Below are 52,722 nucleotides of genomic sequence, written 5' to 3' on the forward strand. Positions count from 1 at the left end.
AGTTTGTTCATTGTCTGGTGGGCTCGGTTTTGTTTATAAGAGACAGCCGCGGCGTACCGGGGCCGCGGGATCGCCGCGGCGCTTCTCGACGGCCTGACCGCGCGGCTCGGCGCCGAGCGCGGGATCACCTCCGTCGAGACGACCATCACCCCGGACAACACCGCCTCCGACCGTCTTTTCACCTCGTACGCCGCCCGGCACGGCGCCTGCGTCACCCGCGAGGTGCTGTTCGACGAGGGCCTGTTCCCCGACGGCCCGCACGCGCCCGAAGTCCTGTACCGCATCGGGCCGTTGACCCCCCACCCGTCGCACTGAGGAGCGATTCACCGTGACCATCACCCAGCCCGACCTCAGCGTCTTCGAGACCTTGGAGTCCGAGGTGCGCAGCTACTGCCGCGGCTGGCCCACCGTCTTCGACCGCGCTCAGGGCAGCCTGATGTACGACGAGGACGGACACCGGTACCTCGACTTCTTCGCCGGAGCGGGCTCGCTCAACTACGGGCACAACAACCCCGTCCTCAAACGGGCGTTGATCGACTACCTGATGCGCGACGGGGTCACCCACGGGCTCGACATGTCGACCACGGCCAAACGGTCGTTCCTGCAGACCTTCCAGGACCTGGTGCTGCGGCCGCGCGATCTGCCGTACAAGGTCATGTTCCCGGGGCCGACCGGCACCAACGCAGTCGAGTCCGCGCTGAAGCTGGCCCGGAAGGTGAAGGGGCGCGAGGCGATCGTGTCGTTCACCAACGCCTTCCACGGGATGTCCCTCGGCTCGCTGGCCGTGACCGGCAACGCGTTCAAGCGGGCCGGCGCCGGAATACCGCTCGTACACGGGACACCCATGCCGTTCGACAACTACTTCGACGGCAAGGTCCCCGACTTCCTGTGGTTCGAGCGGCTCCTGGAGGACCAGGGGTCCGGCCTCAACAAGCCGGCCGCCGTGATCGTGGAGACCGTGCAGGGCGAGGGTGGCATCAACGCCGCGCGTCCGGAGTGGCTGCGGGCCCTGGCCGAGCTGTGCGAGCGCCAGGACATGCTGCTGATCGTCGACGACATCCAGATGGGATGCGGGCGGACCGGGGCCTTCTTCTCCTTCGAGGAGGCCGGGATCGTGCCCGACATCGTCACCGTGTCGAAGTCGATCAGCGGCTACGGACTGCCCATGTCGCTGTGCCTGTTCAAGCCCGAACTGGACATCTGGGAGCCGGGCGAGCACAACGGCACCTTCCGCGGCAACAACCCCGCGTTCGTCACCGCCACCGCGGCCCTGGAGACGTACTGGACCGACGGGTCCGCCATGGAGAAGCAGACCCGGGCCCGCGGCGAGCAGATCGAGCGGGCGCTCGTCGCCATCACCGGGGAGAACCGCAACGACGTCAAGGAGTACCGGGGGCGGGGGCTCGTGTGGGGCCTGGAATTCCGGGACAAGGCGCGCGCCGGGCGGGTGACGCGGCGGGCCTTCGAACTCGGACTGCTCGTCGAGACCTCGGGCCCGGAGGGTGAGGTGGTCAAACTGCTGCCCGCCCTCACCATCACCCCCGACGAGCTGGACGAGGGGCTGAGCATCCTCGCCCGCGCCGTCCGGGAAACCAACTAGCAGGGAGGCTGTGCACCACCGTGATCGTCCGTTCGTTCAAGGACATCGAAGGCACCGACCGTCATGTGAAGTCGGCGTCCGGCACCTGGGAGAGCAAGCGCATCGTCCTCGCCCGGGAGCGGGTCGGCTTCTCGCTCCACGAGACCGTCCTGTACGCGGGGACGGAGACGTCGATGTGGTACGCGAACCACATCGAGGCCGTCGTGTGCGTCGAGGGCGCCGCCGAGCTCACCGACCACGAGACCGGGACGACGTACTCCCTCACTCCCGGGACCATGTACCTCCTCGACGGGCACGAGCGGCACACGCTCCGTGTCAAGGAGGACTTCCGCTGCATATGCGTGTTCAACCCGCCCGTGACCGGACGGGAGGACCACGACGAGAACGGCGTCTACCCTCCCCCGGATCCGGACGACTGGGGGGACCCCCAGCTCACCGAACCCGAGGAGGTGTAAGCACCGTGACCCCCACCGATCTCTACCCCAGCCGCGGCGCCGCCGAGGTGTCCGTCCCCCGTCAGGACCCCGTCGTCTGGGGCGCCCCGGACGCTCCCGGCCCGATCACGACCGCCGATCTGCAGGCGTACGAGCGCGACGGCTTCCTCGTGAACGACCAGCTGATCACCGACGACGAGGTCGCCCTCTACCGGCGGGAGCTGGAGCGGCTCGTCGACGACCCGGAGATCCGTGCCGACGAGCGCTCGATCGTCGAGCCGAAGTCCAAGGAGATCCGCTCCGTCTTCGAAGTGCACCGGATCAGCGAGGTGTTCGCCTCCCTCGTCCGGGACGAGCGGGTCGTCGGCCGGGCCCGGCAGATCCTCGGCTCGGACGTGTACGTCCACCAGTCCCGGATCAACGTCAAGCCGGGTTTCGGGGCCAGCGGGTTCTACTGGCACTCGGACTTCGAGACCTGGCACGCCGAGGACGGTCTGCCGCACATGCGGACGGTGTCGGTCTCGATCGCGCTGACCGAGAACCTCGACACCAACGGCGGGCTCATGATCATGCCGGGCTCGCACCGCACGTTCCTCGGGTGTGCGGGAGCCACGCCCGAGGACAACTACAAGAAGTCGCTGCAGATGCAGGACGCCGGCACGCCGTCGGACGAGGCACTGACCTCCATGGCGAGCGACTACGGCATCCGGCTCTTCACCGGCAGGGCCGGCTCGGCGACCTGGTTCGACTGCAACTGCATGCACGGATCCGGTGACAACATCACGCCGTTCCCGCGCAGCAACGTCTTCATCGTGTTCAACAGCGTGGAGAACGCCGCGGTCGAGCCCTTCGCGGCTCCGGTACGGCGGCCGGAGTTCATCGGGGCGCGGGACTTCACTCCCGTGCGCTGAGTGCACGGCGCCGGACTACAGCCAGGCCAGCGACGCCGCCCGCTCCAGGACGTGCCGTACGGCCCCCTCGTCGCCCGTGGTGCGCCGCGGGACGGCGCCGGGGGCGTACCGGCCGCCGACGAGCAGGCAGAAGTCGACCGGGTCCAGGGCGAGTTCGGCGCGTACCGGCTCGCCCTGCGGGCCCAGGACCCACTCCTGCCCGCCGGTGACCGAGAAGAGCACCGGCGGGGCCGTGGGGCCGAGGGCCGGGCCGAGGACACGGACGGCCAGGCGGACCAGCCGGCTCAGATGCTCCTCGGGCGGCGGCGGGACGGCGAGCCCCAGGGCGGTGCCGATGTCCTTGGTGTGGATCCAGGTCTCGAAGGCGCGCACCAGGAAGTGGTCGGCGACCGGCAGCCGTACGCCCATCAGCGTCATGGCCCGCGCGGCACGTCCCGGATCGCGGGCCTCCGGTGCGCCCAGTAGCGCCTGCGCCTGCGCGGACCAGGCCCCGACGGTCTCCCGCGGGGTGCGGCCGCGCTCGTGCGCGATCACGTCGGCGGTCCGCCGGTGCCAGGCGTCCTCCCAGTCCATGCCCGCCACCGGGGAGGGCGGCACCGACGCGTCGAGGCCGAGCGGCAGGGCCAGATGCTCGTCGGCGGCGAGGAGATGGGCGACAGTCGCGTGCACGTCCCAGCCGTGGACCACGGGTGTGTCCCACCGCCCGTCGGCCTCGGGCAGGAGCGCGGTCAGTCCGGAGACGGTGGCGGCGTAGGGGGCGGCATGGCCGGCCACTGCGTGCGTGGCGGGGCGCCGCCGGGTGAGGGCGGTGGAGAGGACGGAGGATTCCGTGCCGCCGGGCGTGCCGTCGCCGCCGGGCGGGGGCGGGCCGTCCAGCAGCCGTACCGTCTCCCGCAGCCGTTCCGCCTCCACCGCACAGGGCTCGCACTCGGCCAGGTGCGGGAGAACCGTTCGTTCCTCCGCCGGGGACAGGGCTCCGACGGCCCAGGCGGCCAGCAGGTCACGTACGCCGTCGTGTTCGGTCATCGCCGCACGCCTCCTCTCCCGGTCATCATGCGCCCCTTTCCAGTGCGGGATCCTGCGGGTCGGCCGAATCGGCCAGGGAAGCGGCCAGGGTGCGCAGCGCGGTGCGCAGCCGGGTCTTGGCGGTGCCCTCGGGGATGCCCAGTTCCACGGCGGCCTGCCGGTAGGAGCGGCCCGCGAAGTAGGCGAGGTGGACCACCTCCCGCTGGGGTTGCGGGAGTTCGGCGAGCGCGGAGTGCAGGCGCAGGGTGCGCTCGCGGTCCACGACGGTCTCGGCGGGGCCGGGGCCGGGCTCCGGGATGGCGTGCAGTTCGCTGTCGTCGGCGCGGACGTCCTTGCGGTGCCGGGCCTCGCCGCGCACCCAGTCCACGGCCCGCCGGTGGGCCAGCACGGACAGCCAGGCGCGCAGCGAGCCACGGCGTGCGTCGAAGGCGTACGGTCTGCTCCACAGCCGGGCGAAGACCTCCTGGGCCACCTCGTCGGCGGCGGCCGGGCTGCGGGTGACCCGTACGGCGACCCGCCGTACCAGCCCGCCGTACGTCGTGTACGCCTCGGCAAGCGCGGACTCGTCGCCGTACACCAGCCGCCGGTGCAGGTCGGCATCGGCATCGGCAGGCGCTTTGTCCGTGTTGTCTGCGGAGTCGGTCACCGGCACCACCACCCCCCGGTGCCCTTCCTAGCGGCCCGGGGCGGCCCGCGCCAGAGGGTCAGCCCGACAGGGCGTCCAGCAGACGGTCGACGTCGGCGGACGTGTTGTACAGGTGGAAGGAGGCGCGCAGGTTGCCCGCGCGGTCGGAGAGTTCGATGCCGGCGCGGCTCAGCCCGGGCTGCCGGTCACCGAGCCCGGGGACGGAGACGATCGCCGAGCCGGGGGCGGGCACGGGCGCGTGGCCCAGGGTCGCGAGTCCGGCCCGGAACCGGTCGGCGAGGGCGACGTCGTGGGCGTGGATCGCGGGCACGCCGAGTTCCTCGATCAGGTCGAGCGAGCGGCGCAGTCCCGCGAAGGTGAACAGGGCATGGGTGAGATCGAAGCGCCGGGCGGAGCGGGCGAGTTCCGCGACCGGGCCGTAACAGCTGTTCCACGGCTCCTCGCCCGCGACCCAGCCCGCGAGCACCGGGGTCAGCCCGCCGAAGTCCTCGGGGACCACGAGGAAGGCGGCGCCGTGCGGGCCGAGCAGCCACTTGAAGGAGACGGCGGCGGTGAAGTCGTAGGCGTCCGCGTCCATCGGCAGCCAGCCGGCGGCCTGGGAGAAGTCGACGTAGGTGCGTGCCCCGTGCTCGCGGGCGGCCTCCCGCAGGGCGGGCAGGTCGGCGACGCGCCCGTCGGCCGACTGGGCGGCGCTGACCGCGACCAGCGCGGTGCCCGGGCGGACGGACTCGGCGATGCGCTCCAGCGGCACCGAGCGGACCTTGAGGTCGCCGCGGACGTGGAACGGGTTCATTACGGAGGTGAAGTCGTCCTCCGCGGTGAGGACTTCGGCGCCGGCGGGCAGCGAGGCGGCGATCACCCCGGTGTGCGCGGCGACCGAGGCGCCCGCCGCGACCCGCGACGCCGGGACTCCGGCGAGCCGGGCGTAGGCGGCCCGGCAGGCCTCCACGTCCTCGTACAGGGGGGTCGGCGGACGGCCTTCGGCCCGCAGCAGCGCCGCCTCGTGCAGGGCTGCGACGGTACGGGCCGGGAGCAGGCTGTTGCTCGCGGTGTTGAGATAGGTGCTCTTCGGGGCGAACTCGGCGCGGACGAGGCTCTCGAACGTCTCCGTGGTGTCCATGGGTCCACTCTGCGGCCCGATGAAGTCGTAGTCCATTGCGGATTCTTACGTGGATCCGCTTAGGAACGCTTATACGTCCGCGCCGACCTGCGCTTTTCAGTGCTGCGGCACCGCACACCCGTCCGGGCCGCACGCCGCCCCATCCCCTTGGCCGCCCTGTCCGACCGGCTTCAGCGGGGAACGCTCGCCCCACGCCCGGCTCAGCGCCTGGGTGAAGACATCGGCGGGCTGCGCGCCGGAGACGCCGTACTTGCGGTCGAGGACGAAGAAGGGCACGCCGTTCGCGCCGAGCTCGGCGGCCTCGCGCTCGTCCGCGCGGACCTCGTCGGCGTAGGCGGCGGGGTCGGCGAGCACCTTGCGGGCGGCGTCGGCGTCCAGGCCCGCCTCGACGGCGAGTTCCACCAACCGCTCGTCGTCCTCGCCGAAGACGGAGCGCTCCTCGGCGAAGTTGGCCCGGTACAGGATCTGGATCAGCTCGTCCTGCCTGCCGTGCTCCTTGGCGAGGTGCAGCAGGCGGTGCATGTCGAAGGTGTTGCCGTGGTCGCGGTCCCGGGTGCGGTAGTCCAGGCCCTCGGCGGCGGCCTGCGCGCCCAGGTTGTCCTCGCCGGCCTGCGCCTGGGCCTCGCTCATGCCGTACTTCTTGGCGAGCATCGCCAGCACCGGCTGGACGTCGCCCTTGGCGCGGCCCGGGTCCAGTTCGAAGGACCGGTGCACCACCTCGACCTCGTCACGGTGCGGGAAGGCCGCCAGCGCCTTCTCGAAGCGGGCCTTGCCCACGTAGCACCACGGGCAGGCGATGTCGCTCCAGATCTCGACGCGCATGTTCTCGGCTCTCCAGGTCGTACGGGCACGGAGACCGTCTCCGCCGAGTGCATGAACGTTCAAGCAGCCCGGTTCATTCCCCGGGCACCGAGAAGCGGAGGAACAGGTGGTGGTCGCCCTCGGCGGGCGGGTTCTCCGGGTCCGGGACCCAGCCCTGGCGGGCGTAGAAGGCCTGGGCGCGGACGTTGTCCGTGTGCACGTCGAGCACGGCCGCCCGCTTGCCGTCGGCCTGCCACTCCTCCACACAGGCCGAGTGCAGGGCGGTGCCGATACCGGAGCGCCACTGGTCCGGCTCCACGTGGAACTGGAACAGCTTGACCGTCTCCGCGGGGGCGCCCTCGGGGGTGCGGAAGGAGGCGAGCCCGACGATCCGGCCCCGCTCGACCACGCACAGCACGTGCCCGTCCGGCCGCTCGATGGCGGTGCGCCAGGTGGCGGACCAGTCGATGCCGTCGTCGGGGAGACCGTCCGGGTAGTACGTCGACCTGGCCCGCCGGTGCAGCGCGGCAATGGCTTCCGCCTCGGCGGGCAGCACGGTACGGATCACCCGGCCGCCGTTCACTCGGTCACTGATCATGCAACGGAGGACGTGGCCGGGGTCTGTGCGGTTCCCAGGCGGCTGAACCGGGTGCGGCAGGCGCTCGGGGTGAGACCGGTCCGGCGGACCCAGGCGGGCGCGGAGCGAGTCGGCGGTACCGAGGCCGCAGGCCGCGGCCACCCGGTCCATCGGCAGGGTCGTGGTTCCAGGAGTTCCTCGGCCCGCTCGACGCACCGATGCAGCGCAGGAGCCTCTGCAGGGGGGCTGCCCCCGCTCTCGGCGTGGAACCGGCGGGTGAGGGTGCGGACGCTGACGCCCGCGTACCGGGCCGGGGCGGTGAGAATGGGCGGCCGGCACCGCCGCGGCATCGTCTTCGTCGATCTGCCGGTGGGCGTGGGGATCCTGGTGCTGCTCGTCCGGGCACCGCGCTCGCGGCCCCGTCCGGCCCCGCCGGACCGTGCCGCCGCTCACCGCCCCGATGATGGACGCCGTACCCGCCGAGCGGGCGGGACCGGCGGCGGGGGTGCCCGACGCGGCCCGGCAGGTGTCCGGCGGCCTGGTGATCGCGGTGTTCGGCGCGCTGGTCGCCGATGGTTTCGAGGCCGGTGTGCGGTTGAGCCCGGCCGTCAGCGCGGCCCTGCTCACAGTGACCTTCGCCCTCAGCTTCCGTCTCGCAGGTCGCTCGGCCAGGCGGGCCTGAACTCGATGTGGTCGTACGTCACCACACACCCCTCCCCCATTGGGGACTGGGTCATGAAGCCGACCAGCGCCGCGCCCGTCTCCTTCTCCCCGCCGAGCGTGAAGAGCCGGACGAAGGTCCAGCGTATGCCGTCGCGGGAGGCGTGGAAGGCGAGGGCGCGGCCGGTGCGGCTGATCCGCAGCCAGACCGAACTTCCCCGCACGGTCCAGGAGTTGGCGTCGTCGGACTGTCCCCGGGTGACCACCGTGCAGACGGTGGGCACGTCCGGGGAGTACTCCAGGCAGAGCTTGGCCCAGGCCCGGTCGCCCACGTGGACGTAGAGCGCGCCCGCGTCGAAGGCGGCGGCGAACCCGACGGTGACCCGGGCGATCAGCTGGAAGTCGCCCTCCGGCGCGCCGAGCAGCCGGGGCGCGTCGGAGGCCGGGTCCAGCGCCTCGTCGGTGGGCGGCACGAACCGGTCCTGCCGGGGGCCGGCCCAGCCGGTGAGGACGCCTCCCTCGTAGGACCAGTTGCCGTCGGGCCCGTATGTGCGGAGGGGGAAGGGCAGTTCGGGAAGTTCCACGTCCATGGCCAGAGTGTCTCAGCTTCCGGTCTCCGCTACGGGCCGGAGGGTGGTCACCGTTCCAGACGGCCGTTGAAGCGGCGGGGCAGGCCCAGCGGGTTGCCGTCCCTCAGCTCCGCGGGCAGCAGTGCCTCGGGGGCGTTCTGGTAGACCACCGGCCGCAGCCAGCGCTCGATGGCCGTACCGCCGACGGAGGTCGAGGTGGAGGTCGTCGCCGGGTAGGGACCGCCGTGGTGCTGGGCCGGTGCGACCGCCACACCCGTCGGCCAGCCGTTCACCAGCACCCGGCCCGCCAGCGGGGTCAGCTCCGCCAGGATCTCCGCGCCGCGTCCCTCGCCCGCCGACTCCTCCGCCGAGAGGTGCACGGTGGCGGTGAGGTTGCCGGGGAGCCGGGACAGGACGGCACTCGCCTCGCTCTCGTCCTCGTAGCGGGCGACGACCGTGACCGGGCCGAAGCACTCCTCCAGCAGCAGGTCGTACGCCCCCTCGGCGGCCAGCCTGCTCGCCGGAACCGTCAGGAAGCCCGCGCTCACCGTGTGCTCGCCGCCCGCGCCGGGCGTCACCGGGGTGTCGACGCCGTCCAGTGCGGCGCGTTCGGCGACTCCGGCGACGAAGTTGTCCCGCATGCGGTGGTCGAGGAGCACCCCGGCCTCGGTGTTGCTGACGGCGTCGGTCAGGGACTTCACGAGCTGGTCCCCCGCGGCGCCGGCCGGGGCGAACACCAGGCCCGGCTTCACGCAGAACTGGCCCACTCCCAGGGTCATCGACCCGGCGAGACCGGCGCCGATGGCCTCGGCGCGCTCGGCGGCCGCGGCCTCGGTGACGACGACCGGGTTCAGCGAGCCCAGCTCGCCGTGGAAGGGGATCGGGACCGGACGGGCGGCGGCCGCGTCGAAGAGGGCACGACCGCCCCGTACGGAACCGGTGAACCCGGCCGCCGCGACCAGCGGGTGCTTGATCAGCTCGATGCCCGCCTCGAAGCCGTGCACCAGGCCGATGACGCCCTCGGGAATGTCATGCCGCGCGGCGGCCCGGCGCAGCACCCTGGCGACCAGCTCGGACAGGGCCGGGTGGTCGGGGTGGGCCTTGACGACCACCGGGCAGCCCGCGGCCAGCGCGCTCGCGGTGTCGCCGCCGGCGACCGAGAAGGCGAAGGGGAAGTTGGAGGCGGAGTAGACGGCGACGACGCCCAGCGGCACCTTGTAGCGGCGCAGGTCCGGGACCGGCGGGGTCGCGGTGTCGTCGGGGTGGTCGACGATGACGTCGAGGAAGGCGCCCTCGTCGACGATGTCCGCGAAGGCACGCAACTGGTAGGTGGTGCGGGCGAGTTCGCCGGTGAGCCGGACCGGGCCCAGGGCCGTCTCGGCGTCGGCGGCCTCGACCAGATGGTCCCTGGCGGCGTCGAGGCCCGCGGCGGCGGAGCGCAGGAAGGCCGAGCGCACGGCGCGGTCGGCCAGGGAGCCGCGCGCTGCGTGCGCGGCCCGGACGGCGGCGTCCACCTCCTGGGCTGTGGCCTCCACCGCAACCTGTTCACGCTGCTTCCCGGTGCGCGGGTCGACACTCCAGACTGGTGCTGCTGCCACCGCGGATCCCTCCAAGTAAGGCCGCATTTCCTGGGTCAACATCAGCCGCGTTCGATATACTGAACACTGTCTCTGATGATGAATACGCTGCTCGGAGACTATATATCGAGGTTCTCGTCGAACGAAGGGGTCAAGGGCGATGTCGGCAGGCGAGATGGGCGGCGGAGCGCAGGTCAAGTCCGCGGTGCGGACCGTGGAATTGCTCGAGTACTTCGCCGGCCGGCCCGGTATGCACTCCCTGGCGGCCGTCCAGGAGGCCGTGGGCTATCCCAAGTCCAGCCTGTACATGCTGCTGCGCACGCTGGTGGAGCTGGGCTGGGTGGAGACGGACGCGACCGGCACCCGCTACGGCATCGGGGTGCGGGCCCTGCTGGTCGGCACCTCCTACATCGACGGCGACGAGGTGGTCGCGGCGGCCCGGCCCACCCTGGACCGCCTCTCCGACGACACCACGGAGACCATCCATCTGGCCCGTCTCGACGGCACCAACGTCGTCTACCTGGCCACCCGGCAGTCGCAGCACTACCTCCGCCCCTTCACCCGCGTCGGCCGGCGCCTGCCCGCCCATTCCACGTCCCTGGGCAAGGCGCTGCTCGCCACCCACACCGACGAGCAGGTCCGCAAGCTGCTGCCCGAGACGCTGCCCGCGCTCACCGAGAACACCATCACCGACCGCGAGAAGCTGATCGCCGAACTGCGCCAGGTCCGCGAGCAGGGCTTCGCCGTCGACCGCGAGGAGAACACGCTGGGCCTGCGCTGCTTCGGCATGGCGATCCCGTACCGCACCCCCGCGCGCGACGCCATCAGCTGCTCGGTTCCGGTGGCCCGGCTGACCCCTGCCCACGAGCAGATGATCAAGGACGCCCTGTTCGACGCGAGAGACCGGCTGACGCTGGCGACACGGAGGCTGTGAGGACGATGCCGGTCTCCCCCGTCCGGCGGAGACGGATCATCGCCACGAAGGAAGTGCGGGGTCCCGTGGGCGCGGGAGCGTGGGCGCATGACCTCCTCGAACGCCACCACCGCGGCCACCACCGTCACCCGCTCACGGCTCCGCCCGCTGCTGCGGCTCGTGGCCATCGCCGCCTGTGTGCCGTACCTAGGCCTCAAACTCGCCTGGATCGGCGGGAGTCGTGTCGGTGTCCCGGACGGGAGTCCGCTGCTGGAGCACCGGGTGACCATGGCCCTCGCCAACGGACTGACCGTGGTGATGGACGCGGCCGTCATCGTGCTGGCGCTGCTGCTGACCCGCCCCTGGGGGCTGCGGGTGCCCGCCTGGCTCCTCGCGGTGCCCATGTGGATCGCCACCGGGCTGCTCGCGCCGATCATGGTGGGGTTTCCGCTTCAGCTGGCCTTCCACGGGGGTGACCAGGGTGGTCACGACCGGCCGTTCCTCGCCGGGTGGGTGTTCGGCGTCGTGTACGGGGGGTTCATCGTGCAGGGGCTCGCGCTGGGCGCGCTGTTCGCCGGGTACGCCCGCGGACGGTGGGGGCACCTGTGGCGGGGGCGGATGTGGGAGCTGCCCGCGCAGACCACAGCCGCCGCCCAGCGGCTGACCGCGGTGTCGGCCGGCGTGCTCGCGCTGCTGCCGGCCGCGCTCCGGCTGATGTGGGCCTGCGGGTTCACGGCCGGGCGGAACACGAGCGGCGGCCGGCTGACGGAGGCGGTCTTCGCCGGTTTCCTGGCCGCCGCCGTCACCGGCGCCTGGCAGCTCGCCTTCCGCCGCGGCCGCCCGCTGCCGGTCACCGTGCCCCTCGCCCTGGCCTGGGTCGGCTCCGGAGCCGCTGCCTGCTGGGGCGCCTGGATGGCGCTCGCCGCCCTGGTGACCTCCCACGACCTCGCGGACCGCCCGACACCGGCGATGAGCCTCACCTACGCTGTACAGATGATCGTCGGCCTGCTCGTGGCGACCGTCACCGCCCACCACTTCGCGGACCGTTCCGCCAGGACCCCGCGGTGACGAAGGCGTGGGGACTGCTGTTCGGCGGGCGGGCACGCCGGCGCTGGATCCATCTGGTCCTGGGCGGCGCGCTCGCCATGCCGTACGTCCTCGTCGGCTCGGTGGCCGTGGGGCTGCTCACCGGGGTGGACGACGTGTTCGGGTCCCTGCCGCTGCAACTCGGCTCGTTCGCGGTCGGGTTGCCGATCGCCGCCGCCACCTCGCTCTTCCCGCTGACCCGCCCCCTGGAGTCGGGCGCCGCCCGGGCGCTGTGCGGCCTCGACGCGGACGCCCTCTCGCACGGCCCGGCCCGGACGCGGGCCGAACGGGGGCGCACGGCCGCCTGGTTCACGCTGCATCTGGGGCTCGGCGGGATCATCTCCGGAATGTCGCTGGCCGTACCGCCGTTCGCGGTCGTGCTGATCGTGCTCCCCCTGTTCACCCGCCTGCGCGACACCCCGCTCGCACTGCCCGGACTCCTCGACCGCACCTGGGCGCTGGCGCTCTGCCCGGTCGCGGGACTGGCCGTACTGACCGCACTGGCCTCCTGCGCCGCCGGCTGCGGGGCCCTGCTCGCCCACTGGGCGCCCGCCCTGCTCGGGCCCACCTCCGCCGACCGGCTCGCCGCGGCCGAGGCCCGTGCCGCCGACCTCGCCGTACGCAACCGGCTCGCCCGCGAGCTGCACGACTCCGTCGGACACGCGCTGAGCGCCGTCATGCTCCAGGCGAGCGCCGCCCGCCGTGTCCTGGACACCGACCCGGAGTTCGCCCGTGAGGCGCTGGCCGCCATCGAGGACACCACCCGCCGCACGGTCGGCGAACTGGACGCCGTCCTGGGTGTGCTGCGGGACGGCGACACCCCCGGCACCGCCCCCGCGCCCACCCTCGCGGCCGACCTGGAGGGACTGCTGCGCCGGACCCGGGCCGGCGGACGGCAGGTGACGGCCGCCGTCGGCACCGGCGCCACCGACCTGCCGCCGCTGGTCTCCCGGGAGGCGTACCGGATCGTGCAGGAGGGCCTGAACAACGCACTCAAGCACTCGGACGAACCGGTCGGCCTCCGTATCGCCACCGCCGCCGGCCGGCTGGAGATCACCGTCGAGAACCCCCTCGGCTCCTCGGCCACTTCCCGTCCCGGCGGCGGCCACGGTCTGCGCGGGATCGCCGACCGGGTACGGCTGCTGGGCGGGACCTCGCACGCGGGCGCGTCCGGCGACACCTGGCGCCTGCACGTCCGGCTGCCACTGAAGGAATCCGTGTGACCGACGAAAGGACCGGCATGCGCCAGCCCGCGATCCGGGTCGTCCTCGCCGACGACGAGCGCATGGTCCGCACCGCCCTGCGGGCCATCCTCTCCGCCGAACCCGGCCTGGAGGTGGTCGGCGAGGCGGCGACCGGCGCCGAGGCGGTCTCGGTCGTCCGGGAGCTCCGCCCCGATGTCGTCCTCATGGACGTCCGCATGCCCGGGGTCGACGGCATCCGGGCCACCGAGCAGATCCTCGCCACCCTCGACGAACCGCCCCGGGTCGTGGTCGTGACCACCTTCGAGAACGACTCCTACGTGTACGACGCGCTGCGCGCCGGAGCCGCCGGATTCCTGCTGAAACGGGCGGAGGCCGACGCTCTCGTCCAGGCGGTACGGCTGGTCGCGCACACCGACAGCCTGCTGTTCCCGTCGGCCGTACGGGACCTCGTGGCGGAGCACGCCCGTCGGGCGCCCGCGCCCCCGGCGTGGGTGAGCCGGCTCACGGGACGGGAGAGCGAGGTGCTGCGGCACATGGCCGCCGGGCTGACCAACGCCGAGATCGCCCGGCGCATGGACGTCGGCCCCGCCACCGTGAAGTCGCACGTCGCGGCGGTACTGGCCAAGACCGGCACCCGGGACCGGACACAGGCGGTGATCGTCGCGTACGAGGCCGGCTTTCTGAAGGCGCGATGAGAAAACGGGGCGTACGGGAACGATTACCGCCGTTCCGATCGTCTTCTGTCCGGGATGAACAAGACGATCAGGCGGGCGTCCGTCTTCGTGCTGCTGCTCGTGCTCGCCCTGCTCGGCAGGGCGACCTGGGTGCAGTACTACGACGGCCAGGCCCTCGCGGACGACAAGAACAACCGGCGCAACGCGATCGAGACGTACGCGGAGCCGCTCGGGAACATCATCGTGGCCGGTGACTCCGTCACGGGCTCGGCGCGGACGAAGGGGGGCGACCTCGCGTACAAGCGGACGTACAAGGACGGCAGGCTGTACGCGGCGGTCACGGGCTACGCCTCCCAGGCCTATGCGCCGACCCAGCTGGAGGGCATCTACCAGGACCTGCTGAACGGCACGGACAACCGGCTGAAGACCGTCATGGACACGGTCACCGGCAAACGCGCCGACCCGGGCAACGTGGTGACGACCATCGACCCCGACGTGCAGAGGGCTGCCTACCGGGCGCTGGGCCGCAACAAGGGAGCGGCCGTCGCCATCGACCCGAAGAGCGGGAAGATCCTCGCGGTGGTGTCGACCCCGTCGTACGACCCCACGACGCTCACCGACGCCAACACCGCGGGGGCCGCCTGGAAGCGGCTCAACGCCGACTCGGACAAGCCGCTGACGAACCGCGCGCTGCGCCAGCCGCTGCCGCCGGGCTCGACGTTCAAGCTGGTCGTCGCGGCGGCCGCGCTGGAGGACGGGCTGTACAAGAACGTGGACGAACACACCCACAGCCCCGACCCGTACACGCTGCCCGGCACCACCAGGGTCCTCGCCAACGAGAACAAGTCGGCGCCCTGCGAGAACGCCTCGATCCGCGTCGCCCTGCGCTACTCCTGCAACAACGTCTTCGGCAAGATGGCCGTCGACCTCGGCCAGGACAAGGTGAGGGCGATGGCCGAGAAGTTCGGCTTCAACGACGACAAGCAGGACGTGCCGGTGCGCGCCTACGCGAGCGTGTACCCCTCGGACATGGACAAGGCGCAGACGGCCCTGTCGGGCATCGGTCAGTTCGACGTCACGGCCACCCCGCTGCAGATGGCGATGGTGTCGGCGGTCATGGCCAACGACGGCAAGCTGGTCTCGCCGCACATGGTCTCGCAGATCACCGACAGCGGTGGCGACGTGCTGAAGAACTACGACGACGACACGGACAGCGAGGAGATCGTCAGCTCCTCCACCGCCGAGCAGTTGCGGTCGGCGATGGAGACGGTGGTGAAGGACGGCACCGGTACGAACGCGCTGATCGACGGTGCGACCGTGGGCGGCAAGACGGGCACGGCTCAGCACGGCGAGAACAACAGCAAGACGCCGTACGCCTGGTTCACCTCGTACGGCAAGTCCGACAGCAGCGGCAAGGAGGTCGCCGTGGCGGTGATGGTGGAGCAGTCGGACGCGGCGCGGTCGGAGGTCAGCGGCAACGGACTGGCCGCACCGGTGGCCAGGGCCATGATGCGGGCGGCGCTCAACTAGCCTTCGCGGAGGGGGTGGTTCGGCGGAACCGCCCCCTCGGCCTCACTTGACTCCGAGGATCTGTTCCACGGGATCGATCGCGAAGTACACCAGGAACAGCGCCGAGACACTCCACAGCAGCCAGTTGACCTCCTTGGCCTTGCCGAGCACCGTCTTGATGACGACGTAGGCCAGGAAGCCGGCGCCGATGCCGTCGGTGATGGAGTACGTGAACGGCATCGCGGCGATGGTCAGGAACGCCGGGATGGCGATCTCGTATCTGTCCCAGTCGATGTGCTTGACGTGGGTCATCATCAGGAAGCCGACCGCGATCAGAGCGGGCGCCGCGGCCTGGAGCGGGACGATGGTCAGCAGCGGGGTGAGGAAGAGCGCGAGCCCGAAGAGACCGCCGGTGACCAGGTTGGCGAAGCCGGTGCGGGCGCCCTCGCCGACGCCCGCCGCGGACTCGATGTAGGCGGTGTTGGAGGAGGCGGAGCCCACACCGCCGACGACCGCCGCGGCGCCGTCGATGAACAGGACCCGGCCGATGCCCGGCACCTGCCCCTTCTCGTCGAGCAGCCCGGCCTCGGCGCTGATGCCGACGATGGTGCCCATGGCGTCGAAGAAGTCCGACAGGATCAGGGTGAAGACCAGCAGGACCGCGGTGAGCACCCCGGCCTCGGCGAACCCGCCGAACAGGCTGAAGTGACCGACTAGTCCGAAGTCCGGGCTGGCGACGATCTTGTCCGGCACCTTCGGGGTGGTGAGCCCCCAGCTCTTGATGTCGGCGACGGCGTCGATGACGATCGCGACGACGGTCATGGTCACGATGCTGATGAGGATGGCGCCCTTCACCTTGCGCGCGACCAGCGCGATGGTGAGCAGCACGCCGAGACAGAAGACCAGGACGGGCCAGCCGGTGAGGCGGCCGACGGCGCCCAGCTGCACCGGCACGGTGGTGTTCGCCGCGTCCGGGATACGGCTGACGAAACCGGCGTCCACGAATCCGATGAACGCGATGAACAGGCCGATGCCGACACCGATGGCCTGCTTCAGCTGCTGCGGGATCGCGTTCATGATCGCTTTCCGGAGCCCGGTGAGCACCAGGACGCAGATCAGGACGCCTTCGAGGACGACCAGGCCCATCGCGTCGTCCCAGCTCATCAGGGGCGCCAACTGGAAGGCGACGACGGCGTTGAGGCCGAGGCCCGCGGCGATGGCCAGCGGGAGATTGCCGCCGACACCCATGGTGATCGTCATCACGCAGGCCACCAGCGCGGTGGCGGTGACCAGTTGCCCGGTGTCGAGCGTGTGGCCGAACTTGTCCTTGGCGCTGCCCAGGATGATTGGATTCAGGACAAGGATGTACGCCATGGTGAAGAACGTGGCGAAGCCGCCGCGTATCTCCCGGCCGAAGCTGGACCCCCGTTCGGAGATCCTGAAGTACCGGTCGACGCCGTTCACCGCTGGTGGCGCGGCACTTGGCCGATCGGCCGCCGTCTGCGTCTCGGACATGTGTGTACTCCTCATCGCGTGAGCGTTCGGTGTGCGGATGCTGGCTGGATTGTTCCCCCGTTGCATCCGTTTCAGGTTTTCCCCGTGTTACGGAATCCGGTTCGGCCCGCCATGCCGCGTCCGACGCTCCGCACGAGCACACGAAAAGATCACTGCCGCGCTACCCGGTCCATCACTCGCCACGGATTCCTGCCGGGGACACAACCACACCTCCGCTTTCGGCGTCTTTCCTAGTGCAGTCGTTCGACTGCGGTGATCGGCTGGCCTGAGCCCCCCTCGGCCGGCGCCGCCGGCCAGAGCCCCCCTCGGCCGGCAACCGAACGCCCCCGCGGGTGACGGCCCGCGGGGGCGTTCGTACAGGTGCGCGCGACCGGTTCATCGTCGCGCCGCCGGTGCCGGTCGCTCAGCTGACGAAGTACGTCGGGTTCGGGAGCTTGTACGTCCGGTCGGCGTAGCCGCCGTCGAGGTCCGAGTACTGGTCGCCGAAGTTGGCGATGATGTCGTACCCGAGGTCGTGCTCGATGTGCTCGCGGGTGCCCGCCTTGTACTGCACGGTCGTGCAGTTCCAGGTGCCCGGGGTGGCACAGTCGCTCAGGTAGGCCGGCGGGTTGGCCTTGTCCTTGAGGAACATGTGGCCGGCGTCGAGGTTCACATCGGCGCCGATCTTCTTCAGGTTCTCCACGGCGGCGGAGCGCTGCGCCTCGGACAGGCCCGAGTTGTAGAAGACCTCGACGCCCTTGGACTCGGCGTACTGGACCAGCTGGGGGCTGCCGAAGACCGCCGGGCGGTCCGCCTTGTTGACGTAGTCGGCCCAGGTGGTCCCGTTGTAGGTGTAGTTGTAGCGCTTCTCGTAGTCGAGGCTGAGCAGCAGCGTGTCGTCGATGTCGAAGACGACCGCGGGCTTCTCGCCCCGGTGGTGCGACTTGTGCGCGGCGCGGTCGATGTAGCGCTTGGCGGCGGCGTCCATGCGCGCCAGGTCCTCGGCGTAGGGGCTGTCCGGGGACGCCTGGTACACGCCGTTGCTGTCGGCGGTGGTGCCGTAGTACGTGTCGATGTCCTTCACCAGGAGCCCGATGTTGTACGGCTCGTGCGTGGAGTTGGCCGTCGACTGGTGTGCGGTGGCCGCGCCGGCCCCGTAGAGGGCGCCGCCGGCGACGGCGCAGGCGGCGACAACGGCCGCGAGACGCAGTGATTTATGCATGACAAGGTTCTACGCGCGTCACCCGGGTGAGCGCGAGGTCCGTTGCCTGATCGATATCTATCCCACGGGTGACACGGGCCTCACCCCCACCGACACGGCGGCCTGGACGTTCCTGATGAAGCCGCTGATCAGGATCATCGACAGCGGCAGCTGGAACACGGTCTCGGCGACGATGACGCTGCCCAGCGAGTTGATCATCTGGAGCTCGGCGAAGATCTGGAACAGCGGGACCAGCAGGAGCGCGCCCGGCACGAACTGGGAGCAGAGCAGGGCCGGCATGAAGGACCGCTTGACCCTGAAGTCGAAACGCGTGAGGGCGTAGCCGCCGGCCAGGGCGACGACAGTGGTCAGGAGCAGGGTCGCGAGGCCGACGTACACGCTGTTGGCGAAGTAGGTGCCGAAGCTCCGCCCGGTCCACACCTTCCGGAAGTGGTCCAGGGTGACCGGCCAGGGCACCAGCGAGGTGGAGCCGGCCGGGCGCAGGGCGAAGAGCAGGATCCAGTAGAAGGGGATCAGGGTGAAGAGGAGGTAGATCGACAGGGGAGGTAGACATGCCGGCGCGGGACCTCGTCCCAGGCGCGTGACCTCCCGCGCGGGCGCGGGGTCCCGGGCGCGGGTGCCGCGGGAACGGGCACGGCAGGTACGGCAGCCCGCGCGGCGTCGCGGAGGCACGGTGCCGCCGGGGTGGCGCGGGCGGTTTCGCCACGGCTGCGGCTGGGCCATGACTGTTCTCCGTTCGCAGTGGGGCAGGTACAGCGGGTGCAGGAGGCGCTTGCTGCACGCACATGGGTGAGGCACTCCCACGAGCGGTTGCGGGGGTCCTCAGCCGGCGTACGGGTCGGGCACCTGGCCCGGCCGGGCCAGGAACTCGAAGTCGCAGCCGGTGTCGGCCTGGGTGATCTGGTCGTTGTAGAGGGCGCCGTAACCGCGCTCGTACCGGTCGGGCGGCGGGGTCCACCTGGCCCGCCGGCTCTCCAGCTCCTCGTCGTCCACGTGGAGATGGAGACTGCGGGCGTCGACGTCCAGCGTGATGAGGTCGCCGGTGCGCACCAGCGCGAGCGGACCGCCGACGTACGACTCGGGCGCCACGTGCAGCACGCACGCGCCGTAGCTCGTACCGCTCATCCGGGCGTCGGAGATCCGCACCATGTCCCGGACTCCACGTTTGAGCAGGTGGCCGGGAAGGGGCAGCATGCCGTACTCGGGCATGCCCGGCCCGCCCCTGGGCCCGGCGTTGCGCAGCACGAGGACGCTGTCGGCGGTGATGCCGAGCTGCGGGTCGTCGATGGTGCGCTGCATCGTCCGGTAGTCGTCGAAGACGACCGCGGGACCGGTGTGCTTGAGCAGGTGCGGCTCGGCGGCGATGTGCTTGATGACCGCGCCGTCCGGGCAGAGGTTGCCACGCAGCACGGCGACCCCGCCCTCGTGCGCGAGGGGGTTGTCGCGGGGCCGGATGACGTCGTCGTCGTGCACCCGGGCGCCGGCCAGCTGCTCGCGCAGGGTGTCGTGGGAGACCGTCGGCCGGTCGAGGTGGAGCAGGTCCGGGATGCGGGACAGGAAGCCGGGCAGGCCGCCCGCGAAGTGGAAGTCCTCCATGAGGTGGCGCTGTCCGCCGGGGCGGACGTTGGCGAGGACGGGAACCGTGCGGGCGATGCGGTCGAAGTCGTCGAGGGTGAGCTCCACCCCGGCCCGGCCCGCCATGGCGATCAGATGGATCACGGCGTTGGTCGAGCCGCCGAGGCCGAGGACCGTGGTGACCGCGTCCTCGAAGGCCTCGCGGGTGAGGATGTGGGACAGCCTCCGGTCCCGGTGGACCAGTTCGACGATGCGCAGACCGGACGCGGCGGCCATCCGGTCGTGCCCGGAGTCCACGGCCGGGATGCTGGACGCGCCCGGGACGGTCACGCCGAGCGCCTCCGCGGCGGCGGTGAGCGTGGAGGCCGTGCCCATGGTCATGCAGTGGCCCGGCGAGCGGGCCAGACCGCTCTCCAGCTCGGCCATCTCGCAGTCGCCGACGAGGCCGGCGCGCTTGTCGTCCCAGTACTTCCACATGTCGGTGCCGGAGCCGAGGACCTCGCCCCGCCAGTGCCCCGGCAGCATCGGTCCGGCGGGCACGAAGACCGTGGGCAGGCCGACACTGGCGGCCCCCATGAGCAGGGCGGGCGTGGACTTGTCGCAGCCGCCCATCAGGACCGCCCCGTCGACCGGGTAGGACCGCAGCAGCTCCTCGGTCTCCATGGAGAGCAGGTTGCGGTAGAGCATGGGGGTCGGCTTCTGGAAGGTCTCGCTGAGGGTGGAGACCGGGAACTCCAGCGGGAACCCGCCCGCCTGCCACACGCCCCGTTTCACGGCCTGGGCCCGGTCACGCAGGTGCGCATGGCAGGGGTTGATGTCGGACCAGGTGTTGAGGATCGCGATGACCGGCTTGCCCATGTGCTCCTCGGGCAGATAACCGAGCTGGCGGGTGCGGGCCCGGTGGCTGAAGGAGCGCAGCCCGTCGGTGCCGTACCACTGGTGGCTTCTGAGCTCGGCCCCCGTCTTCATGGTGTTCTGCTCGGCGTTCTTCATACGGACCATCCGGCGGCGATGGCCGCGACCTCGGCGCGCTCGCCCTCGGGCAGCTGCCTGCTGGGCGGGCGGACGTCGCGGCGGCACAGTCCCAGGGAGGCGAGGGCCTCCTTGACGACGGTGACGTTGTCGGCGGAGCCGTTCGCGGCGCGCAGTTCCTCGAAGCGGCGGATCTGCTCCCAGACCTTCATGGCGGCCGGGTAGTCGCCGGAACGCAGCGCCTCGATCATGTTCAGCGAAACGGCGGGGGCGACGTTCACGAGCCCCGAGGTGAAGCCGGTGGCGCCCGCGGAGAAGTAGGAGGGCGCGTACGGCTCGGCGAGGCCGGCCACCCACACGAACCGGTCGAGACCCGCGTCCCGGGCGAAGGCCGCGAAGCGGGAGGCGTCGGGGACGGCGTACTTGACGCCGATCACGTTCGGGCAGGAGTCGCCCAGTTCGGCGACGCGGGCGCCGGGGAGCTCGGCGTTGCGGATGTAGGGGACGACGCCCAGTCCGGGGACGGCCTCGGCGATCGCGCGGTGGTAGTCGACCCAGCCCCGCTGCGAGACGTAGGGGTGGACGGGCTGGTGGACCATCACCATCCGGGCGCCCAGCTCGCGGGCATGGCGGGCGGACGCGACGGCGGTGGGCACGTCGTGGCCGACTCCGACGAGGACCGCGCCCCGGTCGCCGGCCTCGTCGAGAGTCAACTCCGTGACGAGGCGGCGCTCTTCGGGCGTGAGGGCGTAGAACTCGCCGGTGTTGCCGTTCGGGGTGAGAGTGGTGACACCGCCGTCCAGCAGCCGGCGCAGCAGGGACCGGTGGGCGTCCTGGTCGACGGTGCCGTCCTCGGCGAAGGGGGTCACCGGGATCGCCACCACGTCGGCCAGGGCGGCCCGCTGGGTCTCGAACGTCGCGCCGCTCATTCCTGGCCGTCCTCCGCTCGGGACTCGTCGGCGGCCTGCGGGAACGCCCGCCGCACGAACGACGCGATGTGGGCTTGCAGGGCGCTCGCCGCGCCGTCCGCGTCGCCCGCCCGGGCGAGCCGGAGGATCTCGCGGTGTTCGGCGGCCTCCCGTTCCCAGGAGGGGTCGGCGGCCCAGGCGACGGCGGAGACCAGGGCGGCCTGGTCCCGGACCTCGTCGAGCATCCGGCCGAGCAGCGGGTTGCCGCACGGCAGATAGAGGGCGCGATGGAACTCCCGGTTGGCCAGGGAGCGTTCGGCCGTGCCGGTGGCCGCGTCGGCGCGGGTCAGGGCGTCCCGGGCGTCGTCGAGCGAGGATCGGCGCAGCACCGCGCGCCTCAGCGCCTCCGGTTCGAGGAGCAGCCGCACGTCGTAGACCTCGCGCGCCATGTCCGCGTCCACCATGCGCACCGTGACGCCCTTGTACTGGCTCATCACCACCAGTCCGGTTCCGGCCAGGGTCTTGAGCGCCTCGCGCACCGGGGTCTTGGACACCCCGAACTGTGCGGCGAGTTCGGTCTCGACCAGGGCCTGACCGGGTGTCAGCTGCCCGGTGAGGATGCGGTGTTTGATCGCGTCCAGCACGAACTGCGTACGGGACGGGATCGGCGTGGGCACAGCGGTCATGCGCGCCTCTCGGATCTCGCGTAGGTGAACTCACCTATCGCATCTCATATATGACGTATGAAGTACGACGCGTTGAAGGTAGGAGCGACCCTGTGTTTCGTCAATGCTTCCGACCAAGGAAGTCGAGGTCGCCCGGGCGGGCGGGGCGGGATCAGATGATCCTGGTGTCGCCCTCACGGGCGGTGTCGGTGGACCGGCCGAAGGCCGCCGCGGCGCGCACGGTCGCCGACTCGCGGGAGAGCGTGGACCCGACGCGGGTGACGAGCAGTTCGCGCACCCGTGCCTCGCGGGCGATCCCGCCGGCATCCTCCGGGGTGAGATGGACCCGTTCGCCTTCGCGATGGACGTCGAGGTCCGCCTCGCGCAGGAACACATCGATCAGGCACCCCGCTTTCCCAAGGCATCTGCCCGATGTCCCCGCGCATGCCTTAGACCCACGATGACCAGGCATGACGACCTCCTGGAGCGTGACCCGCCTCCTCCGCGACCGCAACGCGGCGCTCTACCTCACCGGCGTCGTGGTGTCCGGCTTCGGCAGTTCCGCGCTGTGGCTCGTGTCGGGTGTGTGGGTCAAGGACCTCACCGGTTCCAACGGCCTCGCCGCCCTGTGCACCGCCGCCCTCTGGGCCCCCACCCTCGTCGGCCCCGCCCTCGGCACCCTCGCCGACCGCGTCCGCCGCAAACCCCTTCTGATCTGGATGAACCTCGGTCTCGGCACCCTCCTGCTCCCCCTGTGGACCGTCGACTCCCCCACCGGTGTCGGGCTTCTCTTCACCGTCCTCTTCCTCTACGGCGCCGCAGGCGTCGTGGAGGACGCGGCCAACTCCGCCCTCGTCGTCGCCGCCGTCGACCCCGTACTCCTCGGCGGCTTCAACGGGCTGCGGATGACCGCCCGCGAGGGCATGAAGCTGGTCGCGCCGCTGGCCGGCGCCGCGCTGTACACGGCGTACGGCGGGCCGAGCGTGGCGCTGCTGGATGCCCTCACCTTCGTGCTGTCGGCCGGGCTGTGCGCGCTGCTCCGGGTGCGCGAGGAACGCCCCGAGCCTGCCACCGAGAGCTGGTGGCGGCAGACCGCCGAGGGCGCCCGCCTGGTCTGGGCGCACCCGGCGCTCCGTCCGCTCGTCGCGGCCGGCGGTACGACGATGTGCCTCACCTCGCTCGGCAGCAGCATGAACTACGCCGTCGTGGACGCCCTCGGCCGTTCCCCGGCCTACACGGGTGTGATGTACGCCGCCCAGGGCGTGGGCTCCGTCGCGGTCGGGCTGGTCTCCGGGCCGGCGCTGCGGCGGCTCGGCGAGCGCCGGTTCGCCGCCTACGGGATCGCGCTGACGGCGGTCGCGGTGGCCGCGCGGGCGGTGCCGTACGAGGCGGTGGTGCTGGTGTGCAGCGCGGCGGGCGGGCTCGGACTGCCCTGCGTGCTGATCGCCGCATGCACAGCCGTACAGCGCGAGATCCCGTCCGCCGCGCTGGGGCGGGCGGCCGCGACCGCCGACACGCTGATGTTCGCACCGAACGTGATCGGGCTGGCGGTTGGGGCCGCGCTGGTCGAACTCGTCGGCCATCGGATGCTGTTGGTGTTTCTCGGAGTGGCGCTGCTGGCTCCGGCCGGGGCACTCGCTCAGCGCCGGGTGAGCAGCGCCTCCCGCACCGCGGACAGGTCCTCGTCCGACGCCAACCCGGCGTGATACAGCCGCAGTTCGGTCGCCCCGAGCTCCCGCGCGCGGGCCGCGTCCGCCCGCAGGGTGCCGGGGCTGCCGCCCATCCCGGAGACCACGGTGATGTTGGCGGCGAGGACGGTGCCCTCCTGGCGGTGTCCGGCGAACGGCGTCAGCAGACCCGCGCCGCCCGTACAGGGCACGACCACGCCGTCCGCGACGGACAGGACGCGGGCGGGGTCCACTCCGGCGTTGGCACCGCAGTGGTACGGCACCGGGTCCGCGTGGAGGAGCACCTGGAAGCCGTCGGGCGTGGCCGCCCGGACCGCGGCGACTGCCTCCTCCTGGAGCGTGCGAGCGGTCTCGTCGCGCCACGCGCGCGTGGCGGCGGCCCGCCGGTCGCCCAGGAGCTTCTCCACGCCGGCCCAGCCCGCCTCGTCGGGGGCGCCCCGCCACAGCGGCTCCAGGGCGGCCCGTACGGCGGAGGCCAGTTCGCCGGCCTCCAGGCCCTGTCCGCCGTACCCGTCCCGGCAGGCGGGGCAGAAGCAGAGCGACATCAGGTACTGCCCCGCCTCCCCCAGGCCGACCCCGCCGGTCTTGTCGTGGGCGTGCAGATGGGCCAGTCCGTACCAGCCGAGGGACTCCAGCTCGGTGCCCCGGGCGCCCGGCCGGACGGCGGCCTCGGCGGCGAGGCCGACGAGGTACGCGCGCGTGGCGGGCTGCGCGATGCACGGCGCCCACGGGTAGCGGTCGCCGTAGGCGTTGACGACCGAGGTGCCCGGGTGCTCGGCGCCCAGGCGGGAGTTGTGCGCGAGGACGACCCAGCTGTGCACCTCCAGACCGGCCCGCGCGAGTGCCTCGGCCGCCTCGCCGTAGGCGTCCCCGGGCGCCCAGTCCCCGGCCGGGTACGGGCGTATGGTCCGGCCCGCCCAGCGGTCACCGGCCGGGTACAGCACGGCCGCGTGCCCGGCGGTGACGATGCGGTGCCGGGGGTGGCGGGGGGTCAGCGCGCGCGTGGAGTGGTAGGCGGCCGCGAGGGTCACCTGTGTCACGCCGAGCGCGGCGATCCGCGCGGGCGCCTCCGGGTCCCCGTTGACGTCCCAGGGGTAGACGAACGCCGCTGCCTTCACGCGCCCTCCTCCAGCAGCGCGTACCCGCGCTCGATCAGCCGGGCGAGCTGCTCGACGTGGTCCTCGGCCGGCTCCTGCAGCGGGGGCCGCACCTCCCCCACGTCCAGCCCGCGCAGGCGTACGCCCGCCTTGACGAGGGCGACGGCGTAGCCGCGGCCCAGGGCGCGGAGTTCGGCGAACGGGCGGTAGAAGCCGTCCAGGAGGCGGTGCGCGATGGCCTCGTCGCCCGACTCCAGCGCCCGGTGGAAGGCGAGGGCGATCCCGGGCGCGAAGCAGAACACGGCGGAGGAGTAGAGGGTGATGCCGAGCGCGCGGTAGGCGAGCTGGGTCAGCTCGGCGGTGGGCAGGCCGTTGAAGTACAGGAAGTCGCCCGGCACCTCGGTCCGCACGGCGCTGACGACGCGCTGCATGAGGTCGAGGTCGCCGAGGCCGTCCTTGAAGCCGATGATCCCGTCGGTGCGCGCCAGTTCGACCACGGTGGACGGGGTGAACACCGCGTTGTCCCGCTGGTAGACGATGACGGGCAGGTCCGCGGCCGCGGCCATCGCGCGGTAGTGCCGCAGCAGCCCCTCCTGGCCGGCGACGACGAGGTACGGGGGCATGGCGAGCAGCCCGTCGGCGCCCGCCTCCCGGGCGAGCCGCGCGTACCGGACGGCGAGCGCGGTGCCGTACCCGGCTCCGGCCACGACCGGCACCCGCCCGTCGGCCGCTTTGACGGCGACCCGTACGCAGGCCTCGAACTCCTCGGGCAGCAGCGCGTGGAACTCCCCGGTGCCGCAGCAGGCGAACACGGCCGCGGCGCCCGCGTCGACACCGCGGCGGACATGGGTGCGGTAGACGTCGAGGTCGACGGAGCCGCCGGTGCCGTAGGCCGTGACGGGGAAGAACAGCGGCCCGCTCGGGGCATGGAGTCGGGCGGCGAGAGGGGCTGGCGTCACGGGCGCTCCCTGTCGGTGCATGTCTGTGATCGGCGTCTATATTTCTGAACGCGCCCACGCTACGGGCCCCCTCGGGGCCGGTCAAGCGGACAAGCGAGCGACACGGGGTCGGATCTCCGCACTCCACACCACACTTGACTCGCCGGGCCGCCAATCCCTAGCGTGTCCATGAATGTGAATGCCATGCATGAATGCGATCGTTGAGTCGATGTCGTCGAGTCAAGGAGACCGTGGATGCCCGCCCCCCGCACCGTCCTGCTCACCGGCGCCGCCGGCGGGCTCGGCACCCTGATGCGGTCCCTGCTCCCGGAGTACGGCTACGAGCTGAGGCTGTTCGACGTGCGCCCCGTCGAGGGGGAGCCGGACGCGATCACCGCGGACCTCTCCGACAAGGCGGCCCTGCGCGAGGCGGTCCGGGGCGTCGACGCGGTCCTGCACCTCGCGGGCATCTCCCTGGAAGCGCCCTTCGAGAAGATCCTCCGGTCGAACATCGAGGGCACCTACAACCTCTACGAGGCGGCCCACCAGGAGGGCGTGCCGCGCATCGTCTTCGCCTCGTCCAACCACGCCGTCGGTTTCACCCCGGCGCCCCGGCCCGGCGACCCGCTCATCCCGATCGACACGCCGCGCCGCCCGGACACCTTCTACGGCCTGTCCAAGTCCTTCGGCGAGGACCTGGCCCAGTTCTACTGGGACAAGCACGGTCTGGAGACCGTCTCCGTGCGCATCGGCTCCTGCTTCCCGGAGCCGACCGGTGTCCGCATGCTCTCGGTCTGGATGAGCCCCGCCGACGGCGCCCGTCTCTTCCACGCGGCCCTCACCGCCGAGGACGTCGGCCATACCGTCGTCTACGGCTCCTCCGCCAACACCCGCCTGTGGTGGGACCTGACGACGGCGCGGGCGCTCGGCTACGAGCCTCAGGACGACTCCGAGCCGTACGCCGAGAAGCTGATCGCCGAGCACGGCGAGCTGGACCCGGAGAACCCGGCCCACGGCCACCTCGGCGGGCACTTCGTCAACGACCCGCCGATCTGGCCCTGCTGAGCCGGGCTCACGCGGTCCTCCCGTTCGTTACGGGACCACCACGATCTTCCGGCCCGCCCCGGACGCGAACCGGTCCAGCGCCTGGGGGTACCCGTCCAGCGGCACACGGTCGCTGATGAAGACCTCGGGATCCAGGACCCCGTTCGCGAACAGCTCCGCCGCGCGTTCGAAGCTGTGCAGGACGGCCATCGAACCGGTGATGGTGATCTCTGAGTTGTAGATGCGGTACGGGTCGATCGTCACCCTCGTCGCGTAGTCGGCCACCCCGAACTGCAGGAACGTGCCCGCCCTGGCCACCCGGTCCAGCCCGTCCTGGATCGCCGCCGCGTTCCCGGTCGCGTCGACCACGACGTCCCAGCCCTGCGGCCGGTCCAGCTCGTCCGCGTTCGCGGCGCAGGCCGAGACGCCGAGCAGGCGGGCCGTCTCCAGGCGGGCGGGGTTCACGTCCACGACGTCCACGCTCGCCGCGCCCGTACGTTTGGCCAGCTCAAGCATCATCAGGCCCATGGTCCCGGAACCGTAGATCAGGACATGGGCGCCCAGGCGCGAGCGCAGGACGTCGTAGCCGCGCACCGCGCACGACAGCGGCTCCACCAGGGCCGCGTCCTGCGTGCGGACGTGCTCGGGGAGCTTCACGCAGTTGGCCACCGGAGCCAGCGCGAACTGCGCGGCCCCGCCGGCCGTCGTCACGCCGATCGCCGCCCACCGCTCGCAGAGGTTGTTGTGGCCCGTACGGCAGTGACGGCACTCGTAGCAGTACAGCGACGGGTCCACCGCCACCCGGTCGCCGACCGCGAGCTCGGTGACCCGGGTGCCCACGCCGACCACCTCGCCCGCGAACTCGTGCCCGGGGACGATCGGCAGCTTGGGCGCGAACTCTCCCTGGAGGATGTGCAGGTCGGTGCCGCAGAGCCCGCAGGCCGCCACCTCGACGACCACCTCGCGCGGCCCCGGCGTCGGGTCGGGGACCTCGGTGACGACGGCGCGGCCCACGGACTCGATCACGGCGGCCTTCATTTCACGGCTCCCAACGACAGGCCCTGGACCAGCTTGTCCTGGGCGGCGAACCCCGCGGCGAGCACCGGCAGGGAGATGACCAACGAGGCGGCGCACACCTTGGCCAGGAACAGGCCCTGGCTGGTGATGAAGCCGGTCAGGAAGACGGGGGCGGTCTCGGCGACCACGCCCGTCAGCACCCGGGCGAAGAGCAGCTCGTTCCAGCTGAAGATGAAGCAGATCAGGGCCGTGGCGGCGATCCCGGGGAGGGCGATGGGGGCCACGACCCGGGCCAGGATCGTCGGCAGCCGTGCCCCGTCCACCCGGGCCGCCTCGATCACGGCGACCGGCACCTCCGCGAGGAACGACTGCATCATCCACACCGCGATCGGCAGGTTCATGGAGGTGTAGAGGACGACCAGCAGCCAGACGTTGTCCAGCATGTGCGCGTTCTTGGCGAACAGATAGATCGGCAGCAGGCCCGCCACCACCGGCAGCATCTTCGTCGACAGGAAGAAGAACAGGACGTCCGTCCACTTCCTCACCGGGCGGATCGACAGCGCGTACGCCGCCGGGAGCGCCAGCAGCAGCACGCACACCGTCGAGACCACCGACGCCACGCTCGAGTTGATCAGCGCGGGCCAGGGGCTCGCCCCGCCGCCCGTGCCGAAGAACTCGCGGTAGCCGTCGAGGGTGAGGGCGGCCGTGAAGGACGGCGGGTTGGTCGCCGCGTCCGCCTCCGAGTGGAGGGACGTCAGGGCCATCCAGGCGATGGGGAGGAAGAAGACGACGCCCGCCAGCCAGGCCACCAGGCCCAGGCCGAGTCCTCTGCGTCGTACGGCCGTTGTGGTCATGCGCGGGACACCTCCTCGCGGAACAGCGACGACACCACCCGCAGGGCGAAGGTCGCGATGACGATCGAGCCGATGACCACCAGGACACCCGCGGCCGAGGCGAGGCCGTTCTCGTGGGCCTGGTAGAAGTTCTGGTAGACGGTGTAGGGCAGGTTGGCGGTGCCGAGGCCGCCGGACGTGATCGTGAAGACCGCGTCGAAGTTCTGGACGATGTAGATCGAGCCGAGCAGGGCACCGAGTTCGAGATAGCGGCGCAGGTGCGGCAGCGTGAGGTGGCGGAAGACCTGCCAGTCGCTCGCGCCGTCCACCCGCGCCGCCTCGATCTGCTGCTGGTCGCGGCTCTGCAGGCCGGCCAGCAGGATCAGCATCATGAACGGCGTCCACTGCCACACCAGCGAGGCCTCGACCGCGAGCAGCGGAGTGTTCGAGATCCAGTCCGGCTGGGGACCGCCGACGTAGTGCAGCAGGCCGTTGAGCAGGCCGTACTCGGGGTTGTAGAGGACGTGTTTCCACAGCAGCGCCGCGGCGACCGGGACCACCAGGAACGGGGCGATCAGCAGGGTGCGCACGACACCGCGGCCGCGGAACCTCCGGTCGAGGAGCAGGGCCAGCGCCAGGCCGAGGACCAGGCTGGCCAGGACCACCGCCGCCGTCAGCAGCACCGTCGTCCACACCGAGTGGCGCAGGTCGGTGTCCGTCAGGACCTGGCGGTAGTTGTCCAGGCCGGTGAAGCGGCGGGCCTTGGGGTAGAGGGCGTTCCAGTCGAAGAAGGAGATCACCAGCGTCGCCACGAACGGGAGCTGGGTCACGGCGATCATGAAGACGAGGGCGGGCAGGAGCGGGGCCCGGGTGGCCCAGGCGCGCAGGCGGGTGGAGGGCCTGTGTGCCGTACGGGCGGGAGCGGTCGCCGGTGGCGCTGTCGTGGTCGCGGTCATCGTCCCTCGTACTCCTTGGAGATCTTCTCGGCGAGCTGCTGGGACTTGCTCAGGGCCGACTCGACGGACTGGCGTCCGGCGATGGCCGCGCTGATCTCCTGGGAGACCTTGGTACCGAGGTCGGTGAACTCGGGGATGCCGACGAACTGGATGCCGGGCGCGGGGCGCGGCTGCACGCCGGGATCGTTCGGGCGGGCGTTCTCGATGGCGTCCTTCGTCATGTCCTGGAAGGCCGCCGCCTCCTTCCGGTAGGCCACGTTCGTGTACGTCGACGCGCGCTTGCCGGCCGGGACGTCCGACCAGCCGCTGGTGTCGCCGACCAGTTGCTCGTACTGCCTGCTCGACGCCCAGGAGACGAACTTCCAGGCCTTGTCCGGGTTGCGGGAGGCCTTCTGGATGCCCCAGGCCCAGGTGTAGAGCCAGCCGGACGAGTCCGTCTTCTCCACGGGGGCGGGCGCGTAGCCGAGCTTGCCCTTGACCGGGGACCCGGCCGCCTCCAGCAGGCCCGCCGCCGACGTGGCGTCGTACCACATGGCGACCTTGCCCTGGGTCATGTTGTTGAGGCACTCGGCGAAGCCTGACTGGGCCGCTCCGGACTCACCGTGCGCACGGACCAGGCCGACATAGAACTTTGTCGCCTTCTCGAACCCGGGCGAGTCGAGGTGTGCCTTCCAGTCCTTGTCGAACCAGGTGCCGCCGAAGGTGTTGACGACGGTGGTGAGGGGCGCCATCAGCTCGCCCCAGCCGGGCAGACCGCGCAGGCAGATGCCCTTCATGCCGGGCTCGGCGCCGTCGGCCTTCGCGGCCAGGTCGGCCACCTGGGTCCAGGTCGGGTGCGCCGGCATCGTCAGACCCTTCTTGGCGAACACGTCCTTGCGGTACATCAGGAAGGACGACTCGCCGTAGAAGGGCTGGCCGTAGAGTCTGCCGTCGTCGCCGGTCAGGGACTGGCGCATCGGCTCGAGGACGTCCTGTTCGTCGTACCCCGGGTCCTTGGCGACGTACGCGTTCATCCCGTGCAGCCAGCCGTTGCGGGCGTAGATCGGTATCTCGTAGTTGGAGAGCGTGGCCACGTCGTACTGGCCGGCCTGGTTGGCGAAGTCCTGGCTGATCTTGTCGCGGACGTCGTTCTCGGGCAGGACGGTGAAGTTGACCTTGATGCCGGTCTCTTTGGTGAAGTGGGCCGCGGTGAGCTTCTGCAGCTCGGTCATCTGGGGGTTGTTGACCATCAGGACGTTGATGGAGTCACCGCCGGAACCGGCCCCGCCCGCACCGACCCAGCAGCCGGAGAGCAGTGGGGCGAGCAGCGTCCCTGCGGCGGCCATGGCGAGCGCGGCTCGCGGCCTCCGTCGGCTCTGGGTGCGCATCGATCGCTCCTGGACGTAGAGGGAGTGGACGTAGAGGGAGTGGACGTAGAGGGACATAAGGGGTGCCGGTGGGCGCGCGTGTGCCCTGCGTGGTGGTGGGCCGGTGCCTCAGACCCGGATGACCTGGGGTCCCAGCAGCGAATAGCGATGGGCTTCGGACGCCGGGAGGAGCGTGCTCGTCACGATCGTCTCCAGCGCGCCGATCTCGGCGAACCGGCAGAAGCTGACCGCGCCGAACTTGGTGTGCACGCCCGCGAAGACCGTGCGTCGTGCGGCGCGGACGGCCTGGGCCTTGACCTCACTGACCGCGGGGTCGGGGGTGGTCAGGCCGTGTTCGCGGGAGATGCCGTTGGCGCCGATGTAGGCGAGGTCGAGGACGAAGCCCGCGAGCATCTTCGTCGTCCAGTGGTCGACGGTCGCCAGGGTGCCGGGGCGGACCCGGCCGCCGAGGAGCAGGACCGAGACGTGCTCGGCCTCGGCGAGGACGCCCGCGACCGGGAGGGAGGCGGTGACCACGGTCAGCGGTCGGCCCCCCGGCAGGGCTTCGGCGATGAGCTGCGGGGTGAAGCCCTCGTCGACGAAGACCGTCTCCGCGTCCCCGAGCAGCTCGGCCGCGGCGGTGGCGATCCGGCGTTTCTCGGGCACGTGGCTGGTGGCGCGGAAGGCGAGCGTCGTCTCGAAGCCGGCGCTCTCCACGGGATACGCGCCGCCGTGGGTGCGGCGGATCAGGCCGTGGTCCTCCAGGACCCGAAGATCGCGCCGGACGGTCTCCTTGGCCACGCCCAGCTCGGCGGCGAGCGCGGTGACGTCGACCGAGCCGCCGGCGCGAGCGGCCCGCACGATCTCGCGCTGGCGTTCTTCCGCCGTCCTGGTGGTCAATTTCGTCACCTTCTTCCCCACGGGAGCTGCCCGTTCGGGCCCATGGGGGAAGTTCTACAGCGGGTGCGCGGCGCTGACCAGGTCTGTTGCGGGCCCGATGCTGCCCGTGTGTGCCCGTTCACCGAGTGCTGTGCCCGTCTCGGACCTGCGCCGCCGTGGGGCGGGAGGTGAGAGCGGGCGGCGTTCGTGCCCGCATGCGGGGGCGGACGGGCCCGTTCGGTGCCCGCCCGCCCTCGCGAACGATCGTTTCCCGCCGCCTCCGTAGGCCTCCGGCACGCCTCCCGCACACCCTCGGCATGCCTTCGGCACGGCTTCGGCATGGCCCCGCGGCTCCTGGCGGCTCCGGGACGCGGTGCATTCAGGTCGCCTCGGCCACGCGCCGGCCGGAGCAGCCCCGGCATGCCACGCCCCAGGGATTCTCCCGCACCGAACGGCCCGACGGCACCGTGACGATCACCCACCACGGCCGCCCCGCCGGAACGCTCCGCGGCCCCAGGTCCGACCGGTTCCGTGCCGAAGTGGTGGCCGCCGGCCCCAGCTCGTGATGGCGCGCTGGACCGGGAACCACCGGCGCGGCAACGAACGCACCGCCCGCGACCACCCCCGCGACGCCGGGTCCGCCGAATGGGCGCCGGGTAAGGGAACGGTAAAGCGACCCCGCTCGTTCACCCGGCATGACAGCTATGACCCCTGGCTCGAACGTGCCCCTGTCCGCCGCCCGCGTGACGGTGGACGTCGCCGCCCCGGTGCGGCTCGACGTATCGGGCCTGCTGCTCACCGGCGACGGCAAGGTGCGCTCCGACGACGACTTCATCTTCTACAACCAGCCCACGGGGCCGGGCGTGACCTACCGCTCGGGCGGCGGGGCGGCGCCCGACGCGATCATGGTCGACACCGCCGCCGTGCCCCCGGGCATCGAGAAGATCGTGGTCACCGCGAGCCCGGACGCCGCCGGCCAGACCTTCCAGGGCATCGAACCGACGGCCACGATCCGCAACGCGGACGACAACAGCGTCCTCGCGACGTTCACACCCCCGCAATTGGGCTCCGAGACGGCGCTGGTGGTCGTGGAGATCTATCTGCGCAACGGCGCGTGGAAGGCCCGCGCCGTCGGCCAGGGCTACGCGAACGGGCTCGCGGGCATCGCGACCGACTTCGGCGTGACGGTGGAGGAACCGGCTCCGGCCCCCGTGACGCCGCCGCAGCCGGTGGCACCGCAGCCGCCGGTGGCACCGCAGCCGCCGGCTGCGCAGCCGTCGATGGCGCCCCCGCCGCCCGCCGCCCCGCCGGCCCCCGCCCCCGGCGCCGGGAAGGTCAATCTCGACAAGGGCCGGGTCAGCCTCCAGAAGAACCAGACCGTGTCGCTGGTCAAGGGCGGCCGCCCGCTGCTCTCCCAGGTGAAGATGGGCCTGGGCTGGGAGCCGGCGTACCGCGGCAAGGACATCGACCTGGACGCCTCGGTCATCGCCTACGGCCCGCAGCGCAACCACGTCGACAGCTGCTACTTCGGCAAGCTGCAGATCCTGAACGGCGCGGTCAAGCACTCCGGTGACAACCTCACGGGCGAGGGCGGGGGCGACGACGAGGTCATCGCGGTCGACCTCGGCCGCCTCCCCCAGGAGGTGACCGGTCTGGTCTTCACCGTCAACTCCTTCTCCGGCCAGAAGTTCACGGAGGTCGCCAAGGCCTACTGCCGCCTCCTGGACGCCTCGACCGGGGAGGAGCTGGTCCGCTTCGACCTCACCAACGCCGAGCCGCAGACGGGCGTGATGATGGCGAAGCTCGTCCGGCAGTTCTCCGGCGAGTGGGACATGACCGCGATGGGCGACTTCGTCAAGGCCCGCACGGTACGGAACATGGTCAAACCGGCGGCCGAGGCGCTGTAGCCACTCGTACGACGCGTGCGGGGCGCCCCCGGCTCCGGGGGCGCCCCGTCGTCGGCCCCGCTCCAGTGGTGCACCTTCTCCAGGCCGGCGTTCACCCACTGCTCGGAGCCGTCCCGCTTGAACCCGGTGTCAGACATCGGATTGGGCGCGGACAAGGGTGTGGCCCGCACCCCCTGAGCGTAGAAGTGCGGGCCACGACTGTGGGGCACGCGCGGCTCAGGCGGTCCAGGGCCAGTCGGCGTCCCGGGCCGCCTCGAGCAGCGGCACCATCCGGAAGGCCGCGTCCGAGAGGCCGCCGAAGGTGTGCCGGTTGCCCTTGCCCGACGGGCCGTGGCCCGCCCGGTAGCCGGCCAGGTTCCAGGTGTAGACCGGGACGTCGGCCGGGACCTGCTCGGTCGGCTCGCCGTGGACGTTGTACGCGTACTGCTCGTCGGTGATGATCAGTACCCGGTCCTGCCCCCGGTAGTGCGCGCGGATCGCCGAGGTGGTGTCGGTACCGCCCAGGTCGCCGAAGCGCCCCAGGATCTTCAGCACCGACTCGCCCTTGTCGAACGCCAGGCGCCGGCTCGTGGTGCCGAACTCGACGAGGTCGGCGTCCTTTGCCCGCACCGCGAGCGCCGTGCCGAAGATCGCCGCCGCGTCGGCCCGGTTGAGCTCCGAGCGGTCGGACAGCCGCGCCCACATCGAGCCCGAGCGGTCGACGAGCACCAGCGTGCGTCCGGGCAGCGCGGGCACATTGGCCAGCGAGTGGCCGAGCGCCTGCTCCAGCGGGTACGCCCAGCGCAGCGACGGGGCGTGCTGGTACGCGGCCAGGTACCGGAAGGGGTACTGGCGCGAGCGCGCCACCTCCGCCGGGTCGCTGATCTTCGCGGCGACCCTGGCGGCGACCTCGTCCGACACTCCCGCCTCGTCGAAGTTCCGCAGGTTGCGGACCAACGCCATCGCGCCCATGGACGGGATCACGGCCTCCCAGGCCGCCTTGTCCATCGGGCCCTGCAACCAGCCGGCCAGCGCCTCCCAGGTGATCCCGGCGGCCGCGAGGCGCTCGGCGCCGTCGGCCGCAGTCACGACCGCCCGCCGCTGCTCGACCGGCACCGCCATCAGCTCGCGGTGCGCGGTGAGCACACGGTTGGAGGCGGGCGGCGCGGCGGTGTCCGGGTTGTGCCGGCGGTCCAGTGCGTACTGGAACAGCTCGCCCTGCCACGGCTTGTCCGGGTCCGGCGCAGCGTGCACCAGGTTGAGGATGTCGCCGAAGCGGTAGCCCTTGGACGCGGTGTCGTACTTCAGCAGCGACTTGCCGTGGTAGAGCCGTCGTACGGCGTCGGCGATGCCACGCTTGACCGGCTTGGGGACGGCGCGGCCGTAGGTCGCGGTCCAGTAGGCGAGCAGCTCGCCGGGCTCGTCCGGGCGCTGGAGCACGGAGGCGACGACCTGCCGGTTGGCGGGACCGTCGGTGACCCCGGCCTCGAGGCGGGCCTTCACGTACTCGGCGGCACCCACGATCGCGGCCGTACGGATGTTGCCCTCGCCGCGCAGCCAGCCGAGCAGGCCGGCCGTCCACGACGGGTCGGAGACGGCGAGCTCGCGCACGAGCGCGGCGAACCGGTCGTCGCGGGCCGCGCCGCTCTCGTAGAAGGTCTGCTGCGAGACGAAGTTGGCGACGGCGAGCAGAAAGAGCTCGGAGCGCGCCTCCCGCTCGTGACCGCGGCCGCCCTCGTACGTACGGAGCACTCGTCCCGTGGACGTCACCCGCGAGGCCGGCTGCGCCTTGGCGGCCTTCGTGTTGAATCGCGACATGCTGAATTCCCCCGAATTCATTTCCGTTCCGGAGGGAGACGCAGCAAAGGGAGGGTGTCCGAGATCAGGGGTCGGCGACGGTCCTATTCACCCGGCGCGTCTTCCATTTCCGCCACATCGACCGGAGAATCGACGACGGGATTCGAACCCGCAACATACCGTGCCCCGAAGTATCCGCTGCCTGCGCACCGGGCACCCACCTTGAGCTGCGCCTCCCGAGATCAAGTCGGCTGCGGCACGGGATTCTCTTTGCAAAAGAAGTAGCCACTGCCCGCGCACCGGGAGGTGCATGAAGTTGTGGTGTCCAGAGTTCGAGGTCGGCGGAACCGACAAAGGTGCTCTAACCCCTGAGCTACACCGGCCCGTTGTACCGGTGACGGGACTCGAACCCGCGGCCGCCCCATTATGAGTGGAAGTAGGTCCTGCCTTCGCACCTGGACGTTCATCACTCTAGGAGGCGCGCACGGGACGAGCGAGCGAATTAATTCCCGCCCGGATTCCGGTCCGTGGTTCAGCCGCGCCGCTGACGCTTCCAGGGCCCGGTGATGGCCAGCATGATGCCCGGCTCCTGGATGTTGGCGAACAGGGTCCTGCCGTCGGGTGAGAAGGTGACGCCCGTGAACTCGCTGTACCCGGGCTCCTCCTCGGTGCCGATGTTCAGCTCGTTGCGGGCGATGGGGTAGGTGCGGCCGCCGTCGGTGGCGCCGAAGAGGTGCTGGACGCCCTCGCCGTCCTCGGCGATGACGAGGCCGCCGTACGGGGAGACGGTGATGTTGTCGGGGCCGTCGAAGGCGCCGTCGGCATCGGGGCCTCCCCTGGAAGGGCCGGGGTTGACGCCGAGCAGGACCTTGAGCGTGAGGGTACGGCGCTTGGGGTCGTAGAACCAGACCTGGCCGTCGTGCTGGACGGGGCTCTCCTCACGGGCGTACGAGGAGACGATGTAGGTGCCGCCGTCGCCCCACCACATGCCCTCCAGCTTGCGGGCACGGGTGACCTGGCCGGCGGTGAACTGCTTGCGGACGGAGGTCGCCCTCGCGTCGCGGTCCGGGACGTCCACCCAGTCCACCCCGTACACCGTGCCGGCCTTCGTGGCCCGGGAGAGGTCGTCGACGTACTTGCCGCCGGAGTCGAAGCACTTGAAGGCCTGCAGGACGCCCGCGTCGTCGGCCAGGGTGCGCAGCCTGCCGCGGCCGTGGTGGAAGTGCTCCGGCGGGGTCCAGCGGTAGAGCAGGCCGTTGGGGCCGGCCGCGTCCTCGGTGAGGTAGAGGTGGCCGCGCTTGGGATCGACCACGACCGCCTCGTGGGCGTAGCGGCCGAGGGCCTTGATCGGCTTGGGGGCGCGGTTGGCCCGGTGGTCCTCGGGGTCGACCTCGAAGACGTAGCCGTGGTCCTTGGTCATGCCGTTCTGGCCGGCCTTGTCCTCGGTCTCCTCGCAGGTGAGCCAGGTGCCCCAAGGGGTGTTGCCGCCCGCGCAGTTGGTGGAGGTACCGGCGATGCCGACCCATTCGGCGACCTTGTCGTGACGCACCTCGACGACCGTGCAGCCTCCGGCGGCGGCCGGGTCGTAGACGAGGCCCTCGGTGAGCGGCACCGGGTACTTCCAGTCGGCGCGGGGGCCCTTCAGCTCGTGGTTGTTGACGAGCAGGACGGCGCCGCGGGGGCCGTCGAAGGTGGCGGTGCCGTCGTGGTTGGAGGGGGTGAACTCGCCCGACTCCAGCTTGGTCCTGCCGCTGTAGGTGATGATCCGGTACTTGAACCCGGCGGGGAGCGCGAGGATGCCGTCGGGGTCGGGGACCAGGGGCCCGTATCCGACTCCGCCGTGCGGGGCGGACACCTCTTCGCCGACGCTCTCGGTCTCCGCGGACGCGAGGGCGTTCGGTGCGGTGGCGAGGGCGCCGACGCTGCCCGCCAGCACGACCCCGGCACCGGTGATCGCGGAGTTTCTGGCGAAGTCCCTGCGGGTGAGCGACATGGTGTCTCCTGAAACGGTGGGAGTGCCGTGGGAGGGTGGCGGCCCCGGTCCGCGAAACGGTCCCGCTGCTCCCTGAACGGGAGTTGAACGCCGGGCGACCCCGACGGGCCCGATTCCATGAATCCGTATGCACCATCCCACGGGGCCCAAAAATCACCCGTGCCCGCAGAACCGGTCGGTGTCGTCCCCGTCCGGATCGCCTCCGGCCGCCGCCGGGGCTCAGTTCCCCTGCTGGGAGCGGGCCTTGAAGGCGGCCTTCCGGGCCTCCTTCGCGACCCTCTTGTCCGGGTGCAGGCGCCCCATCGCCTCCAGCACGTCCGCCGTGGCCGGGTGCTCCACACGCCAGGCCGCCGCGAAGAACCCGCCGTGCTGCTGGGCCAGGCCCTCCACCAGGGCCTGCAGCTCCTCGGAGTTGCCCTCGGCCTGGAGCTGTGCGGCGACCGTGTCGATGGTCAGCCAGAACACCAGCTCCTGCGACGGCGCCGGTACGCCGGAGGCGCCCCGCTCGCTCAGCCAGACCCGCGCCAGCCCGCCCAGTTCGGGGTCGTCGAGCACCTCCCGCAGCGCGGGTTCCGCCTCGGTGCCGACGAGGGACAGCGCCTGCTGGCAGCGGAGCCGGCGCAGCGGTGCCCCCGCATCGCCCCCGCGCGCGGCGGCGAGCAGCTCCCGGGCGGCGGCGAGGGGTTCGCGGCGCGTCAGCCACTGCTCGGTCTCGGCCTGGGCGGCCGCGGGCGGGAAGACGGAGGTGCCGTCGAGGAGCGCGTCGGCGCCCTTGTCGGCGAGTTCGCCGACCGCGGGTGCCTCGAACCCGGCCTCCAGCAGCCGGGCGCGCAGCCCGTACACGCCGAGCGGGGTGAGCCGGACCATGCCGTAGCGGGAGACGTCGGTCTCGTCGACGGGCGCCGACGGCTCCTCGTCGGCGTCGGCCATGAGCGCCTCGTCGACCGGCTGGTACTCCACGAGTCCGACCGGCTCCAGCGTCCGGAACTGGTCGTCGAGGCGCATCATCGCGTCGGAGACCTGTTCCAGGACGTCGTTGGTGGGCTCGCTCATGTCACTGGGCACGATCATGGACGCGGCCAGGGCGGGCAGCGGTACCGCGGCGCCGCCGGGAACCTCCTCCCCGGCGGTCAGCAGGTAGAGGTTTCCGAGGACGCCGTCGAGGAACTCCGCCTCGGCCTCGGGGTCCCAGCCGAGTGACGCGAAATCGACCTCGCCGCCCTCGTCCAGCGCGTCGACAAGTCCGTCCAGATCGGGCACGCTCGCGTCGGCGACGACGGCCTCCAGGGCGGCGAGCCACACGGCGAGCACGTCGTGCGGTGAGCCGCCGGTGAGCAGCGCCAGCTCCTGCCCCGCCGCCACGGTGCCGGCCTCCTCGTCGACGATCTCCACCAGACCGGTGTCGATGGCGACCCGCCATGCCTCGGCCGCGTACGCGGCGGCGTCGTCGCCGGTCAGCCCCAGTTCTCCGGCCGCGGCAGGCAGCTGTTCCTCGACCAGGCTGCCCCCGGCGTCCACCCTGGTTCCGGGCCCGGCCCAGCGGGCGATCCGGGCGGCCCGGGAGAGCACCGGCGTGGACAGCGCATCGCGCGCCAGCTCCGCTTCGGAGTGCAGCCGGACGGGCGGCAGGGGGGAGCTGTCTGACATCGGCTGTTTCTCCTCGGGCCATAAATGGACTCAGCCGCTCAGCCTAGACGGATTTCCACCCATGCCGCCCGGTTCATCTCGCCGTCGGCCGCCGTACATGGCCGAAACCTTGACAACTGCCTTGATCAGGCAGGAGATTGACGCGCGTAGAAGTCGGGGGACAACTGTTCACTGTTTTTCTACGCGTGTCACACTCGCCGCCGCATGTCATGCACGCTCCATGTCCATCCTCGTCCCGGCGCTCATGTTCGCCCCCGGAGGGATTTCCTTGCCGAGCAGGTCTTCCGCGCGTCTCGCCGCGCTCACCGTCGCCGCCGTCTGTTCCGCGGCGTCCACCGTCGCACTCACCTCCCCCGCGCAAGCGGACTCGGTGCGCATCCATGACATCCAGGGCACCACCCGCATATCCCCGTACGCCGGCCAGAAGGTGACGGACGTGCCGGGCATCGTCACGGCCACCCGCGCCTACGGCTCCTCCAAGGGCTTCTGGATGCAGGACGCCACCCCGGACGACAACCCGGCCACCAGCGAGGGCGTGTTCGTCTTCACCAGCTCCACGCCGAAGGTCGTCGTCGGCGACTCCGTGACGGTCACCGGCACGGTCTCCGAGTACGTGCCCGGCGGTGCCTCGTCCGGCAACCAGTCGCTCACCGAGATCACCAAGCCGGCGATCACCACCGTGTCCACGGGCAGCGCGGTCCCGGCCGCCACGGTGATCGACGCCAAGTCGGTCCCGGCCGAGTACACCCCCGCGGGCGACACCGCGGCGAGCGGCTCGGTCAACGCGCTGGCCCTGGACCCGTCGAAGTACGCCCTGGACTACTACGAGTCCCTGGAGGGCATGAACGTCCAGGTCGCCGACACCCGTGTGGTCACCGCCACCGACCCGTACAGCGAGCTGTGGGTGACGGTGAAGCCGCGCGAGCACCGCACCCACCGCGGCGGCACGCTCTACGGCTCCTACGACTCCCAGAACACCGGCCGCCTGCAGATCCAGTCGCTGGGCTCGACCGTCGACTTCCCGAAGGCGAACGTCGGCGACACCATCGAGGGCACCACCACGGGCCCGCTGGACTTCAACCAGTTCGGCGGTTACACCCTGGTCGCGAGCAAGCTCGGCACGCTGAAGAGTGCAGGCCTGCAGCGGGAGACGACCCGCAAGCAGTCGCGCGGCGAGCTGGCCGTGGCCACCTACAACGTCGAGAACCTCGACCCGTCGGACGCCACCTTCGACAAGCACGCCTCCGCGATCGTGAACAACCTGCAGTCGCCGGACATCGTGTCCCTGGAGGAGATCCAGGACAACGACGGCGCCAAGGACGACGGCACGGTCGACGCGAGCGCGACCGTCAACAAGCTGATCGACGCGATCGTCGCGGCCGGCGGCCCGAAGTACGACTGGCGCTCCATCGACCCGGTCAACGACCAGGACGGCGGCGAGCCCGGCGGCAACATCCGCCAGGTGTTCCTGTTCAACCCGGAGCGGGTGTCCTTCACCGACCGCGCGGGCGGCGACTCCACCACCGCGGTCGGCGTCACCAAGGTGCACGGCAAGGCACAGCTGACGGCCTCTCCCGGCCGGGTCGCCCCGGCGGACGACGCCTGGAAGTCCAGCCGCAAGCCGCTGGCCGGCGAGTTCGTCTTCCGTGGCAAGACCGTCTTCGTGATCGCCAACCACCTCAACTCCAAGGGCGGCGACCAGGGGCTGACCTCGCAGTACCAGCCCCCGGTGCGCAGCTCGGAGGTCCAGCGGCACGCCCAGGCGACGCTGGTCAACGCGTTCGTCAAGAGCATCCTGGACGTCCAGAAGAACGCCGACGTCATCGCGCTCGGCGACATGAACGACTTCGACTTCTCCGGCACCGCCGAGATCCTCGAGGGCGACGGCGCGCTGTGGTCGGCGATCAAGTCGCTGCCGAAGAGCGAGCGTTACACCTACGACTACCAGGGCAACCAGCAGGTCCTGGACCAGATCCTGGTCAGCCCGACCATCCGGCGCGGCTGCGACCTCGACTACGACTCCGTGCACATCAACTCGGAGTTCAACGACCAGATCAGCGACCACGACCCGCAGGTGCTGCGGTTCCGCCCGTAGTCCGGGTGCTCAGGACTGGCTGAACACCCCGTTCAGCCAGTCCTGCCAGGCGCTCTCGTTCGCCGCGGCGTCGGCGTCCGGCGCGAAGTCGTGGACGCTGATGCCGAGCGGGGCGCCCCAGTGGCCCCGCCCGAAGAAGCGGATGAGGGCGTCGTCGGTGCGCAGTCCGATGAAGTACGGGTTGCGGTAGTCGACCACCGCGTCCAGGATCCGCCCGCCGGGCCCCCGGGCGCTGACCTTCGTGCCCGCCGCCGTGTCGTCCGCCAGGCCGAGCGCGCGGGCGACGGCGGCCAGTGCCCGCGGGGTCTGCGACGCCCCGGGTCCGTTCAGCTGGGCGAAGGTGACCGGGCGCGGCGCGAAGTGCGTCACGTACTCGCACAGGGTGTGCAGATAGAAGTTGGTGTGCTTGCTCGCGCCGTCGTACTGGTTGTTCCAGTCGTCGGTGAAGACGCCGCTGTGGACGTAGCGCACCCAGGCGCGGCGGCCCTCCTCCCGGGGCTCGATCGTGTAGTCGAGCTGGTTCACGGACTGGGTCGGGAAGCCGACGTCCTCGCTGCGGTTGGTGTAGCGGTGGGGCGGGTCCCAGGCGGTGACGGTGGAGCCGAAGGGCCCCCGGCCGCCCTCCCGGGGCTCGGGCGGGTCCATCGGCCACAGGTAGCCACCGGTACCGGTGGTGATGGCCTCCCACACCTTCTCCGGCGGGGCGTCGACCTCGAACTCACGGACGATCTCGAATTCCTTGGACATGGCGGGCTCCTGCTTACGGGGACGGGGCGTCCAGTTCGGGGGCGGGCTGGTCCTTGACCGTGGGGTGGACGGCGACGACGATCCGGTGGTCCCGGCCGCCCTCCGCGTCGGGGGCGTCGTACTTCCGGATCAGGGCGCTCACGCCCGCCGTCAGCTCCTGGACGAAGGCGGCGCGGTCGACGGCGGAGGCGAAACGGACCTCGCCGTCCAGCGCGTACGTGGCCAGCCGCTTGCGGGCCTTCGTCGCGCCGGTGATCAGCGTCCCGACGTCCCGCACCAGGCGGGCGCCGAGCGCCAGCAGCCAGCGCGCGGAGAGCTGGTCGCGGAAGCGGTCCGGGTCCGGCTGCACGGAGGCGAGCGCGAGCGGTGAGATGACGTACGACGCGGCGGTCGCGCGCATCAGCCGCTCGGTGACATTGCCCTTGCGGCGCTCTCCGGCCAGCTCGACCAGGCCGTGCCGCTCCAGCGCCTTGAGGTGGTAGTTCACCTTCTGCCTGGGCAGGCCCACCTTGCCGGCCAGCATCGCGGCCGACGCCGGCTCGGCGGCCAGCTCGGCGAGCAGTCTGGCCCTTGTGGGGTCCAGGGAGACGGCTGCGGCCTCGGGGTCCTCGATCACGGTCACGTCCAGCATGCGTCCACCGTCTCACCGAAAACTTTTTCTGTCCAGACGAGCAGAGTTTTCGGTGAGACGGTGGCGTGAACGGGGCGAGGCCCCCGGCTGCGCTGTGGTACCGCGGTCCTGGTGCTGCGCCGGCGCTGTGATGCGGCCGGTGCGGGCGGCTCAGTGACGGTCGTGGCGCCTGCGCCGGCGGATGCCCGTCCAGACGATCGCCGCACCCGCGGCCCCGGCGAACAGCACCGGCCGCGGATGCCGCAGGGCGAACCCGAGAGCGGTGCGCACCGGGAGCGGAGCGCGCCGCTCGACGGCACGTTCCGCGTGGGCGGCACGCTCCTGAGCGACCGGCCCCTCCCGGCGCGCCCCGGCCGGCACCGCGGGTCCCCCGTGGGCCGCCTTGTCCTGCATCGCGTGGCCGGCCTGGGCGGCGCTGCCGCGCAGTTGCACGGTCATCGCGCCGGCCTTGTCCTTCAGGTCGGCGGCCCGTGCGCGGGCGCGCTCCCTGAGGTCCGCCTTCGCCGCCAACTCCTCGACGGTGCCGCCGAGTCGGCTCCCGGTCTCCTCGATCTGCTCGCGCAGTCCCTCGGGGCCCTTCACGCCCCGGCCGTGCGGGGTCCTGTCCGTCATCGGTGCGCCCTTTCCCTGATGTCCTCGACGTCGGCCCTGCCGCTGCCCGCGCGGGCAGCGTCTCCGTTCCGGAACATCCGGGTACCCCGAGCGGCCTGCGCTAGCCCCGACCGCCCTGGCCCCTTCCTCCTCCCCCTCCTTCACCGCGCTCGCCGAGCCGGGCCAGCTGGGTCTGGAACCAGTCGAGGCGGGCCTGCAACAGGGCTGCCTCCGCGACGAGTTCGGGCACACCTAGCCCCTCGGGCGGCTCCGGGCCGGCGGCGAGCGCACTCGGCCCGCCGTCCACCACCACGCGCAGACCCTCCCCCGCCAGCCGGGCGAAGGCGGCCGGCGAGAGGGACGTACGGGCACGCACACAGACCGCGCAGGCGGCGGTCAGCGCGCGCCAGCCGGGCCTGCCCCAGCCCGCGTCGGCGAGCGCGGTCGCGCTCGCGCCGCACGCGCACGGGCCGACCGTGGCCGTAAGCACCCTCTGCCGGGCGTAGCGGAAACCGCGCTCGAAGCGGATGTAGGCGCCGAGTACGGAGACCCGGAGCAGCACGGCCGCCCGGTGCTCCGTGGTGCACAGCAGCGCTTCGGCCACCGCGCGGTCGTGCACGCAGTGGAAGCCGCAGTCGCACAGCCGGGCGGGCGGCCGGTGCCGCCGGCCGTAGACGCAGGACGCGTCGTCCACGACTCCGTACGGCAGCGCGCCGCCCAGTGACACACCGGTGAATCCGGCCCGGGTGCCGTCCTGGGACAGCACCGGGTGGGCGATCTTGTATCCGGTCGGCGGCTCCGTCGGGCGTTCCGCGGGGAGCCGCAGCCTCATCGGGCGGCCGGGACCTCTTCGGCAGCGGAGGCCGCGGGTTCACGGACCTCTGCGGGGAGTTCGAGCTCTTCCTCGTGGACGAGCGGCCGCTCTTCCGCGATTCCGGTGGCCAGTGCCTTGCCGAGCTTCATGGCGCCTCCCATGACATGCCGTCGGTGACCGTCCGGCCCATAGTGGCCCATGAGTGGCCGAGTTGGACACAGGGCCTGTGCACCGCATCTCAACTCCGCAGCAACGCTTATCAATATCTCTTAGAAGAATTAAGTGGAGCTTCACCATGGCCGTGCCGAGACTACTCCCATGACGAATCCCGGCGAAACCACCCCTCCCTTCGGGCGCACGCTCTGCGCGATGATCACGCCCTTCACCGAGACGGGCGCGCTCGACCTCGACGGCGCCCGGAAGCTGGCCGACCGGCTGGTGGCCGAGGGCTGCGACGGGCTCGTGCTCAACGGCACGACGGGTGAGTCGCCGACCACGACGGACGCCGAGAAGGCGGAGCTGATCCGGGCCGTCCGGGAGGCCGTCGGCGACCGTGCCTCGATCGTCGCGGGCGTCGGGACCTTCTACACCCGGCACACCGTCGAACTGGCCCTCGCGGCCGAGAAGTCGGGCGCCGACGGGGTGCTGGTGGTGACGCCGTACTACAGCAGGCCGCCGCAGGACGCGCTTCAGGCGCACTTCCGCGAGGTCGCCGACGCGAGCGGCCTGCCCGTGATGCTGTACGACATCCCGGGCCGCACCGGCACGCGTATCGAGCCGGAGACGATGATCCGGCTCGCGGACCATCCGCGGATCGTGGCGGTCAAGGACTGCTCCTACGACCTCCTCGGCACCCAGAAGGTGCTGGCGCGCACGGAGTTGGCGTACTACGCGGGCTGCGACGAGCACGTCCTGGCCCTCTACGCGGTGGGCGGCGCGGGCTGCGTCAGCACGGTCGCCAACGTCGTACCGCGCCACATCGCCGAGATCCTGGAGACGTTCGAGGCGGGCGACACGGGCCGGGCCGCCCGCCTGCAGCAGCGGGCCACCCCGCTCATCGGGGCGGTGACGGACGGCGGCCTGCCGGGCACGGTCACCGCCAAGGCGCTCCTGAACACGCTCGGTCTGCCGGCGGGCCCGGTGCGCGCACCGCTGCGGCCCGCCGGCCGGGAGGCGACCGACGGGCTGCGGGCGGTGTACGAGGAGTTCGTGGCGGTGTGATCAGCGCTCGGCCAGCACGGGCGTCCAGTTCTTCTCGTCCCAAGGGGCTGGGTCACGTACCCCACTGAGCGGTACGGTCTTGTCGCTGCCGATCGTGACCAGCACCAGCCGGGGGCGGTACGCCTCGTCGAGACCCGTGGCCCGCTCCCAGGCGATGAGCCGCCTGTCGTCGGCCCAGGCGAACAGTTCGGCTCCGCGGACCCTGGTGATCTCCTTGCCCGTACGGGGGGTCACGGATCGAGGAGTACGACTTGCCGGGCGCGACCTCCTTCGTCAGGCCGACGGCGGCGAGCCGGCCGTTCGGGGACAGCCGCGCAGCGACGTCGGCCCGCAGATACCTCTCGTTCGCGGGCGCGGCGACCTTGTTGCCCGCGAGGTCGTAGAACTGCCGCATTCCGTCCATGTCTCCGGTGCACGTCGAGTACACCAGCCCGCCGTCGCGGGAGAAGACGAAGTCGTCGCGGCTGGGGACGGAGTTGTCGGACGAGACCACTGCTCCAGGAGACCCGGCCCGTGGTCGTGTCGACGACGGAGAGGCCGGTGCGGCTCGACGAGCGGTACGCCGGCATCCACACCTCCACGTCCTAGCCCTTGGAGTTCATCACCTTCACCTTGTGACGCACGTCGGGGTTCTTGGCATACGTCGTCGCGACGGGCCTGCGCCCGTCTCGCGAGTACGCCAGTCCGCCGACCCGGTGCCCGACGGGGATCCACCGCTCGACCTCCCCCTTGATGAGGTCGAGCAGTCCGATCCGCCGCGTGGGCAGGTTCCGCTCCAGGACCGCGGCGGTCTTCATCCCGGGGGCGACGGCGACGAAGCCCCACCGGGTGTCCTTCTTGTACGTCCCGGTCCTCTGGTCGAGCAGCCAGTAGGTGCGGAGGGCGACGGCCTGGTCGTCCGACTGCTTCTCGAGGTCCTCGGTGTAGTACGCGGCCAGCGCCACCCTCCCCGCGGCGATCATGTCGCGCGGCGGCGTCTGGTCCGGATGGGCGTACACGCCGGCCGAGCCGGTCACCCGGGCGGGCCGTACGTCGCCCCGGCCCGGATCCAGTGGCGGCACCCCGACCGCGATCGCGGCCACGGCTGCCGTGACCGCGGCCGCGGACACGATCCCGCGGGTACGGCGGCGCCTTCGGGCGGCCAGCACCCGGTCGGCGAACCCAGCTCCCGACGGCGGCTCACCGGCGGCCTGCTCGCGAAATGTGTCGCGTACGAGTTCCTCGACGTTCACGGACTCACCTCCACGGGCGAGAAGTCGCGGGACAGTTGCCGCTCGGCGCCGTCCGGGGTGAGCGCGGCCAGCTCGGGCGCGAGGGTGCGCAGCCGGGCCAGGGAGCGGTGGGTGGTGGAGCGTACGGTACCGACGGAGCAGTCCAGCATCCGGGCCACGTCGGCCTCGGGGAGGTCCTCGAAGAAGCGCAGGACCAGCACGGTGCGCTGGCGGGCGGTGAGCCGGGACAGCGCGGCGCGCAGCACCAGGCGCAGCTCGGCGGCGCTCGAGACGTCCGGGGCCGCGCCGCTGTCCGGCGGTTCGGCCACGCTGAGTTCGCGCCTGCGCCACTTCAGACGCCAGCGGCTGATCTGCTGGCGGTAGAGGATCTGCCGTACGTAGGCCTCTGGTTCGTCGATACGGTGCCCCGGCCCGCCGCCTTGAGCAGCGCGTTCTGCATCAGGTCCTCGGCGGCGTGGCGGTCACCGCCGGTCAGCAGCACCGCCGTCTTCAGCAGCGCCGACGAACGGTTGGCCACGAACTCCCGGAGACTCTCCTGCGCATGGGCATCCATCGTCACCTTCGCATCCCTCGGGCCGGCCTTGTGCCCGCGCCCTGCATCCCTTGTGACGCCTACGGAGATCCGCCGCTGTGCCTGGCCGCCGAGAAGAAACTCCCCGGCTCTTCCCGCCCGGGTGCCGTACGTTGTCCCGGTGAGCCGCCCCTTGCTGTTCCTCGACGTCGACGGCCCGCTCAACCCGTACGCGGCGCAGCCGGAGCGGTGCCCCGAGGGTTATACGACGATCGGGGCGGCCCTGCGCCCCGGACGCCCGCTGCGGCTCTGGCTGAACCCCGGACACGGTCCCGCGCTGCTGCGCCTCGGCTACGACCTGTGCTGGGCGACCACGTGGATGGACGCCGCCAACCGCTGGATCGCACCGGTCGTCGGCCTGCCCGAGCTGCCGTACGTCGACTTCGGCGCCGGCCTGCTCGCCTGGCGGCCGGACGAGGTGCACTGGAAGACGGAGGCGATCGTGGCGCACGCGGCGGGCCGCCCGTTCGCCTGGGTGGACGACGAGCAGAGCCCGGCCGACACCGCGTACGTGGAGACGCACCACCCCGGCCCCGCACTGCTGCACCACGTCAACCCGCGCATCGGCCTGCGCGAGCCCGACTTCACCGCACTGGCGGAGTTCGCGGCAGGCCTCCCCGCATGAGCCGAGCGCCCTCCCGCCGGACGACGGGAAAGCGCTCGATACGGAGCCTCGCTCAGTTGTGGCAGGCGCTGATCGGACTCCTGAAGCGGGTGTCGCAGGTTCGAATCCTGCCGGGGCACCAGGGACGACGCTTATCGATCTCGGTCCGGGCTCTTGGCATCTCAGGGGGTTCTGGGTCGGGCCCCGGTCGGCTCACCAGGATGCGCAACGCTCCTGCCAGGAGGAGTACGCCCGCGATCCCGAAGCAGATCCGCATGGTGGTAAGACTTCGCCGGGTCTTTCCGTACGGGGTGCGCACTGCGTCTGCCCAGTCCCAGACCCATACGTCGGCACCGCGGTAACCACAGGCAACCGCCGTGCAGACGCTGACCGCGAGCAGCGGGAGCAGCCCGAGGCGGAACTGGCGGACTGCCGTCCGATCTGCCGATCGGGGGCTTGCCCGCATCTTCTGAGCGCCGGTCCCAGGGCGTCATGATCTACCGATGGATGAGTACGTCTGGCCTACGGGCCCTGAAGTGCCGGCAGCGGACTTGGTGCAGGAGAGCTGGGAGGCAACCGTCGCGGCTGTGCCCGTAGGGGCCCGGATCACCGGCGAGGTCATCGGTCGCCAGCGCTTCGGGGTCTTCATACGTATCGACGGCGTGCCAAACGCCATAGCGCTGGCGGAGATCACGGCCATGCCGCTCGGGATGGACCTCCCGGCCCTTGGAGCCTTCGTCCGTGGGGAGGTCATCTGGCACGCCGCCCACAACCACCAGGTCAAGGTCCGGCTCGATGAGTGGCTGGCAGCCGACGAGTGACCTCGGCTGGGCCTCTCTGGGCCGTCCGAGGCCGCTCAGTGGCGACCGGTGACGACTACTCACGACAGTCGTGGTGAGCGACACCCGCAGGTCACCCAATTGGATCCGCGACCCTGGTGCCACCATGCCCAAGCCCGGAGAACCGGCGGGCCTGAGGCGCGTCAAGCCTACCCGCGTGTTGCACCCGCCCCGCAGATCGCGTTGAGGGGACTGCATCGCGGTTTCGGCCGTGCCTCCTCTGGACTGAGAGCGGTGTACCGACGCGCTGGGAACGGTAGGTTCGAGGCGTGGACCGCGATCAGAGTGCCGGCGGCGGCAGGGAGTTCCAACGGGTATCCGACGAACTCCGTGCCCGGATGACCGACGGTACGTATGCGCGAGGTTCCTTCCTTCCCTCGCAGCGTGACCTGGCCGCGGAGTTCGCGGTCTCCCGGGACGTGGTCCAGCGGGCGTTGCGGGAACTAGTCAGCGAGGGCTGGATCGAGTCGCGGCAGGGCCGTGGGTCACGAGTCGTCAAGACGCAACGTATCCAGTCGTCGACACCCAAGGCCAGCAGGATGCGGCGTGGAATGACGCTGGGGCCGCTCATCGGTGAAGCGTTCGAGCAGCCCGAAGTCACTCTGGACGTCTACACGTTGACCTCCGAATCCCTGGACGCGCACATTCGCCTTCAGGCCGAGCGCATCCACGGCAGCGTGATCGCGCCGCAGCGGATCGCTCTGCGCATGCTGCTGCCCGACAAGTCGCTGCCCCTTCCCTACCCGCGGCTCAGCGACGACAAGGACGACCCCCGCCCCTGGCAGCGGCTGCATGCCATCACGCAGCGGCACACGGACTCCCTGCGCGGCCTGCTGAAGGATCTGCAGATGGAGAGGCCGGTCGGCCACGTCGAGGTAGAGATCCGCCATGCGCCGCTGATCCCCACCTTCAAGCTCTATTTGCTCAATGGGGTCGAAGTCCTGCACGGCATGTACGTAGTGACCGAGCGGCCGATGTCGCTGGATTCGGGCGAGGTCGTTTCGGCCCTCGACGTACTGGGCCTGGGCGCCACGCTGACCCACCATGTGAAGGACGCCGACCCCAGCTCCCCCGGCTCGGTGTTCGTCGACAGCATGCAGGCTTGGTTCGACGCGGTGTGGGATCGGCTGGCTGTACCCGGATAAGAACTGGGCGCCTGACCAGCCACCGGGAAGCGAACCCCCGCAAGGGGAGCAGGGTCTCTCCCCCAACGCGCGAGCGCCCTCCCGGGCCGTCCTCGGGCCGTGGAAGGGCGCTCAACGATGACCAACGCCGGCAACTGCCGACAGCTCAGCAGCAGGTCAGAGCGTTGATCGATGAGGCGGCCGCAGGTCACGGCCGCCATTGATCAGTTGTGGCTGTGCAGGATCTCGTTCAGGCCGCCCCACACCGCGTTGTTCGGGCGGGCCTCGACCGCGCCGGAGACCGAGTTGCGGCGGAAGAGGATGTTGGAGGCGCCGTTGAGCTCGCGGGCCTTGACGATCTGGCCGTCGGGCATGGTGACCCGGGTGCCGGCGGTGACGTACAGGCCGGCCTCGACCACGCACTCGTCGCCGAGCGCGATGCCCACGCCCGCCTCGGCGCCGACCAGGCAGCGCTCGCCGATGGAGATGATCACGTTGCCGCCGCCGGAGAGCGTGCCCATCGTCGAGGCGCCGCCGCCGATGTCCGAGCCGTCGCCGACCACGACGCCCGCGGAGATACGACCCTCGACCATGGAGGTGCCGAGCGTGCCCGCGTTGAAGTTCACGAAACCCTCGTGCATGACCGTGGTGCCCTCGGCGAGGTGCGCGCCCAGCCGGACCCGGTCGGCGTCGGCGATACGGACGCCCTTCGGGGCGACGTAGTCCGTCATGCGCGGGAACTTGTCGATCGAGGTGACCTGGAGGTGCAGGCCCTCGGCGCGGGCGTTCAGCCGCACCTTCTCGATGTCGTCGACGGCGACCGGGCCGAGCGAGGTCCAGGCGACGTTGGCGAGGAAGCCGAACATGCCCTCCAGGCTCTGCCCGTGCGGCTTGACCAGCCGGTGCGAGAGCAGGTGCAGACGCAGGTAGACGTCGTGCGCGTCGACCGGCTTGGCGTCGAGGGAGGAGATGACCGTGCGGACCGCTACCACCTCGACGTTGCGGCGGGCGTCCGGGCCGATCGCCTTGGCCGCGCCCTCGCCGAGCAGTTCCACGGCCTTCTCGGCGGAGAGCGACTCGGTGCCGGCGGGACCGGGCTCGTCGACGAGTTCGGGGGCGGGGAACCAGGTGTCGAGGACGGTGCCGTCGGCGGCGATCGTGGCGAGGCCGGCGGCCACTGCGCCGGTGGTGCGGGGAGCGTTCGTGTCGGTCATGAGGGAAAACTAACGCGAGGCGGGTCGTGCGGGCGAACCGGTGTGCAGGGCGTCTCAGGTGCCGGTCGGCACGGTCCGCCCGGAGCCGGTCACGGAACCACCCGTGCCAGCACCTCGCGGGCGAACCCCTCGTCGTAGTCCGCCCCCGTCAGCAGCACCTGCAGACAGATCCCGTCCATCAGGGCGAGCAGCGCCCGTGCGGTCACCGCGTCCGTGCGGGCGGCCAGCCGCTGCGCCGTCTCCTCGGTCCACTCCGCGGCGACCGGCCGCAGGGCGGGGCGCCGCAGAGCCGCCAGATACAGCTCGTACTCCAGCTCTACGCCCGTGCGGTCGCCGCCCAGCCACTCTCCCAGGACGCGCGCGAGGCCCGCCGCCAGATCGCTCCCGGGGTCCTCCAGCACGGGGCTTGCGGCGAGCGCCTTGGCGAAGCCCTCGTTCGCCTGACGCAGGGCGGCGACCATCAGCTCGTCGAGGGTCGCGAAGTGGTACGTCGTGGAACCCAGCGGAACGTCCGCCTCTGCGGCGACGGAACGGTGGCTCAGCCCGGCGATGCCCTTCGCCCCGACGACCCGGATCGCCGCGTCGATGATCCGCTGCCGCCGCTCGGGGTCGTAGCGCCGGGGCATCAGTGCGCCCCGCCCAGGTTGAGGACGACCACGCCCGCGACGATCAGCAGGATTCCGGCGACCTTGGTCGCGCTCAGGCCCTCGCCGAACAGCGTCAGGCCGATCACCGCGATGGTCGCCGTGCCGACGCCGGCCCAGATCGCGTACGCGGTGCCGATCGAGACGGACTTCAGGGTCTGGGCGAGCAGGGCGAAGGAGACCACGTAGCCGAGGGCGGTCAGCAGCGAGGGCCACAACCGGGTGAAACCGCCGCTGTACTTCATCGCGGTCGTGGCGGCCACCTCCGCCGCGATGGCTCCGGAGAGCAAGAGGTATCCCATGTGTACAAGCGTACATAACAAGCGCCGTCATGGAGCCCTCCCGGAGAGGCCGGATCGCGCGCGGCGCCCGGAAGTCCGGGGACTGCCCCTCGGGTTGGGGGCGGTGGGCGATCTTGCGTCGCCGCCCGCCGTCCGCCGGGTTCGACTCGCGCGGCGGTGCCGGACGGCCGGCCGCTCGCGGGCCGGCGCGAGGCGCTCGGCTTGGCGCCGCGCTCGGGCCGGCCGGTCGCCCGACCAGGCCGCGCGGAGACCGATCCGAGTCGACGCCGGCCAGCGCTTGAGTGTCCGCACAGCCCGGCACGCACCGCACGAGCATGTTCAAGTTTCATAGAAATCGCTCACCGAAACGGGCCCCGGCAACCCCCCGGCTCCACTAGAGTTCCACCACTCGATCACCTCATCCCCACATCCCCGGCCGCCGCCCTGGGCGCCGCTGGAGGAAACCTCGCATGCCAGAAACCACCCCCCACCCCTCCGGGAAGCAGCCTTGGGAGACCGGCTGGCTGCCGGACACCTCCCGGGCCCCCGGAACCCGAAGACTCTGGCTGGCCGGCGGGCTGGCCATGGCCACGATCGTCGCCTGTGCGGCCGCGATCGTGGTGAACCACGAGAACCCTGACGCCGCGGCGGCCCCGGTGCCGTCCGAGTCGGCCACGGACGACGGACCGGGACTGCTCTCCTTCGCCTCCCCGTCGTCGGGTACGACCGCCGAGCCCAAGGGCAGGGCGGGCATGCCGTCGGTCGCGCCCGACCGGACCCAGGCGTGCGGCCCGCCCCCGCGCGGGCGGGCCCGGGGCGCGCGCCCCGCCGCCGCCGCCCCCGCCCCAA

At 71.5% G+C, this 52,722-nt stretch carries 49 protein-coding genes and 6 pseudogenes (1 of these 55 only partly in view); 20 read left to right on the plus strand and 35 right to left on the minus strand.

The window, feature by feature from the left end:
* From ACFW2E_RS01350 to thpD, 4 genes and pseudogenes are all read left to right on the plus strand, one after another.
* A pseudogene (locus ACFW2E_RS01350) lies at positions 1-315 on the plus strand (GNAT family N-acetyltransferase); it begins 380 nt to the left of the window's first position.
* Between the two features lie 13 nt (positions 316-328).
* Positions 329-1,600: a diaminobutyrate--2-oxoglutarate transaminase gene (ectB, locus tag ACFW2E_RS01355; RefSeq protein WP_384459530.1), complete on the plus strand. Its 1,272-nt coding sequence runs from the start codon at positions 329-331 to the stop codon at positions 1,598-1,600.
* Between the two features lie 20 nt (positions 1,601-1,620).
* Positions 1,621-2,055, plus strand: coding sequence for an ectoine synthase (locus tag ACFW2E_RS01360; RefSeq protein ID WP_384459533.1), 435 nt, complete (start codon positions 1,621-1,623; stop codon positions 2,053-2,055).
* A 5-nt stretch (positions 2,056-2,060) separates the two neighbouring features.
* Positions 2,061-2,945, plus strand: coding sequence for an ectoine hydroxylase (thpD, locus tag ACFW2E_RS01365; RefSeq protein ID WP_384459536.1), 885 nt, complete (start codon positions 2,061-2,063; stop codon positions 2,943-2,945).
* Between the two features lie 15 nt (positions 2,946-2,960).
* On the opposite strand, the gene ACFW2E_RS01370 is transcribed toward thpD, so the two are convergent.
* From ACFW2E_RS01370 to ACFW2E_RS01390, 5 genes are all read right to left on the minus strand, one after another.
* Positions 2,961-3,971: a maleylpyruvate isomerase family mycothiol-dependent enzyme gene (locus tag ACFW2E_RS01370; protein WP_384459539.1), complete on the minus strand. Its 1,011-nt coding sequence runs from the start codon at positions 3,969-3,971 to the stop codon at positions 2,961-2,963.
* 25 nt (positions 3,972-3,996) lie between these two features.
* Positions 3,997-4,617 carry an RNA polymerase sigma factor gene (locus ACFW2E_RS01375; protein ID WP_384459542.1) on the minus strand — a complete coding sequence of 207 codons (621 nt, stop codon included), beginning with the start codon at positions 4,615-4,617 and terminating at the stop codon, positions 3,997-3,999.
* Between the two features lie 58 nt (positions 4,618-4,675).
* Entirely contained in the window at positions 4,676-5,737 is a 1,062-nt protein-coding gene (locus tag ACFW2E_RS01380; RefSeq protein WP_384459545.1) for an aminotransferase class V-fold PLP-dependent enzyme, read from the minus strand.
* A 96-nt stretch (positions 5,738-5,833) separates the two neighbouring features.
* Positions 5,834-6,559, minus strand: a complete 726-nt coding sequence (locus ACFW2E_RS01385) for a DsbA family oxidoreductase (protein WP_384459663.1) — start codon at positions 6,557-6,559, stop codon at positions 5,834-5,836.
* Between the two features lie 73 nt (positions 6,560-6,632).
* The gene (locus ACFW2E_RS01390) at positions 6,633-7,136 is read right to left on the minus strand and encodes a GNAT family N-acetyltransferase (protein WP_384459549.1); all 504 of its coding nucleotides are present in this window, start codon (positions 7,134-7,136) and stop codon (positions 6,633-6,635) included.
* A gap of 415 nt (positions 7,137-7,551) precedes the next feature.
* Here ACFW2E_RS01390 and ACFW2E_RS01395 point away from each other — a divergent pair.
* Positions 7,552-7,797 (plus strand): annotated as a pseudogene (locus ACFW2E_RS01395) (MFS transporter); the annotation flags it as partial.
* Here ACFW2E_RS01395 and ACFW2E_RS01400 read toward each other — a convergent pair.
* Together ACFW2E_RS01400 and ACFW2E_RS01405 are read right to left on the minus strand one after the other, a co-directional pair.
* Positions 7,757-8,365 (minus strand): DUF1349 domain-containing protein, encoded by a 609-nt coding sequence (locus ACFW2E_RS01400; protein ID WP_384459552.1) that lies wholly within the window; start codon positions 8,363-8,365, stop codon positions 7,757-7,759. The pseudogene ACFW2E_RS01395 and the gene ACFW2E_RS01400 sit on opposite strands and share 41 nt — an antisense overlap.
* Before the next feature lie 47 nt (positions 8,366-8,412).
* Positions 8,413-9,942: an aldehyde dehydrogenase (NADP(+)) gene (locus ACFW2E_RS01405; protein WP_384459554.1), complete on the minus strand. Its 1,530-nt coding sequence runs from the start codon at positions 9,940-9,942 to the stop codon at positions 8,413-8,415.
* 139 nt (positions 9,943-10,081) lie between these two features.
* Between ACFW2E_RS01405 and ACFW2E_RS01410 the strand changes: the two genes are divergently transcribed.
* The 5 genes from ACFW2E_RS01410 to ACFW2E_RS01430 all read left to right on the plus strand — a co-directional run bounded on the left by ACFW2E_RS01410 (position 10,082) and on the right by ACFW2E_RS01430 (position 15,329).
* Positions 10,082-10,855: an IclR family transcriptional regulator gene (locus tag ACFW2E_RS01410; protein ID WP_384459557.1), complete on the plus strand. Its 774-nt coding sequence runs from the start codon at positions 10,082-10,084 to the stop codon at positions 10,853-10,855.
* 87 nt (positions 10,856-10,942) lie between these two features.
* A complete protein-coding gene (locus tag ACFW2E_RS01415) occupies positions 10,943-11,902 on the plus strand; it encodes a hypothetical protein (RefSeq protein ID WP_384459560.1) in 960 nt (319 codons plus the stop codon).
* Complete coding sequence (locus tag ACFW2E_RS01420; RefSeq protein WP_384459563.1) at positions 11,899-13,143, plus strand: sensor histidine kinase; 1,245 nt, start codon at positions 11,899-11,901, stop codon at positions 13,141-13,143. The genes ACFW2E_RS01415 and ACFW2E_RS01420 overlap by 4 nt, the downstream gene beginning before the upstream one ends.
* A 17-nt stretch (positions 13,144-13,160) precedes the next feature.
* Complete coding sequence (locus ACFW2E_RS01425) at positions 13,161-13,820, plus strand: response regulator (RefSeq protein WP_384459666.1); 660 nt, start codon at positions 13,161-13,163, stop codon at positions 13,818-13,820.
* 54 nt (positions 13,821-13,874) lie between these two features.
* A complete protein-coding gene (locus ACFW2E_RS01430) occupies positions 13,875-15,329 on the plus strand; it encodes a peptidoglycan D,D-transpeptidase FtsI family protein (RefSeq protein WP_384459566.1) in 1,455 nt (484 codons plus the stop codon).
* Positions 15,330-15,371: 42 nt separating this feature from the next.
* On the opposite strand, the gene ACFW2E_RS01435 is transcribed toward ACFW2E_RS01430, so the two are convergent.
* From ACFW2E_RS01435 to ACFW2E_RS01465, 7 genes and pseudogenes are all read right to left on the minus strand, one after another.
* Positions 15,372-16,823 carry an NCS2 family permease gene (locus ACFW2E_RS01435; RefSeq protein WP_384459567.1) on the minus strand — a complete coding sequence of 484 codons (1,452 nt, stop codon included), beginning with the start codon at positions 16,821-16,823 and terminating at the stop codon, positions 15,372-15,374.
* A 403-nt stretch (positions 16,824-17,226) separates the two neighbouring features.
* On the minus strand, positions 17,227-18,024 hold the full coding sequence (locus tag ACFW2E_RS01440; protein WP_384459570.1) for an HAD family acid phosphatase: 798 nt from the start codon (positions 18,022-18,024) through the stop codon (positions 17,227-17,229).
* 105 nt (positions 18,025-18,129) lie between these two features.
* Positions 18,130-18,659 (minus strand): annotated as a pseudogene (locus ACFW2E_RS01445) (carbohydrate ABC transporter permease); the annotation flags it as partial.
* A 187-nt stretch (positions 18,660-18,846) separates the two neighbouring features.
* On the minus strand, positions 18,847-20,601 hold the full coding sequence (araD, locus tag ACFW2E_RS01450; protein ID WP_384459573.1) for an L-arabinonate dehydratase: 1,755 nt from the start codon (positions 20,599-20,601) through the stop codon (positions 18,847-18,849).
* Positions 20,589-21,500 carry a dihydrodipicolinate synthase family protein gene (locus ACFW2E_RS01455; RefSeq protein WP_384459576.1) on the minus strand — a complete coding sequence of 304 codons (912 nt, stop codon included), beginning with the start codon at positions 21,498-21,500 and terminating at the stop codon, positions 20,589-20,591. The genes araD and ACFW2E_RS01455 overlap by 13 nt, the downstream gene beginning before the upstream one ends.
* Positions 21,497-22,165 carry a GntR family transcriptional regulator gene (locus tag ACFW2E_RS01460; protein ID WP_384459579.1) on the minus strand — a complete coding sequence of 223 codons (669 nt, stop codon included), beginning with the start codon at positions 22,163-22,165 and terminating at the stop codon, positions 21,497-21,499. Before ACFW2E_RS01460 ends, ACFW2E_RS01455 begins: the two co-directional genes overlap by 4 nt.
* Positions 22,166-22,316: 151 nt before the next feature.
* A complete protein-coding gene (locus tag ACFW2E_RS01465; RefSeq protein ID WP_384459582.1) occupies positions 22,317-22,538 on the minus strand; it encodes a hypothetical protein in 222 nt (73 codons plus the stop codon).
* A gap of 76 nt (positions 22,539-22,614) precedes the next feature.
* Between ACFW2E_RS01465 and ACFW2E_RS01470 the strand changes: the two genes are divergently transcribed.
* Positions 22,615-23,850, plus strand: a complete 1,236-nt coding sequence (locus ACFW2E_RS01470) for an MFS transporter (protein WP_384459585.1) — start codon at positions 22,615-22,617, stop codon at positions 23,848-23,850.
* Here ACFW2E_RS01470 and ACFW2E_RS01475 read toward each other — a convergent pair.
* Positions 23,784-24,950: a hypothetical protein gene (locus tag ACFW2E_RS01475; protein ID WP_384459588.1), complete on the minus strand. Its 1,167-nt coding sequence runs from the start codon at positions 24,948-24,950 to the stop codon at positions 23,784-23,786. The two genes, ACFW2E_RS01470 and ACFW2E_RS01475, sit on opposite strands and share 67 nt — an antisense overlap.
* Entirely contained in the window at positions 24,947-25,888 is a 942-nt protein-coding gene (locus ACFW2E_RS01480; RefSeq protein WP_384459591.1) for a 5-dehydro-4-deoxyglucarate dehydratase, read from the minus strand. Before ACFW2E_RS01480 ends, ACFW2E_RS01475 begins: the two co-directional genes overlap by 4 nt.
* Before the next feature lie 234 nt (positions 25,889-26,122).
* On the opposite strand from ACFW2E_RS01480, the gene ACFW2E_RS01485 reads away from it, so the two are divergent.
* Positions 26,123-26,932, plus strand: coding sequence for an NAD-dependent epimerase/dehydratase family protein (locus ACFW2E_RS01485; protein ID WP_384459594.1), 810 nt, complete (start codon positions 26,123-26,125; stop codon positions 26,930-26,932).
* Between the two features lie 27 nt (positions 26,933-26,959).
* Here the strand turns inward: ACFW2E_RS01485 and ACFW2E_RS01490 are convergent, their stop codons facing one another.
* The 5 genes from ACFW2E_RS01490 to ACFW2E_RS01510 form a co-directional block, all read right to left on the minus strand.
* Positions 26,960-27,949: a zinc-dependent alcohol dehydrogenase family protein gene (locus ACFW2E_RS01490; protein ID WP_384459597.1), complete on the minus strand. Its 990-nt coding sequence runs from the start codon at positions 27,947-27,949 to the stop codon at positions 26,960-26,962.
* Complete coding sequence (locus tag ACFW2E_RS01495; RefSeq protein ID WP_384459600.1) at positions 27,946-28,782, minus strand: carbohydrate ABC transporter permease; 837 nt, start codon at positions 28,780-28,782, stop codon at positions 27,946-27,948. Before ACFW2E_RS01495 ends, ACFW2E_RS01490 begins: the two co-directional genes overlap by 4 nt.
* Positions 28,779-29,717 carry a carbohydrate ABC transporter permease gene (locus tag ACFW2E_RS01500; protein WP_384459603.1) on the minus strand — a complete coding sequence of 313 codons (939 nt, stop codon included), beginning with the start codon at positions 29,715-29,717 and terminating at the stop codon, positions 28,779-28,781. Before ACFW2E_RS01500 ends, ACFW2E_RS01495 begins: the two co-directional genes overlap by 4 nt.
* Positions 29,714-31,084, minus strand: a complete 1,371-nt coding sequence (locus ACFW2E_RS01505; RefSeq protein WP_384459669.1) for an ABC transporter substrate-binding protein — start codon at positions 31,082-31,084, stop codon at positions 29,714-29,716. Before ACFW2E_RS01505 ends, ACFW2E_RS01500 begins: the two co-directional genes overlap by 4 nt.
* A 108-nt stretch (positions 31,085-31,192) precedes the next feature.
* Positions 31,193-31,963, minus strand: a complete 771-nt coding sequence (locus ACFW2E_RS01510; RefSeq protein WP_384459606.1) for a DeoR/GlpR family DNA-binding transcription regulator — start codon at positions 31,961-31,963, stop codon at positions 31,193-31,195.
* Between the two features lie 356 nt (positions 31,964-32,319).
* Here ACFW2E_RS01510 and ACFW2E_RS01515 point away from each other — a divergent pair.
* Both ACFW2E_RS01515 and ACFW2E_RS01520 read left to right on the plus strand, forming a co-directional pair.
* Positions 32,320-32,573: pseudogene (locus ACFW2E_RS01515) on the plus strand (hypothetical protein); the annotation flags it as partial.
* Positions 32,574-32,646: 73 nt separating this feature from the next.
* On the plus strand, positions 32,647-33,849 hold the full coding sequence (locus tag ACFW2E_RS01520) for a TerD family protein (protein ID WP_384459609.1): 1,203 nt from the start codon (positions 32,647-32,649) through the stop codon (positions 33,847-33,849).
* Between the two features lie 216 nt (positions 33,850-34,065).
* On the opposite strand, the gene ACFW2E_RS01525 is transcribed toward ACFW2E_RS01520, so the two are convergent.
* The 3 genes from ACFW2E_RS01525 to ACFW2E_RS01535 all read right to left on the minus strand — a co-directional run bounded on the left by ACFW2E_RS01525 (position 34,066) and on the right by ACFW2E_RS01535 (position 39,265).
* Complete coding sequence (locus ACFW2E_RS01525; RefSeq protein WP_384459612.1) at positions 34,066-35,646, minus strand: TROVE domain-containing protein; 1,581 nt, start codon at positions 35,644-35,646, stop codon at positions 34,066-34,068.
* Positions 35,647-36,157: 511 nt separating this feature from the next.
* Positions 36,158-37,618 carry an alkaline phosphatase PhoX gene (locus ACFW2E_RS01530; protein WP_384459615.1) on the minus strand — a complete coding sequence of 487 codons (1,461 nt, stop codon included), beginning with the start codon at positions 37,616-37,618 and terminating at the stop codon, positions 36,158-36,160.
* A 219-nt stretch (positions 37,619-37,837) separates the two neighbouring features.
* Entirely contained in the window at positions 37,838-39,265 is a 1,428-nt protein-coding gene (locus ACFW2E_RS01535; RefSeq protein WP_384459618.1) for a hypothetical protein, read from the minus strand.
* A gap of 268 nt (positions 39,266-39,533) precedes the next feature.
* Between ACFW2E_RS01535 and ACFW2E_RS01540 the strand changes: the two genes are divergently transcribed.
* Positions 39,534-41,360 carry an endonuclease/exonuclease/phosphatase family protein gene (locus ACFW2E_RS01540; protein WP_384459672.1) on the plus strand — a complete coding sequence of 609 codons (1,827 nt, stop codon included), beginning with the start codon at positions 39,534-39,536 and terminating at the stop codon, positions 41,358-41,360.
* A 9-nt stretch (positions 41,361-41,369) separates the two neighbouring features.
* On the opposite strand, the gene ACFW2E_RS01545 is transcribed toward ACFW2E_RS01540, so the two are convergent.
* The 5 genes from ACFW2E_RS01545 to ACFW2E_RS01565 all read right to left on the minus strand — a co-directional run bounded on the left by ACFW2E_RS01545 (position 41,370) and on the right by ACFW2E_RS01565 (position 44,292).
* Entirely contained in the window at positions 41,370-42,107 is a 738-nt protein-coding gene (locus tag ACFW2E_RS01545) for an SRPBCC domain-containing protein (RefSeq protein ID WP_384459621.1), read from the minus strand.
* A 13-nt stretch (positions 42,108-42,120) separates the two neighbouring features.
* Complete coding sequence (locus tag ACFW2E_RS01550; protein WP_384459624.1) at positions 42,121-42,738, minus strand: ArsR/SmtB family transcription factor; 618 nt, start codon at positions 42,736-42,738, stop codon at positions 42,121-42,123.
* 150 nt (positions 42,739-42,888) lie between these two features.
* Entirely contained in the window at positions 42,889-43,350 is a 462-nt protein-coding gene (locus ACFW2E_RS01555; RefSeq protein ID WP_384459627.1) for a DUF3618 domain-containing protein, read from the minus strand.
* A 100-nt stretch (positions 43,351-43,450) separates the two neighbouring features.
* Complete coding sequence (locus ACFW2E_RS01560; RefSeq protein WP_384459630.1) at positions 43,451-44,161, minus strand: hypothetical protein; 711 nt, start codon at positions 44,159-44,161, stop codon at positions 43,451-43,453.
* Positions 44,158-44,292, minus strand: coding sequence for a hypothetical protein (locus ACFW2E_RS01565; protein ID WP_384459633.1), 135 nt, complete (start codon positions 44,290-44,292; stop codon positions 44,158-44,160). Before ACFW2E_RS01565 ends, ACFW2E_RS01560 begins: the two co-directional genes overlap by 4 nt.
* Positions 44,293-44,461: 169 nt before the next feature.
* Here ACFW2E_RS01565 and dapA point away from each other — a divergent pair, with 169 nt between their 5' ends.
* Positions 44,462-45,364, plus strand: coding sequence for a 4-hydroxy-tetrahydrodipicolinate synthase (gene dapA, locus ACFW2E_RS01570; protein ID WP_384459636.1), 903 nt, complete (start codon positions 44,462-44,464; stop codon positions 45,362-45,364).
* Here the strand turns inward: dapA and ACFW2E_RS01575 are convergent, their stop codons facing one another.
* The 3 genes and pseudogenes from ACFW2E_RS01575 to ACFW2E_RS01585 all read right to left on the minus strand — a co-directional run bounded on the left by ACFW2E_RS01575 (position 45,365) and on the right by ACFW2E_RS01585 (position 47,149).
* Positions 45,365-45,598, minus strand: a complete 234-nt coding sequence (locus tag ACFW2E_RS01575) for a hypothetical protein (RefSeq protein ID WP_384459639.1) — start codon at positions 45,596-45,598, stop codon at positions 45,365-45,367.
* A 350-nt stretch (positions 45,599-45,948) separates the two neighbouring features.
* A complete protein-coding gene (locus ACFW2E_RS01580; protein ID WP_384459642.1) occupies positions 45,949-46,596 on the minus strand; it encodes a hypothetical protein in 648 nt (215 codons plus the stop codon).
* Positions 46,593-47,149, minus strand: a pseudogene (locus ACFW2E_RS01585) (SigE family RNA polymerase sigma factor). The gene ACFW2E_RS01580 and the pseudogene ACFW2E_RS01585 overlap by 4 nt, the downstream one beginning before the upstream one ends.
* A 139-nt stretch (positions 47,150-47,288) precedes the next feature.
* On the opposite strand from ACFW2E_RS01585, the gene ACFW2E_RS01590 reads away from it, so the two are divergent.
* The 3 genes from ACFW2E_RS01590 to ACFW2E_RS01600 all read left to right on the plus strand — a co-directional run bounded on the left by ACFW2E_RS01590 (position 47,289) and on the right by ACFW2E_RS01600 (position 49,755).
* Positions 47,289-47,792, plus strand: coding sequence for a hypothetical protein (locus ACFW2E_RS01590; RefSeq protein ID WP_384459645.1), 504 nt, complete (start codon positions 47,289-47,291; stop codon positions 47,790-47,792).
* Between the two features lie 482 nt (positions 47,793-48,274).
* Positions 48,275-48,592, plus strand: coding sequence for a hypothetical protein (locus tag ACFW2E_RS01595; protein WP_384459648.1), 318 nt, complete (start codon positions 48,275-48,277; stop codon positions 48,590-48,592).
* Positions 48,593-48,879: 287 nt separating this feature from the next.
* Complete coding sequence (locus tag ACFW2E_RS01600; RefSeq protein ID WP_384459651.1) at positions 48,880-49,755, plus strand: winged helix-turn-helix domain-containing protein; 876 nt, start codon at positions 48,880-48,882, stop codon at positions 49,753-49,755.
* A gap of 203 nt (positions 49,756-49,958) precedes the next feature.
* On the opposite strand, the gene dapD is transcribed toward ACFW2E_RS01600, so the two are convergent.
* From dapD to ACFW2E_RS01615, 3 genes are all read right to left on the minus strand, one after another.
* On the minus strand, positions 49,959-50,948 hold the full coding sequence (gene dapD / locus ACFW2E_RS01605; RefSeq protein ID WP_384459654.1) for a 2,3,4,5-tetrahydropyridine-2,6-dicarboxylate N-succinyltransferase: 990 nt from the start codon (positions 50,946-50,948) through the stop codon (positions 49,959-49,961).
* A gap of 89 nt (positions 50,949-51,037) precedes the next feature.
* Complete coding sequence (locus ACFW2E_RS01610) at positions 51,038-51,574, minus strand: TetR/AcrR family transcriptional regulator (protein ID WP_384459657.1); 537 nt, start codon at positions 51,572-51,574, stop codon at positions 51,038-51,040.
* Positions 51,574-51,894 (minus strand): DMT family transporter, encoded by a 321-nt coding sequence (locus ACFW2E_RS01615; protein ID WP_384459660.1) that lies wholly within the window; start codon positions 51,892-51,894, stop codon positions 51,574-51,576. The genes ACFW2E_RS01610 and ACFW2E_RS01615 overlap by 1 nt, the downstream gene beginning before the upstream one ends.
* Positions 51,895-52,343: 449 nt before the next feature.
* Here ACFW2E_RS01615 and ACFW2E_RS01620 point away from each other — a divergent pair.
* Positions 52,344-52,722, plus strand: a pseudogene (locus tag ACFW2E_RS01620) (alpha-L-arabinofuranosidase); the annotation flags it as partial.

The organism is Streptomyces sp. NPDC058964 (assembly GCF_042741275.1).
Lineage (GTDB): Bacteria > Actinomycetota > Actinomycetes > Streptomycetales > Streptomycetaceae > Streptomyces.

Bases quoted from the DNA above. Each gene is read 5' to 3' on its own strand.
- ACFW2E_RS01370 (WP_384459539.1), bottom strand. From the start codon at position 3,971: ATGACCGAACACGACGGCGTACGTGACCTGCTGGCCGCCTGGGCCGTC.
- ACFW2E_RS01380 (WP_384459545.1), bottom strand. From the start codon at position 5,737: ATGGACACCACGGAGACGTTCGAGAGCCTCGTCCGCGCCGAGTTCGCC.
- ACFW2E_RS01385 (WP_384459663.1), bottom strand. From the start codon at position 6,559: ATGCGCGTCGAGATCTGGAGCGACATCGCCTGCCCGTGGTGCTACGTG.
- ACFW2E_RS01390 (WP_384459549.1), bottom strand. From the start codon at position 7,136: ATGATCAGTGACCGAGTGAACGGCGGCCGGGTGATCCGTACCGTGCTG.
- ACFW2E_RS01400 (WP_384459552.1), bottom strand. From the start codon at position 8,365: ATGGACGTGGAACTTCCCGAACTGCCCTTCCCCCTCCGCACATACGGG.
- ACFW2E_RS01410 (WP_384459557.1), top strand. From the start codon at position 10,082: ATGTCGGCAGGCGAGATGGGCGGCGGAGCGCAGGTCAAGTCCGCGGTG.
- ACFW2E_RS01415 (WP_384459560.1), top strand. From the start codon at position 10,943: ATGACCTCCTCGAACGCCACCACCGCGGCCACCACCGTCACCCGCTCA.
- ACFW2E_RS01425 (WP_384459666.1), top strand. From the start codon at position 13,161: ATGCGCCAGCCCGCGATCCGGGTCGTCCTCGCCGACGACGAGCGCATG.
- ACFW2E_RS01430 (WP_384459566.1), top strand. From the start codon at position 13,875: ATGAACAAGACGATCAGGCGGGCGTCCGTCTTCGTGCTGCTGCTCGTG.
- ACFW2E_RS01435 (WP_384459567.1), bottom strand. From the start codon at position 16,823: ATGTCCGAGACGCAGACGGCGGCCGATCGGCCAAGTGCCGCGCCACCA.
- ACFW2E_RS01440 (WP_384459570.1), bottom strand. From the start codon at position 18,024: ATGCATAAATCACTGCGTCTCGCGGCCGTTGTCGCCGCCTGCGCCGTC.
- araD (WP_384459573.1), bottom strand. From the start codon at position 20,601: ATGGTCCGTATGAAGAACGCCGAGCAGAACACCATGAAGACGGGGGCC.
- ACFW2E_RS01455 (WP_384459576.1), bottom strand. From the start codon at position 21,500: ATGAGCGGCGCGACGTTCGAGACCCAGCGGGCCGCCCTGGCCGACGTG.
- ACFW2E_RS01460 (WP_384459579.1), bottom strand. From the start codon at position 22,165: ATGACCGCTGTGCCCACGCCGATCCCGTCCCGTACGCAGTTCGTGCTG.
- ACFW2E_RS01470 (WP_384459585.1), top strand. From the start codon at position 22,615: ATGACGACCTCCTGGAGCGTGACCCGCCTCCTCCGCGACCGCAACGCG.
- ACFW2E_RS01485 (WP_384459594.1), top strand. From the start codon at position 26,123: ATGCCCGCCCCCCGCACCGTCCTGCTCACCGGCGCCGCCGGCGGGCTC.
- ACFW2E_RS01490 (WP_384459597.1), bottom strand. From the start codon at position 27,949: ATGAAGGCCGCCGTGATCGAGTCCGTGGGCCGCGCCGTCGTCACCGAG.
- ACFW2E_RS01495 (WP_384459600.1), bottom strand. From the start codon at position 28,782: ATGACCACAACGGCCGTACGACGCAGAGGACTCGGCCTGGGCCTGGTG.
- ACFW2E_RS01500 (WP_384459603.1), bottom strand. From the start codon at position 29,717: ATGACCGCGACCACGACAGCGCCACCGGCGACCGCTCCCGCCCGTACG.
- ACFW2E_RS01505 (WP_384459669.1), bottom strand. From the start codon at position 31,084: ATGCGCACCCAGAGCCGACGGAGGCCGCGAGCCGCGCTCGCCATGGCC.
- ACFW2E_RS01520 (WP_384459609.1), top strand. From the start codon at position 32,647: ATGACCCCTGGCTCGAACGTGCCCCTGTCCGCCGCCCGCGTGACGGTG.
- ACFW2E_RS01525 (WP_384459612.1), bottom strand. From the start codon at position 35,646: ATGTCGCGATTCAACACGAAGGCCGCCAAGGCGCAGCCGGCCTCGCGG.
- ACFW2E_RS01530 (WP_384459615.1), bottom strand. From the start codon at position 37,618: ATGTCGCTCACCCGCAGGGACTTCGCCAGAAACTCCGCGATCACCGGT.
- ACFW2E_RS01535 (WP_384459618.1), bottom strand. From the start codon at position 39,265: ATGTCAGACAGCTCCCCCCTGCCGCCCGTCCGGCTGCACTCCGAAGCG.
- ACFW2E_RS01545 (WP_384459621.1), bottom strand. From the start codon at position 42,107: ATGTCCAAGGAATTCGAGATCGTCCGTGAGTTCGAGGTCGACGCCCCG.
- ACFW2E_RS01550 (WP_384459624.1), bottom strand. From the start codon at position 42,738: ATGCTGGACGTGACCGTGATCGAGGACCCCGAGGCCGCAGCCGTCTCC.
- ACFW2E_RS01555 (WP_384459627.1), bottom strand. From the start codon at position 43,350: ATGACGGACAGGACCCCGCACGGCCGGGGCGTGAAGGGCCCCGAGGGA.
- ACFW2E_RS01560 (WP_384459630.1), bottom strand. From the start codon at position 44,161: ATGAGGCTGCGGCTCCCCGCGGAACGCCCGACGGAGCCGCCGACCGGA.
- ACFW2E_RS01565 (WP_384459633.1), bottom strand. From the start codon at position 44,292: ATGAAGCTCGGCAAGGCACTGGCCACCGGAATCGCGGAAGAGCGGCCG.
- dapA (WP_384459636.1), top strand. From the start codon at position 44,462: ATGACGAATCCCGGCGAAACCACCCCTCCCTTCGGGCGCACGCTCTGC.
- ACFW2E_RS01595 (WP_384459648.1), top strand. From the start codon at position 48,275: ATGGATGAGTACGTCTGGCCTACGGGCCCTGAAGTGCCGGCAGCGGAC.
- dapD (WP_384459654.1), bottom strand. From the start codon at position 50,948: ATGACCGACACGAACGCTCCCCGCACCACCGGCGCAGTGGCCGCCGGC.
- ACFW2E_RS01610 (WP_384459657.1), bottom strand. From the start codon at position 51,574: ATGCCCCGGCGCTACGACCCCGAGCGGCGGCAGCGGATCATCGACGCG.
- ACFW2E_RS01615 (WP_384459660.1), bottom strand. From the start codon at position 51,894: ATGGGATACCTCTTGCTCTCCGGAGCCATCGCGGCGGAGGTGGCCGCC.